The sequence below is a fragment of the Xenorhabdus bovienii genome, from assembly GCF_024721015.1.
GTDB lineage: Bacteria > Pseudomonadota > Gammaproteobacteria > Enterobacterales > Enterobacteriaceae > Xenorhabdus > Xenorhabdus bovienii.
The window spans coordinates 57,672-107,234 of the sequence record NZ_JANAIF010000006.1; the positions used below are offsets into that span (position 1 = coordinate 57,672).

Genomic DNA, 49,563 nt, shown 5'->3' on the forward strand with positions numbered 1-49,563 from the left:
ATCACAACGAAAGCGGAGTCGGAAAAGCATTAAAGGAAATCGATATCCCGCGTGAAGAAATTTTCGTCACCACTAAGCTCTGGAATGATCGCCACCAAGATGCCAAAGCAGCATTAGAAGAAAGTTTGGATAAGCTGCAACTTGATTACATCGATCTCTATTTACTTCACTGGCCTGTTCCTCATCAGGATCAATATGTTGAAGCCTGGAAGCAACTTATTGAACTGAAAGAATCTGGGCTGGCTCGTAGTATTGGTGTATGTAATTTTCACATTGAACACTTACAGAAATTGATGTCAGAAACGAGCGTCGTTCCCGCAATCAACCAAATCGAATTGCACCCTCTGATGCAGCAAAGACAACTGCATTCATGGAATGCAACTCACCATATTACGACTGAATCCTGGAGCCCATTGTCACAAGGTGGAAAAGGCGTCTTTGACAACCCATTGGTTCAACATCTGGCCATTAAATATCAAAAAACCCCTGCGCAAATCGTGATTCGCTGGCACCTTGACTGCGGCATGATTGCTATTCCCAAATCTGTCACGCCTTCCCGTATCAAAGAGAACTTTGATGTATTTGATTTCAGATTGGAAAAAGAAGATTTAACGGCTATGGCTGAATTGGATATTGGCAAACGCATGGGGCCAAACCCCGATACTTATACTGGCGATCACGTCAAATAATATAAATACGGATAAGATTCACTTGAATAAATATTCCATTGTTTAATCCATATAAGGCCTGAACTCGCAAAAATAGAGTTCAGGCCATGCAAATGCTCATCCGCATCTCACGAACAAACCGCCATTCAAACACCAAAAATCATTAGAAAAATCGATATTATAAATAATAACTATGTTGATTATTTATTTATATTGTCTGGTCTAGGCTTATTTCATTGCTTCAAACAACATTAATATAAGTGACATGCATAAAAAATGCGGCCACCATGATAGTAACCTATATTAATATTCACAAGGTTAAACTTAAATAATATTTAAGGTAAATGATAATGACTTACATCATAATTTCTTTATTAATGCTGATCCCTTTTTTCTTTTTGGTGAAACGGTTCCTATTATCAAATCATGTTCATCATAATGTATCTGGCATTATTCTGACGGTAGTTGCGATTGCTATTCATATGTATATCTTTCGCTTCGATAGAGTCCCGATTGTCAGCGTTTCCATTCCCAATATCGTCGCTTACGGCTCTATCGTGATTGCACTGTTACATGGCATGATCTATTCCGTCTGCTTTAGACTGTATTTTGACAAGGGATATTATGATGAGCATTCAAGGAGTGATTAATAAATCGGCTTCCCTACTCGTTGGATAATCAACTTTGGGGAAGCCGTCTTTTCAGCAGGATACTGTCAAAGCTGACGGTATTTTATCCTGTAATTTTTGCGTGCATTTCCTGTACAGAAATCACCTGCTCAGTGGGATCTGCGCTGAGTGCCATGGTAGTCGCAAAACCGCCATTCAGGGTGGTGTCATAGTGCACTTTATATTGCAGTGCGCTACGACGCAGCAGTTTTGAATCTTCAATGGCCTGACGGCCTGCGGTGGTATTAACGATATAGTTATATTCACCGTTTTTGATTCTATCCTGAATATGCGGACGTCCTTCATGAACTTTGTTCACCAGACGTGGATTGATCCCCGCTTCACCCAACACAATCGCTGTACCGTGGGTCGCATCCAGTTCAAAGCCCTGTTTGAGCAGTTTGGCGGCCAAATCAACAACGCGCGCTTTATCTTCTTCACGTACAGACAACAGGGCACGGCCGTTCTTGCCCATCGTGGAGCTGCTGCCCAGCATCGCTTTGGAGAAGGCTTCAGCGAAAGTACGGCCAACACCCATAACTTCACCTGTAGAACGCATTTCCGGCCCCAGAATGGGGTCAACACCAAGGAATTTATTGAACGGCAGAACCACTTCTTTCACAGAGTAGTACGGAGGAATGATTTCCTTAGTGACGCCCTGTTTCAGCAGAGATTGACCCGCCATCACCCGTGCAGCCACTTTTGCCAACGGCAGACCGGTCGCTTTGGAAACAAAGGGAACGGTACGTGCCGCACGCGGGTTCACTTCAATCAGGTACACTTCGTTATTTTTCACTGCAAACTGTACATTCATCAAGCCACGGACACGTAATTCAAAGGCCAGTTTTTCAACTTGCTGGCGCATCACGTCCTGAATTTCCTGGCTCAACGTGTAAGCTGGCAGTGAACACGCTGAGTCGCCGGAGTGGACTCCTGCCTGTTCGATATGCTCCATGATGCCGCCAATCAAGACACGCTCACCATCACAGATAGCATCAACATCGACTTCAACCGCATCATCAAGGAAGCGATCCAGCAATACGGGGGCGTCATTGGATACGCTGACTGCATTCTGGAAGTAACGGCGCAGGTCAGTTTCGTCATAGACGATTTCCATCGCACGTCCACCCAGCACGTAGGATGGGCGAACCACCAGCGGATAGCCAAGCCCATTACCTTTCTCAACCGCCTGTTCGATGGTGGAAACGGTAGCATTCGCAGGTTGTTTCAAACCGAGACGATTAACAGCCTGCTGGAAACGTTCACGGTCTTCTGCACGGTCAATAGCATCCGGGCTGGTGCCGATAATCGGTACACCGGCTGCTTCCAGCTCACGCGCCAGTTTCAACGGCGTCTGGCCGCCATACTGGACGATTACACCTGTTGGTTTTTCAACACGGACGATTTCCAGCACGTCTTCCAGTGTCACGGGTTCAAAATAGAGGCGGTCGGAAGTGTCGTAATCCGTTGAAACGGTTTCGGGATTACAGTTCACCATGATGGTTTCGTAACCGTCTTCACGCAGTGCCAGTGACGCATGTACACAACAGTAATCGAATTCAATGCCTTGCCCGATACGGTTCGGGCCGCCACCCAGTACCATGATTTTCGGCTTGTCATGGTTCGGGTTAGATTCACATTCGTCTTCATACGTGGAGTACATGTAAGCAGTATCGGTCGAAAATTCTGCCGCACAAGTATCAACACGTTTATAAACCGGATACAGGTTGTAATCGTGACGTAATTTGCGGATCTCTTTGCCAGATACACCGACCAGTTTCGCCAAATGTGCATCCGCAAAGCCTTTGCGCTTGAGATGACGCAGGAAATCAAACGTCAGGCCATTAATGCCCTGTTCTTCCACCTGCTCTTCCAAGCGCACCAGTTCTTCAATCTGTACCAAGAACCAGCGATCAATGTTAGTCAGGTTGAAAACGCCATCAACAGACATACCCGCGCGGAAAGCATCGGCGACATACCAGATGCGTTCAGCGCCGGCGCTTTTCAATTCGCTGCGGATCTTGGTCAGTGACTGCGGATCATCCAGATTGACTTTAGGATCGAACCCTGTCACGCCAACTTCCAAACCACGCAGGGCTTTTTGCAGAGATTCCTGGAAAGTACGGCCAATCGCCATCACTTCACCGACAGACTTCATCTGGGTTGTCAGGCGGTCATTGCTGCCAACAAATTTTTCGAAGTTGAAACGAGGGATCTTGGTAACGACATAATCGATAGAAGGCTCGAAAGATGCCGGTGTACGGCCGCCCGTGATGTCATTCATTAGTTCATCAAGGGTATAACCCACCGCCAGTTTTGCCGCGATTTTTGCGATCGGGAAGCCCGTCGCCTTGGAAGCCAGCGCAGATGAACGGGATACGCGTGGGTTCATCTCAATCACAATCAAACGGCCATTTTTCGGGTTCACGGAAAATTGAACGTTCGAGCCGCCAGTTTCTACACCAATTTCACGCAATACCGCCATCGAAGCGTTACGCATGATCTGATACTCTTTGTCAGTCAGTGTTTGTGCTGGCGCTACGGTGATGGAGTCACCCGTATGGATACCCATTGGGTCGAAGTTTTCAATCGCACAGATGATGATGCAGTTGTCATTTTTATCCCGCACCACTTCCATTTCATACTCTTTCCAGCCAATCAGTGATTCATCGATCAATAATTCGTTGGTTGGGGAGAGATCCAGACCGCGCTCACAAATTTCTTCAAATTCTTCACGGTTATAAGCAATACCGCCACCGCTTCCGCCCATGGTGAAAGAAGGACGGATGATACAAGGGAAGCCAACGTCTTCTGCCACTGCCAGCGCTTCTTCCATCGTGTGGGCAATACCAGAACGCGCAGTATCCAGACCGATTTTTTTCATCGCTTTGTCAAAACGCTGACGATCTTCTGCTTTATCAATCGCGTCAGCGGTTGCACCAATCATGGTCACGCCAAATTCTGTCAGTACGCCCTGACGTTCCAGTTCCAGTGCACAGTTCAGGGCAGTTTGCCCGCCCATAGTAGGCAGAATTGCGTCTGGACGCTCTTTTTCAATGATTTTGCGAACCACTTCCCAATGGATTGGTTCGATATAGGTCGCATCTGCCATTTCCGGATCAGTCATGATGGTAGCAGGGTTGGAGTTCACCAGAATGACGCGATAGCCTTCTTCCCGCAACGCTTTACAAGCCTGAGCGCCGGAGTAATCAAATTCACAAGCCTGACCGATAACAATCGGACCCGCACCTAAGATCAGGATACTTTTAATATCAGTACGTTTTGCCATTTTTCTTCTGCTCCTGATTACTTGGTGTTCTGAACGTTGTTCTGACGATACTGTTCAATCAATTCAATGAAGTGGTCGAACAGTGAAGCGGCTTCATGTGGGCCAGGGCTTGCTTCAGGATGCCCCTGAAAACTGAATGCAGGTTTGTCAGTGCGATGGATACCTTGCAGTGTGCCATCAAATAGTGACTTATGAGTCACTCGAAGATTCGCTGGTAAAGTGCTTTCATCAACGGCGAAACCGTGATTTTGTGCGGTGATCATGACGACATTGTTCTCCAAGTCCTTAACAGGATGGTTGCCGCCGTGATGGCCAAATTTCATTTTTACCGTTTTTGCACCACTGGCCAGCGCCAGTAACTGGTGCCCCAAGCAGATACCAAATACTGGGATCTCGGTATTCAGGAAAGCCTGGATTGCTTCAATGGCATAATCACAAGGCTCTGGATCGCCGGGGCCATTAGACAGGAAAATGCCATCCGGTGCCATTTTCAGCACTTCATCCGCAGGTGTCTGGGCAGGAACAACGGTTACGTGACAGCTACGATCCACCAACATACGCAGGATGTTACGTTTGACACCGAAATCATAAGCCACAATGTGGTACGGTAATTCTTGCTCTTTACGAGCTTCCGGTAGCCCATCTGCCAATGTCCAGCTTCCCTGTAACCACGGATAAGATTGTGCGGTGGTCACTTCTTTCGCCAGATCCATGCCTTTCAAACCAGGGAAAGCTTTCGCTTTTTCCAGAGCAACTTGAGCATCTGCCTCATTACCCGCAATGATACAGCCGTTCTGAGCACCTTTTTCCCGTAATAGGCGGGTCAGCTTGCGTGTATCAATATCAGCAATGGCAACAATGTTGTGGCGTTTCAGGTAATCAGACAGATTTTCTTCACTGCGGAAGTTGCTGGTCACTAAAGGTAAATCGCGAATGACCAAGCCTTGGGCTTGAATGGCGGGGGATTCTTCATCAGCGGCATTGATGCCGGTATTACCAATATGGGGATAAGTAAGAGTAACAATTTGGCGGGAATAGGAAGGGTCGGTAAGTATTTCTTGATATCCGGTTATTGAGGTATTGAAGACCACTTCTCCAACAGCCACACCCTCTGCACCAATGGCGCGACCATGAAATTGGGTTCCATCTTCGAGAACCAATATAGCTAACTTAATCAAAACGCCCTCCAGAATGAATAACAAGTCGCATCCGATGCATATTAATTCAGAAATAATCCATTGAATCAATGCCAATTGATGATTTTTGTCAAAATTTTGGCAAATTGCGCGCATTCTAATGATGAGAGAGGGGCTTGTCTACAAAAAACACCTTTTTTATTGGCTTTTTTACAAATCTCAGCCCTACATTGAGTGAACACACCTAAAAAGAACAAAAAAGTAGGTTAAAACAGTCGATTAATGTGAAATAAAATTTTAAAACAGAAAAACAGTGTGGTTTTTCCATTCCAATGGCAAAAAAGTAACAAAAAGTCAGATTATTACCATGAAAACGAATAAAAATTCAGATTATTATAATAAAAACCAAATGAATCGAAAAATTACGCAATTACACTAAAATAATTACGTAATTACAATTAGTTATAACACTAAATAATTATAAATTTTCAAGATTAAGGACGTCTTTCATATCATAAAGGTCATTGTTTTTAGCATTCAACCATATTGCAGCTTTAATAGCTCCATTAGCAAAGGTCATACGGTTTGAAGCTTTGTGACTTATTTCTACACGCTCACCAATATCTGCAAAAATCGCGGTATGTTCTCCAACGATATCACCCGCCCTCACCGTCGCAAATCCGATACTTTTCGGGTCACGCTCACCAGTATGACCTTCGCGGGCATAGACCCCACAGGTTTTAAGATCACGCCCTAAAGCATGGGCGATAGATTCGCCCATTGCCAGCGCTGTTCCTGACGGAGCATCCACTTTATGACGATGATGAGCTTCAATGATTTCGATATCTGTATACTCCCCCATCACTGTGGCGGCTTTTTCCAGTAGTTTCAGCACCAGATTAACACCGACACTGAAATTAGCGGCAAAGACGATAGGAATATCACGAGAAGCGTCTTCAATCGCCTGTTTGCCTGCGTCATCAAACCCTGTCGTGCCGATGACCATTGCCTTGCGATACTGGCGGCAGATTGCGAGGTAAGCGAGTGTACCTTCTGGTCGGGTAAAATCGATCAGGACATCAAAATGCTCAATAACACCATGCAGATCATCACTGATGGTAATACCATTCTTGCCGATACCTGCCAGTTCTCCCGCATCTGTTCCCACCAATGAAGAACCTGAACGCTCCAGCGCCGCACCAAGCGTAGCGCCATCTAACTGCTGGACTGCCTGAATGAGATGACGCCCCATACGGCCACTTGCGCCTACAACAGCAACGCGAATATCTGTATCAGCCATAAGGCCCCCGTTATAAATCGTTTTTAATTGAGGTGATAAAGCAAATTGTTTAACAGCTTAACTGGCGAGGACTGGCAGCGCCAGCATTAGAGGCTAACCATTAGAAAAACAGAGATCAGGAAGAGTGTTATAAAAAATGCTAAACAGCAGAGATATTATGATAAGCCACAGGCTATATACCGGGATTTAGACTCTCAGGTGATACCTCTTTAGCCGCTTTTCACTATATTCCCGGTCACTATCCCAATAAAATAAAAGAATTACCAATATAAGCCAGTTGGTCATAATGAAATGGTGTATCTCCGGAGGGAGTTATCGTGTATCTTTTTTCATTTCATCATAATACACCAATTCTCCATATTTCAGTGTAGTTAATAATTCACAAGAAATAATAAAAAATGAAATAATTTTCAATTATTTCAATAACAATTGAAAATTAATAAGAAAAAATTAATATAGAAAATAATTCAAATATTTAGTAGAATGCTTTAAAATAGTTGCATACAATCTAATATATAGAAGAAATAATTTATGAAAACTCTGTTCTTAGAGGGGAATGCTATTTACCAAAGAAAAATAACATAGTCATTATGTTATTTTTTGATCATATAGTTTACATAGGAGCTTGAATAACACTCTAATTGAACGCTTTTTGCTCTAATTAAGCTCTATAAAATTCAATGATTTTTTAAAAATGCTAAAAGACTTCTCTCTTAATTTAACAAAGAGGGATTACATTTATCATATAAAAATTTAATTAAGAATTAATTTAATATAAGTCATTTAGGTTATAAAAATATATGAGTAATAGATACAAAACAGTTGTTGTTTTAGGTGCTGGTCCAATTGGACTATTTTCTGCTTTTAAAATATTAGAAAATAATTTTTCAGAAAATGTATTAATTTTAGATAAACGGTTGAATTCTGCTCATACCCTTAAGGGATGGGCAGAAAGATCAATGGTTGTACAATTCCATAGAAAGCTTTTTTCTCTATCTTACCTTCCAGAAATAATGCAAAAGTGCCCTCATGGAGTGCTTAAAGAAGATTATGAAAATAATCGGAAGAAATATAGTGATTTAGATCACATGAGCATAAAAAACATACAATCAACAATACTCGAAAATATAGAAAAAAACTATAAAAATCGTTTTTTTATGATGAGTTTAAAAGATATATCCACTGATAATGATATTATTTCAATTTCTATTTCTTCAGATGACTATGAGAGTAACCAAATTTTAAGTAATTTAAGTCCGGAATTAATTGTAGATGCAACTGGCTATCATTCCATTTTAATGAATAAAACAATAGGCGTTCATTTTGAAAGCGAGTATGAATATGGTTCGGCTCTAAAAATAACTTGGCCAGAACATGAAATGACTCATATTGAAAATAAAGAAACTGAGTTTCATGATTGTCATGAAAACACACTCTTTTTTAGCGAAGGAAATTCATCAGTAGCTGAGTTTTCATATCCCTCTGATAAATTCAGTAGGTTTTTTGAAGAATGTGGGTATTCTATAAATCACATGAGCACTAAATTACCCTTTCTAAAATTTGACACAACACCTTTTTCAATAAAATTACCACCATTCTTAGAAAAAATAACATCTCTTAAGAAGAACGATTTTCTATATAAAAGAGCAGTTGATTTATTCAATACGATTAGAAAAAATAAACTTGCTGGTATTAATGGATTAGAATTCATTAATTATTTGCAAGGTTTCAATTGGTCAGAGGCAGACAATCTTGCTTTAGTCATTCGTAGAATAATAGATAAAAGAGTGACTGTAGAAAACACATATACTGACCTTGAAGAAAACTTTTTAGATTTAACGAAAATTAGAGTTACTTTTGTACCTTCTAGAGCCGAGAGATGGCTATCAACAAATAAAGTAACAACAAAAATTAATCTTATATTTTCGAATGATAATGGTATGTTACATAATCAAGTTTGTTCAGTAACAGCTTGCGCTGTCGGAGATAGTCTAGCTAACACAGACTTTAGACATGGTCTTGGCATCAATCGAGGATTTCACACAGCAACTAGATTATTTCAAGATAAAACAGATCCAGAATTAGTAAGGCTTGAATTGATAAAAAACAGCTACTCTATGCCAGATGTTATAAATGATAATTCAATATTTAGTAGAGCTATTTCGTGCAGAGATTGGCTTACCCTATAGTAAAAATCCGCCTTCATAGAAAGCGGCATTGATTTCGCCCCAGAGGGCGTACTCAAATCCCTAAAATCAAGTCTCTGCCACTTCTGCTACTTTAAAATCTAAAGGCCAATAAGGCAGAGCCAAAACCTGTTGCTGACCACTTCCACAGGAAGTGGTTTTCAGCTAAAAATAAATATTATTAATGTGAGGTGTGTGTATGTATATAGATATATTAATTATAATATCTGCATTTGTTGGAAGCATCCTATCTGGGCTCTTTGGTGGGGGGGCGGGCTTGATTTTTACACCTACAATTTATTTATTTTTATCTTATACCAACCCAAATTCCAGTTATATCATGCAAACTAGCATCACAACGATGATAGCTTCTTTAATGATATCTGGTCTAGTTGCTATTGTTAAACATCACAAATACAAACATATTGATTGGAATGTTCTAAAATGGTCTGCTCCACTAATTATAATGGGGTCAATACTAGGTTGTTTTACTATAACTGTTGCTTCAAGTCAATCGGTTATATATATCTTTTCTTTAGCAACAATAATTTTGGCGATTAGGTCAACACGAAAATTAATTTCTAATAATCCACAAAATAATACAAATAGAGATCTTGGTTGGTCATTCCGTTATATTGGTGGTTTTTTACTAGGATTAATATCAACTTTATCCGGATCAGCTTCATTTGCTGTTCCTTATTATGAGAGCATCGGTTTAAATATTAAAAAATCAATAGGGACAACAACTGTTGTAGTCTGGTTGTATTCTGTATTTGTACTAATATTTATGATATCACTCGGTCTAAATAAAAATAATTTACCACCTGGAAATATAGGTTTTTTAAATTATAATTACCTCTGGTTATTCATAATACCAACAATACCAGGAGCATTGTTAGGCGCAAAATTAGCCAATGTTCTTCCGGAAAGAAAGCTAAGAATTTCCTTTACAGCACTATTGTATTTTATTGGATTAAGTATGTTATTTTCATAATGCATCTACTTTTGATAACCTGTAAGCTTGGGCATTAGCAAACCTATATATAATTGCAACAAGGTGAGAGTGTATGTTTTTGGTCATATGTTTTAAATTAAATATTGATAAACGTATACTCCCACCCTAAAATTGTTGTGGTTTAATAATTCTTGACATCTCACAAGCTTGCTATTTTGATTAATATCAATGTGAGATATCAACATGAAACTGAAAAAATACGCCGATTTTTCTCCTATCCTGGCTATTATAAAGACATCTATACCCGCTTAACTTGAAGATGCAGGTTTCAGGATTTGAAAATTATCATTTAATCGGCAAACGAGTTCCCCGGCTTTTTCTCGGAGAGTAACATTAAAAAAGTGATGAATAGCGTCACGGAAGACCTGAGAGTTTTCGAAGTAGACATTGTTACGGACCTGCTCATTCATGAACTTCCATAATCGTTCAATCGGATTCAGGTTAGGACTGTAAGGGGGCAGATAATGCAACTCAATAATGAGGACAAACGACATATCTTCGGCTAAACAGGATAGGTTCTTCCTGACCCACCGAGTCTTTTAGGGCTTGATAAGCTTCAATAAATTGTTGCTGTTTGTTGGCATCGAATTTATACGGAATCCCCGTTGTTTTTTTGTCGCTAAATCCCTGACGGTGAAGCCATTTAGTCATACCGGGAACGGTGAAAGTCATCTACCAACGCGCCCAGACATAGGCCACAATCTCGGCAGTCGTGTGCAACAAATTGCTCGTCAAATAGTCGATCAGTTCTGCGGTTTGTTCGGCGGACAGATGGCTTTCAGAGCCGCCGTTTCAGGTGCTAACTTTTTCTGACTGAAGTAGTCTTGCAGGTGACGATTCACCGTACTTTCGTGAATACGCAAAGCCTGAACAATCATCTGAGCCGACCAGCCCTCAGAAGCCAAAAGAACCGCTTTAATACGGTCACAAACCCGCTTGTCACGACAAGTGTCATGCATTAACTCAAGGGCTTGTTTTTGTGTTGGCGTCAGATGAATTTTCATGTCATTTAGCCTGGTTTGAGTTGAGTCAAAAATCAAGCATCTTCTTATATACTAATAGATTACGACTCACTACAGAGACTGATAAAATTCAATAACGCAGCACTATAATAGTGTTAGTTAAATTACAGCGTTAAAAATTAAAATATAGAACTCTCCCATTTAAACTGACACAGCAATTTTATACAAAAATAAGAAACCATTTCATCAAGCAACGTCCTTATGAGCTTGTTGCAAATTATCTAATAAATAAGCCAATATAGGTGTAATGTTTGAAAATCTCACAGCAGCAGCAAGTAAGCTAATCCCTGGAAATATAGACAGTTATGTGACTGGTTCAGGTGAACACAGCCAACTACGCCGCGATTTGAAAGATGAAGGACATACATAATCAGATAAGTTTCAGTTGATAATTGGGCAATCATTTATGGCAAAACAGGAAAATGTAAAAGAATACACCAATTTTTTTCATCTTAAAGAATTCGGTGGATTGGAAATGCTTAAGGCAAGCTACCATAAGCAGGTTTTCTCCCGTCATGTCCATGAAACTTTTTGTATAGGTGTTATAGAAGAAGGGGCACAACGTTTCCACCGTACAGGCACAGAACATATCGCTCCCAAAGGCGATATTATTCTGGTTAATGCAGATGAAATTCATACTGGTTCTTCCGCGGGAGTGGCAGGCTGGTCATATCAGGCAATCTATCCATCACCTGATTTACTGCTTTCATTATCACGTGATTTAAAACATGCTGATGGCGCTATCCCTTGGTTTCCCTCTGCTGTCGTGCATGATCCCGGCTTGGCCGAACAATTACGCATGACTTTTGATATATTGGCACAAAATAGCAATATGTTGCTTAAGGAAACAATGCTGCTATCTTCACTTTCCTGGTTGATAATGCGGCATAGTCAGACGCGTATTACAACACAAGAGCTGCCTTCCGCTGAACGACAAATATTTATGACCAAAAAATATATTGATGCTTATGCAGAAAATGATATTTCTCTCAGTCAATTGGCAGAGATGGCTCAGCTTAGTCAATGGCATTTTCTACGGCAGTTTAAGAAAACCATCGGCGTCACTCCCCATGTTTACCTGATTTTTGCCCGTTTACGCATGGCGAGAAGGTTGTTATTGGCTGGCCACTCCATACTTAATACAGCTATCCGCTGCGGATTTTCTGATCAAAGCCATTTCAATCGTCATTTTAAACATGCACTGGGTATTACTCCCGGCATATTTGTACGCTCCCTTCAAACACCTTAGTCAGCATCTTTTATTAACCTATTTGGTCAGTATTTTACCATATCCTGACAACATATTTTTTTATCGCAATTTTATTCAATACTCCTGCACTCTCTATTCGTAAGCTGATTCATCTACAACTATTTTTTATCTTACTGATATGGCTTTTGTTATGGAAAAATCATTAACTGATACAGAAACTGTCGCCCAGCCAGCCATTCCATCTTGGCGAAGTTTTTTGTCTGGCATGTATCATATGTTACCACTTTGCCTGTCAGTTATTCCCTGGGGGATCCTTGCTGGCTCGGTTGCCGTACAATCAGGATTAACGCTGGGGCAAAGCATCGGCATGTCAGCCATCCTGTTTGCAGGAGCTGCACAATTAGTTACGCTTGGGTTACTGGCATCTGGTGCCAGTGTATTCACTATTATTATTTCGGTCTTTTTTATCACAGCCCAACATTTTCTCTATGGTTTAACTTTACGGGAATATGTTGCTGTCTTAAAAGCTCGCTATCGATTACCCATTGGCTTTTTGCTCACTGATGAGTTGTTTGCGCTAAGTTGCGCTCAACAAAATAAATCCTCTTTAACTCCTAGTTACTTAATTGGGGCAGGATTGTGTTTTTATCTATGCTGGAATCTCTTTAGTTTACTGGGGATCGTAATGGCTTCCACCATTCCCGATCTGGCGAAATATCATCTGGATTTTTCAATTGTTGCCACATTCATTACTATCGTCATTCCGATGATTAAAAAAATCAGCATATTTTGTGGTGTCTGTTTTTCATTGACTTTGTCCATGCTGTTATCTTATTTACATGTTGAAGGCGCAATTATCATTGCGGGTGTCAGTGGCATGTTCTTTTCTGTACTTATCGCCAAACTGGCTAAGGAGTCAACATGAGCTGGACCTTGATTTTTGTTTTAGCCAGCATTGTATTTTTTAACCGGTATATTTTTCTAGAACCTAAAATGCCGGTAAAGTTACCTAGAATATTAAATGAATCCCTAAAATATTCCGCACCTTGCTTACTTATTGCAATATGTGGCCCTATTATTTTAATGGAACAAGGAGAATTAAGAGAATTCACTAATAATCCTTATTTATGGGGAGCATTACTAACCACTATTTTTGCTTTTTTTATCCGAAACCTCGTCGTATGTGTCATTATCAGCCTAATCGCGTTTTATATCTTATCCGCTATTTTATAGATAGGAGGACATAATGAAGACAGGCATTGATTTTTATAGTGAGTCTACTACCATCCGGAATACATACAAAATATTACCCTTTCAAGGATTATGGAGTTGGTTAACAGGAAAAGATATTCCTAACAGGAAATCATTATGGAAATCTAGTTCTATTGAAATGATATGTTGGTCTATTAGTTGGGTTGTGGTCGGCACTCTAGTTATTTATTTCGCACTTAATAGTGAATTGACGTTACCTGTTAAAATTATAATTTATTTAATTGGTGTATTATTTTCCACTTCAGGTGCCAGATATATTGTTGCAACTATCATTCACCAAGGTGTACATGGAAATTTACTCTCAACTCAAACACGCAATAAAATTATATGTGAAATTTTATCTACAATATTAATAACCCAGCCTTATAGTTCATACCGTCAATTCCATATCTATGAGCATCATGGCAAAGATTTTTCAACAATAGAAGATAAGGATCTCGCAGCAATATATAAATTGGGATTTACGCCTGGAAAGTCAAAAAAACAACTCTACCTTAATTTACTTTTAACCCTATTCAGCCCCTATTTTCATTTGTCATACCTTTATGGCCGGATTAAATCCAACTTAATAGGCGTTCCTGTTTACCGATTCATCATGACAATCACTCAGTTTCTATTTTTGGGTTACCTGGCTTGGTTTATTGGTATCATACCTTTTGTGCTGTTTATCATCGTTCCTTACGTGATTGTGTATCAAATAGCGTCACTATTACATTTAATAACTGAACATGTTTGGTTATTACGTCAGAAGAAAGAAACTGTTCGTGATAGCCATATTAATAACTCTCTAGGGCGTTTCTGTGGCTCACCTTGTCCCAAAAGTTTTGCATTAAGATATTGGCTATCTTGGATAATATGGGCTATCAAACACTTATTCTATCATTTACCTGTTCGAATGCTGGTATTGCAAGGTTCACTGATTTGTCACGACTGGCATCACCGCACAAGTAGCATTAAAGAATGGTATGACTACACAGTATTAAGGGAAGCTAACGCAGAAAAACTGGCCAAAGAAGGTAAATATGACTACATTGAGTTCTGGGGTTTCCACAACTGCCTGAATTACGTGTTAACAATGATCAGTAATGCCGAACCTGTAGAAGTTAGCAATTTGAAATACCGACTTAATTAAAAACATTTTATATTAAAAAATATTATTGCATACACTATGAAAAGAAAGTTGTTAATTCTATACTATTTCCATTAAAAATTATGGGTTATCATTTAATGCGAAAATCATAAGGTCTACCATAATCGACTTATTTATTCATGGTAGACCTTTAATATCTTGGAAAGAATATTAATTAAAATAAATTTAATTAACCTCTTTCACCTCAACTCTCAATTCTTTTGGCACTTCAAAGACAATATTCTCTTCACGGCCATGCAGTTCGGTGACGGTATCCGCGCCAAAGGCCTTCAAACGTTCAATAACCTGCTGAACTAAAATATCCGGCGCCGATGCTCCCGCAGTTACGCCAATGGCGTTCACACCTTTGATCCACTCTGATTTGATATCATCCGCCGAATCAATCAAATAAGCAGGTTTACCTACCCGCTGTGCTAGTTCAGCCAGACGGTTTGAATTTGATGAATTTTTCGAGCCTACCACCAAGACCACATCGGCACCTGATGCCAAGTCACGAACTGCTTCCTGACGGTTAGTCGTGGCATAACAGATATCATCTTTACGTGGGCCAACAATGTTCGGAAAACGTGCATTCAGCGCATCGATCACTTCTGATGTGTCATCCACAGAAAGCGTCGTCTGAGTCATAAAGCAGAGGTTATTTTCATCCTTAACCTGCAGTTTCCACACATCTGCCGGTGATTCCACCAGATACATGCCGCCTTCAGGGTTATTGTATTGCCCCATCGTGCCTTCCACTTCAGGATGGCCTGCGTGACCGATCAGAATCGCTTCTTTGCCTTTGCGACTCGCCCGTGCCACTTCCATATGTACTTTTGTCACCAGTGGACAAGTGGCATCAAACAGCATAGTTAAATTACGGGAGCGGGCTTCCGCACGAATAGCCTGAGAAACACCATGTGCTGAGAAGATCAGGATCGCACCATCAGGGACTTCTGCAATGTCTTCAATGAAAATAGCGCCACGTTCCCTGAGATTGTCAACCACATAGCGATTGTGAACCACTTCATGACGAACATAAATCGGTGCGCCATACAGTTCCAACGCACGCTCAACGATGCTGATGGCACGATCAACACCGGCACAGAAACCACGGGGATTAGCCAGCAATATTTGCATGATTTTCCTCCAACTGAGGGTCAATCTCCAGCACTTCAATGTCAAAAGTGATGTTTTGGTCAGCCAGCGGATGGTTAAAATCAACGATGATGGAACCTTCAGCCACTTCTTTGACTAAACCCGGCATTTCACTGCCATTCATGGCAGTAAATAGCATGATGGTTCCCACTTCAGGAATGCCGGCATCGGCAAAATCACGGGGTGTAAAATATTGCACCAAATCAGGATTGGGTTTGCCGAAAATGGCTTCTCCCGCCAGCGTGAATTGATGTTTATCACCCACTTTCAAGCCAAGAAGCTGCTGTTCCAATGGCTCAGAGAGGCTACCATCACCCAAGCGGAATAACGCAGGCTTACCTTGACTGTAAGTCGAGTCTGCCGTTGAGCCATCATCCAGCTTTAATGTGAAGTGTAATAAAACTGCACTGTGCACTTGCACCTGCGTTGACATATTGCTCACACCTATTACTCAAAAAATGATTGCACATATACCCGTTGAAACTGATTGGGTATAGATGAAATTATCAGCCCCAGTACCATTGACCGGGGCTGATTTCTTATTGTGATTTCGATGCTGTTTTCTTGTCATCCGGGCTGATAAAGCTCTCTATGATGATGAAAGCTGCCCCGATACAGATCGCAGAGTCTGCAATATTAAAAGTAGGCCAGTGCCATTCCCCGACGTAAAAGTCGATGAAATCGACAACAAAGCCATGTACCAGCCGATCGAACAAATTCCCCAATGCCCCACCAATCACCAAGGCGTAAGCAGCATTACTCAGTTTCTGCTTGGCACTAGAGCGGTACATCATCACCAGCAGTACAGCAGAGATGATGATAGCCACCAATGCAAAGAACCAGCGCTGCCAGCCGCCCTTATCAGCGAGAAAACTGAATGCAGCCCCCGGATTCTGAGCATAAGTCAGATTGAAATAAGGTATCAATGGTGTGGATTCATACAGTGTGAAATTCTGCAACACTAACTGTTTGCTTCCTAAATCCAGTATCAATACCACTACAACCAGCCAAAGCCAGCGAAGACCAGTGGAACAAATGGGTTTATTCATCAGGCAAATTTACGCTCTTCACCGTTACCGGCAACGTTAGTCACACAGCGGCCGCAAAGTTCTGCATGTTCCGCCACCAACCCCACATTTTTAGCATAGTGCCAGCAACGTGGGCATTTCTCTCCATCCGCTTTGCGGAAAGCAACTTTCAAGCCTTTAAGTTCACTCTGCTGTGCATCGTCACCTGCTGCGGCATAAGTGGCAACTTCAACCTGAGAAGTCAGCAGAACAAAACGCAATTCGTCAGATAGTTTGTTGAGTTTTCCTGCCAATGCTTCGTCAGCATAGAGGGTAACTGCGGCTTCCAGTGAACTGCGGATATGTTTATCAGCACGAGCCTGTTCCAGAACCTTGTTCACTTCACCACGTACTTCCAGCAATTCAGCCCAGAAAGTATCGTTCATATCTGCGCCATCTTCCAGACCAAACAGCCCGTCGTACCACTCTTCAGTAAAGACATACTGGGCGCGGTTGCCCGGCAGTTCATTCCAGACTTCATCAGCGGTGAAGGAAAGGATCGGCGCCATCCAGCGCACCAGTGCTTCTGCAATATGGTACAGGGCGCTCTGGCAGCTACGACGAGCCAGACCATCGCTCTTCGCGGTGTATTGGCGGTCTTTAATGATATCCAGATAGAATGAACCCATTTCTACGGAGCAGAACTGCATCAAACGTTGGACGACGGAGTGGAAATCATATTCGTCATAGCATTTGAGGATATCAGCCTGTGCTGCCTGAGCACGACCCACTGCCCAACGATCCAGCGCGACCATATCTTCCGCTTTCACCATATGTTGTTCCGGGTCAAAACCATTCAGGTTTGCCAGCAGGAAACGAGCGGTATTACGAATACGGCGGTACGCATCGGCAGAGCGTTTCAGGATTTCGTCAGAAACCGCGATTTCACCAGAATAGTCAGTGGATGCCACCCACAGACGCAGAATATCCGCACCCAGTTTATTCATCACATCTTGCGGGCTGACGGTATTACCGATGGATTTGGACATTTTGCGTCCCTGTTCATCCACGGTGAACCCATGAGTCAGAACTTGACGGTAAGGTGCCTTGCCCTTAATCGCTGTAGACAACATTAATGAGGACATGAACCAGCCACGGTGCTGATCGGAGCCTTCCAGATAGATATCTGCTGAGTTGCCGTGAAATTCTGGACGAGCATCTACAACAGAGGAGTGAGTACTTCCTGAATCAAACCAAACATCCAGCGTATCCGGTGCCTTCACGTAATCAGCGGCGTCAGCACCCAGTAATTCTGCGGTGTCCAGATCCCACCATGCTTGAATACCATCGACTTCAACACGCTTGGCAACTTCTTCGATCAACTCTTGTGTACGTGGGTGCAACTCCTGCGTTTCTTTGTGCAGGAACAGGGACATTGGTACGCCCCATGTACGCTGACGGGAGATACACCAATCCGGACGATTTTCTACCATTGATTCAATACGTGCCTGCCCCCAGCCCGGTATCCACTCAACGCCTTTGATCTCTTTCAGTGATTGTTCACGCAGACCGTTCTGATCCATGCTGATGAACCACTGTGGAGTCGCACGGAAGATGATCGGTTTTTTGTGACGCCAGCAGCAAGGGTAGCTGTGCTGTAATTTTGCCACATTCAGCAGAGCGCCTTTTTCTTGCAGCAGTTCAACGATAATATCGTTCGCCTTGAAGACAAATACGCCATCCAGTGAAGGATAAGTACCAGAGATATAGCAGCCATTCGGCCCGACTGGGTTCGCAATTTCAAGGCCATATTTCAGGCTGATGGAGTAGTCGTCCGGGCCGTGACCACCCGCAGTATGTACCGCACCTGTACCTGCTTCAAGCGTAACGTGATCGCCCAGAATTGCAGGAACGTCGAAGCCCATGAATGGGTGGTTGAAGCGCAGTAGTTCCAGATCCGCACCAGTACAGTCACTCAGCACTTGCCATGAAGTCATGCCCGCACGCTGCATGACGGATTCAACCAATTCGGCCGCCAGGATCAGGCATTCGTCTTCTATTTTGACCAACTGATAAGTAATTTCAGCATTCAGCGAAATAGCGCGGTTAGCTGGCAATGTCCACGGTGTGGTTGTCCAGATAACCAGAGAGATCGGCAGGCCAAGCGACTGTATATCAAATTTGGCATACACCGCATCCGCATCAACAGCCTTGAAGCGAACGTCAATGGAAGGCGAAGTTCTGTCGTAATATTCAACTTCGGCTTCTGCAAGGGAGGAGCCACAGTCAGTACACCAATGAACGGGTTTAACGCCTTTCAGCAAATGACCGTTACCGATGATACGACCCAGCGCACGAATGATATCGGCTTCGGTTTTGAAATCCATTGTCAGATAAGGTTTATCCCAGTCGCCCAGAACCCCCAGACGCATGAAACCCGCTCTTTGTACTTCGACCTGGCTCATTGCATATTTGCGGCACTCAGCACGGAATTCAGCGGCGGAAAATTTTTCCCCCGGCTTGCCAATAATCTGCTCAACCTTGAGCTCAATTGGCAAACCGTGGCAGTCCCAACCAGGAATATAAGGCGAATCGTAGCCTGACAACCCTTTGGACTTAATAACAATATCTTTGAGAATTTTATTGACTGAGTGACCAATATGAATATCGCCGTTTGCATAGGGAGGGCCATCATGCAAAATAAATGTTTTTTTACCAGATTTAGCTTTTCTAATCGCCTGATACAAACCTTCTTTGTACCAACGTTTCAACATATCTGGTTCGCGCTTGGCTAAATCCCCGCGCATCGGGAACCCTGTTTCCGGTAGGTTCAGGGTGTCTTTATAGTCACTCATTATAGATTCTCAGTTCCAATTTTCCGCTAGATACATGACTCGGATCGCTGCAAAAGATAATCCCTTGCAGCAACCACATCATTTGCGATTTGCTGTTTAAGCGCATCAAGCGAAGCAAACCGCTGTTCATCACGCAATTTTTTGCGTAATACCACATCAATATGACGCCCATACAGATCCATTTGGGTATCAATCAAATGCACTTCAAGTTGCTGGCCCAGACCCGAAACTGTGGGTCGATTACCAATATTAGCGACACCCGGTAAGGGGTTATCGCCCAATCCATAAACTTCCACAGCATAAACACCCTTTACAGGGGCAACCAGACGTTTCAACGGTAAGTTTGCCGTAGGAAACCCAATTGTACGTCCCAAGCGGTTACCGTGAACGACTCTGCCACTTATGCTGTAAGGATGCCCCAATAATGTTTCTGCCAACGCCAGATCATCATCTTGCAGCGCCTGACGAATAGCGGTACTGCTGATCCGCAGACCGCTGTCACAGAAACTGTCTGTGCTGGCAACATCAAAACCGTATTGTTTACCCGCTTGTTGTAAATAGTGAAAATCTCCGAGGCGATTTTTGCCAAAACGGAAATCATCCCCTATTGCCAGAAACTTAACACCCAGTTTTTCCACGAGCAGCCGTGAAACAAAGGCTTCAGGTGAATTAGTTGCGAAATTTCGGTCAAATTTCACACATAACAGATAATCAACGCCATACTGGGATAGATATCTTATTTTATCTCTCAGCCGTGTCAGGCGGGCTGGCGCTTTATCGACAGCAAAAACTTCCAATGGCTGCGGTTCGAAAATCATGACCATCGTCGGTAACCCGGAACGCAGCCCTTCTTGTTTCAAATGTTTCAATAAAGCCTGGTGCCCGCGATGGACACCATCAAAATTACCAATCGTCAGCACGCAACCATGGTGACGCGCCCGGATATTGTGTACACCGCGAATTAGCTCCATAGCTGGCTCAATACCGTGGAAATTGCCGGATTATACCTTGTACAGCGCACAAGGTTAACCCACGATCACAAAGGGTTTTTAATTAATAACCTGATTCTTACAATAAAAACAGGCCAGATGCCCGAAAAATATTTAATTTATCTCACTTCTTAGTGATTCATTGAGTTTTTTGTTGCGAAAGACTGTATTCCCTTTCAGTAAGCTGATAAAATCCTGCCCCATCACAACGTAATCAGCGTCGCTGTACAACGGCGCTTATTTACACAAATCCATTGACAAAAGAAGGCTGAACATGCATATTTCTCGGCCTTTGAATTGTCCTCGCTAGAATATATTTGGGAGTTGGACCTTGGCTAATATCAAATCAGCTAAGAAACGCGCCATACAGTCAGAGAAACGCCGTCAGCACAATGCAAGCCGTCGTTCTATGGTGCGTACTTTTATCAAGAAAGTATACGTAGCTATCGCTTCTGGCGATAAAGAAGCTGCACAGAAAGCATTCAATGACATGCAACCAATTGTTGATCGTCATTCCTGCAAGGGTCTGATCCACAAAAATAAAGCAGCACGTCATAAATCTGCTCTGGCAGCGCAAATCAAAGCAATGTAATTATTGTTTTTGATCATGCTGAAAAAACCGGCCTAGTGCCGGTTTTTTTGTGCCTGTAGTTTTAAGTTTCAGTGATATTTTTTGAGGGGTGCATTGAATAATGCAGAAAAATCCTTGTTACAAACTCGTTGAACAGCCGGATGCTGAATCATGCGCTCAGCAAAAATGACATAATATTCTTCCTGCACGGCATCCAATCGACCAATTTCAACAATATCGCTATCAACGAAGATGTCACTGGCATAGAAAGAAGGCGCAATGAAAATAGCGTTGTGATACATGCCAAACGCTTTCATCAGCGCAGCATCATCGAATTCACCTAGCACTTCAACTTGCAGGTTTTTATTGCGTATCCATGTCAGAAGTTTCCTGCCCAGCATCGAACGGCGACCGGGGATCAGTAAACGGCGCTCTTCCAGACATTCTGGAAACGGTTTTTCTGGGATCGGCTGACGGCAGTAAAAGCTGACGCTGCATTCGCCCAGTTTCACTGAGAACAGCCCTTCTTGCTGAGAAGAGTCAACCGGGCAATCTGACAGGATCATATCGAGCTTATGCTGGCTCAGTTGCTCGAGCAGCATTTCATGGGTTGATTCAAAACAGCGCAGGTGGATTTTCTCATGCTCCACGACTGTGGTTTCCAGCACTTTGCTGACTAAGCGCTTGGACAACGCATCTGCTACACCCACATCAAACAGCAGGTTTGATTCTCGGCTGTAAGTGACGATATCCAGCATTTCGTGACTGAGCATAAACATTTTATCTGCATAACGAAAAACCAATTGCCCCAACTCAGACGGAACCAATCCTCTCCCTTGACGCTTGAACAACTTTCCACTCAGACGTTCTTCCAAAGCCTTAATCTGACCAGTAATGGTCTGTGGCGTCAGGTATAACGCCTCTGCTGCTCCAACAACGGAACCTTCCTTGCAGACATGCCAAAAATAATAAAGGTGGTTAAAGTTTAAATGTGAAACCCGCATATATTTTTATCCTAAATTAATCTATTCATCTGCGTTTGGCGATGTTTTCTCTTCGGCAAAAGTATATTCAATAGCCCATAACCAATGACAGCTGCGGCTGTTGAGCCAATCAATATGCCCAAGCGGGAGTAAGTACTGAAAGCGTCATTTAAACCTTCAAATGCCAGGCCAGAAATAAAGATAGACATAGTAAAACCGATCCCACACAGTACCGAGACGGCAAAGATCTGCCTCAGATCAATTTTCTCCGGTAATTTGGCAACACCCAGTTTTACTGAGATCCAGCTAAACAGAAAAATACCCAGAGGCTTGCCAATAAACAGACCAAGTGCAATCCCCACTGGCAACATCCCCGTTAACCCGTTCAATGTTACCCCCTGTAACGAGACCCCCGCATTGGCAAAAGCAAATAATGGCAGGATTAAATAAGCTACCCACGGATGCAAACCATGCTCAAGGGATTCAGAAGGTGAATGACCTTTTTTGCAGCGCAAAGGGATCATGAACCCAACAATGACGCCAGCTAATGTTGCATGAACACCGGATTTCAGGATACAAACCCACAAAACAGCACCGACCACCAGATAAGCAGATGTTTTAGCTATTCCGCGCCAGTTCATCCAAACCAGAAGCGCTATCATTGCTCCTGCTAGGCCGAGAGCGATTAACGAAACGGTTTTGGTGTAAAACAGGGCGATAATAATGATGACACCCAAGTCATCCATAATCGCCAGAGCAAGCAAAAAGACTTTTAATGCTGTTGGCACACGTTTTCCCAGCAGTGCCATGACACCCAGCGCAAATGCAATATCTGTAGCGGCGGGGATAGCCCAACCCTGCCGAGTGATTTCATCACCACCGTTAAACAACAGGTAGACCAGAGCCGGTGCGATCATGCCTCCAACTGCGGCAATCGCAGGGAAAACGGCTTTGTCACGGCCAGCCAGCGAACCTTCCATTAATTCTCGCTTAACTTCCAAGCCGACAATCAGGAAAAATACGGCCATTAAGCCATCATTGATCCAGAGCAACAGCGGTTTGTTAATTTCCAATGCGGCAAATTGTACCGCAACCGGAAGGTTGAGAAATTGGTGGTAGATACCCTGCAATGGCGTATTCGCCATAACCAGTGCAACAATCGCAGCAATAATGAGAATAATTCCTCCTGCTGCTTCTAACTTTAAAAACTGGCGAATGATTGCAGTCATGGATAGATAACCTATGAAGTTAATTAGGGCGCTCATGTTATGACAGTCATGACTTCGGAAAAAATCGATTATTTATGCGATATGAGTCGGTATAATCGAATTATAACATTGAGAAAGTAACATTTTTTCTGTGATGGGTATATTGATATAAGCATCAAAAGCTGTTTTTATCATCAATCCATTAACGTAATGACTAAAATATAGCCATGACAACTTTCCTATTATTATCTGTACTTGCTGCCGCCTTGTTACATGCTAGTTGGAATGCTTTAGTCAAAATCAGTGCTGATCGATTCTTGGGTATTTCAATTATCGTCTTTTTTGCCGGTCTGATTTCGACATCCGGATTGTTCTGGGTTGGATTACCCACACCCGCCTCTCTACCGTGGTTAATACTATCTTCCATCCTGCATATTGGTTATTGCCTGTTTCTGAGCCGTTCTTATGCCACAGGAGATTTAAGCCAGGTATATCCCATCGCCAGAGGGTGTGCACCGCTAATTACCGTCTTATTGAGTTGGATAATATTGCAGGAAGTATTACCGCCCTTTGCCAGGTTGGGCGTCAGTTTAATTATCGCAGGGGTTATTTTGATCGCATTTCCTCACGGTAAGAAATCCATCCAGATGGATCGCAGGACATTAATCGCAGCACTTACAACCTCAATATTTACTGCCTGCTATACCTTGTCTGATGGGATTGGCTCCCGTGCCAGTGATAACGCCTTAACCTATATCTTGTGGTTATTCGCTATTCATGGCTGGTCAATGGGCGTGATTATTTATTTCAAATACCGGAAAACGGCCGGACAAAACGTCCGTCAATACTGGAAACAAGGGTTATTAGGTGGGCTAATGCAGTTGTTGAGCTATGGTATTGTCATTTGGGCGATGAGTCATGCTTCTATTGTGATGGTAGCCGCACTACGTGAGACTAGCGTACTGTTTGCAGTGCTATTGCCTGTCTTTATTCTGCAGGAGCCATTTAGCAAAATACGATTATTGGCCTGTCTTGTGATTGTGGCTGGGGTTATTTGTACTAAGTTAGAGTGAGAAGTTCAAGTAATATAAATGAGAACTCAATCTGACTGCAGAATGATATAGCCAAATCCCTTAAATCAGATTGAGTGTCGCTCAATATCTTAAAACCATAAGCAGCTATTGAGAATCATTCGTTGTCCTTTGACTTGTTCGTAAAAGATAAAATATTTGTATGATCCCCCCGATAACGGCAATTCCACCTGCGGCAACAGCTAGAATCCATATTGGAATACTCAATGAAAGTAACAATCCTCCGATAGCGGCACCAATAGCACTACCAAGATAAAGTGCAGACTCATTCAATGCTACCGCTAAATTTCCATCTCCCTGCTTCTCACGGGTACTAATCAACTCATTATTTTGTGGAACTTGTAATGCCCACCCTAAAGCTCCCCATAATGCAATTGGCAACATAACCAACCACTGATTTATTTCAGCGAACAATGGGAGTAATAATAATGAAATGGCGAGTAATACCATGATAATCAATGTCAGTAATGGGCCTTTAATCCGATCTACAATTGGCCCAATCAGGAAGCTACCAATAACCCCGCCAATTCCCCATACCCATAAATAAGTGGTTACAGAAACATTCACGTTATAACTTGGCTCTGAAATTAATGGCGCAATGAATGTATACATTCCCAAACTGGATATTGCAGCCAAAAGGGAAACTAACAAAATCATTAAGACATTACCATCAGCTAAAATAGCTATTTTTCTTTTCAGAGGAATGTGTGAAGTATCGGGCAAGGCAGGAAGCTTTAAAGCCAATCCAATAAATGATGCCAATCCCAATAAACTTATCAGCCATAGTGCTGCCTGCCAGCCTGCATAATTAGCTAAAATAAGACTAAGGGGCACACCTAATACCACCCCACTTGCCATGCCTCCCATAATAATGGCGATAGATTTACCCTGATTATTGCGTTCTGAAAGGGCTGCTGAAGCTGCAATTCCCATAGCCAGATAAACTCCAGCACCAATGCCTGCAATAGCCCTGAATATTAATAACATGTGAAAATTACTGCTTAATGCACTGGCAGCATTGGCCACAAAGAAAATGACAAGTGCTAACAAAAGCCCTTGCCTCTGCTTATTCATGGGTAGCACTGCAACAAATAATGGAGAACCCAACCCATACGCCAGTGTAAAAGCAGTCACTAACTGTGCAGCCATAGCAACAGATACGGAAAAAGATGTTTCAATCAAAGGGATCAAGCCAGCCGTTACGTATGAAGCCATACCAAGGGCAAATGCACCAATGGCAATAAGATATACGGAAAAACTACTGTTTGAGTGCATATTCAGACCTCAACGAATTTCATTATGCCAAGAGAAACCATTGCTGCTTTTAAAAGTATAAGAACAGCATGAGTGCCTGCTAAAAATTTAACTCAACTTTGTATTCTTTTAGCCAACTATTCAGCCCAACCGCGAGTTCCATTCCCATACGGGAATACATAGGTGAATTTGAACCAACAGAAAAACTGAGTTTTTCACTAACAAGTTTTTGATCCAAAAGTGGGCGAACAGGTGCTTGATTATCCAACATGATCTCAGACATGGTGTTACGCAAAGCATTTTCATAGGCAGGGTCTTGAGTCGATGGATAAGGACTTTTGACACGTTTAGAAATTGATGCTGGTAAAATGTCACGGGTAGCTGCCCGCAATATACTTTTCTCCCGCCCATCAAACGATTTCATGTTCCAAGGAATGTTAAATGCATATTCAACTAAACGATGGTCACAAAATGGTACTCTTACTTCTAAACCAACAGCCATGCTCATTCGATCTTTACGATCCAGCAATGTCTGCACAAAACGAGTCAAGTTAACATAGCTTATTTGACGCATTCTTTTATCAATATCACTCTCTCCTGATAATAATGGTGTTTCTGCTAAAGCCTGAGCATAGTTGTCTTTTAAAAATTCATTCATTTTCAATTTATTAAGTAGATTTAGGCTAAAAAGAGGCTTACCATCAAAATACTTACCTGTAACAGAAGTTAACCAAGGATATGTATTGGCATTAATGGATTCGGGATCATGAAACCACCGATACCCGCCAAATACTTCATCTGCGGATTCGCCCGAAAGAGCAACTTTTGAATGTTTACGAACTTCTTCAAATAGCCGATACAATGAAGGCCACATGTCTCCCCAAAAAGCAGGAGGGAAATCTAACGCCCGAATAACTTTCATTCTTAAATCATTATCAGCCAGTTCACTGCTATTCAAAATTATCTCGTTATGATTGGATTTAATCATACTGACCAAGTCGTGAACGAATGGCGCATCTGGCGTTCCTCGTACTGAATCGACGACAAATTGACTACCATGATCAGCAAAATCAATAGAAAAAGAATTAATGTTTTCTTTTTGGCTCTCAAGTAATTTTTTAGACGCCAATGCCGTAATAATGGAAGAATCAAGGCCTCCAGATAAAAGGCTGCAAATCGGTACATCAGACAAAATTTGTTTTTCAACAATATCTTCCAGTAAATCACGAGTATGAGAAATGGTTTTTCCGAGTGAATCAGTATGTTCTATGGCCTCAAGTTTCCAATAACGGCGCTGATTAACTCCCTGACGATTAAAGATGATAATTTCACCTGGCAGAATTTCCCGCATACCATCAAAAATAGCATGACCAGGTGTTTTGACCATCTCAAGTATTTCTCTTAGACCCTCTTCGGAAACTCTAGCCGATACAATCGGGTTAGCTAAAATAGCTTTGGGTTCAGAACCAAAAATAACACCATCACCTGTTTGGTAATAATAGAGAGGTTTTACCCCCATACGATCACGAACAAGAATTAAAGATTGTTGATGAATATCCCAAATAGCAAAGGCATACATCCCATTAAGTTTTTCTGCAAAATCAATGCCCCATTCAATATAAGCTCTGAGCACAACTTCAGTATCACTTAAAGTAGAGAAGTGATGTCCTCTATACTCCAATTCAATACGCAATTCTTTGAAGTTATAGACCTCCCCACTATACGTAATAACCACAATTTCTTTGTTGCTCTTGTATTTAGCAGTCATTGGTTGACGCCCCCCTTCTAAATCAATAATTGAAAGGCGTCGATGACCTAAAGCAACAGGGCCGTCAATCCATATACCTTGTGCATCAGGACCACGATTAGACATAGTATCAGTCATCTTCTGAATAATATTGCGATGACCTTCCATATGTTGATTATATGATAACCAGCCTGTTATTCCACACATCACATATCTCCACTTAGGTATTAACCTTAACCAAGGCTCTCAAAATTACTGTCTTCAGATTGAATAATTCTCTCTTTGCCCCGAATATAATTAGCCGACACGATATTTATTGAATTTGAATGTATTTCATTAAGTTTCTGCTGGAGTATTTTTGCTGTTTCTACTCCAGCAAAAGGTTGAGATGGCTCTTTTCCATTAACAACAAATTGAAGAACCTGCTCACAAAGTGTTGACAGTTTGCCTATAGCATCTAATTCATCCGAATAATATTCTGGAGTAACTTTAACTTCATATAGTATTTCTTTTTTTCCAACATTGTCTTGTATCCATACTTGAAGATGATCACTATCCCAGTATGGCGTATCAAAAATAATACGTGCATGGATTAGTTTATTTTTTATGTCATTAAAAGAGAAATCGACAGTACGTTGCCTAACGACATTCACAAAACTGCTATAACCTACCACCACCGCTTTTCCCATACTGGCCGTGATCAGAGCAGTATCTATAATATCATCCCCTGAAATGGAAAAATCAGAGCACGTAGCTGAAGATGATGCTATTTTTAATTCTCCTTCATGGGGACAAATCCATTCCATAAGATCTAAAGCATGAATAATTTCACTAGTAACACCACATGTCGGGCGATAATCATTAATTCTATTTTTTCCCCAGTAAAAACTTGCTCTGATGAGAGACCAATTATTTTCTTTAACAAGAATTCTTAGTTTTTCCGTTGCCTTGGAATAACGTTCAACAAGATTCAATACAAAGCCATGACAAGCTGATAGTGCAGAACATGCCTCTTCAAGATTATCACTAGCGGTGATAAATGGTTTTTCACAAATAATAAATCCTAGATAATCACGCAGTTTTTTTATAACTTCAAAGTGATCAATATCATTGACACTAACAATAATAATTTCTGGTGAAAAATAAATCAGCGCGTCTGAGATTGTTTCAAAATAAACTAAATGACTTTGTTTACGTTTTCTACCCACATATGCTAAATTTATTTCGACTTCTGGATATTTCCTTGAAAGAGATTCAAAGGTACGTTGATAACGCTTACCCGCATACCCCAATCCAACGATTAGAATATTCATGGAGACTCACTCATATAATAAAAAGTATTTTCATCACTTTTTAAAAAACCAACTGATGTATAAAATATTTCAGAATTTACTGTTGATTGTAAAGTGATTTTTTTTATTTCTAATGTCAAGAACCACATAAGTAACTGCTGTATCAATTTTGTACCTATCCCACTGCGTTGCAGCTCTGGTAATACAACCATCGATTGAATCCACCCAGATAACCCATTCAAACAATCCTGTGCTGGTGCTCTATGATCAATGATTCCTGTTACGCACCCATATAATCTTTTATCGTTATGGTTTTCAGCAACTAAAATATTTATCCATTCTTTTCTATTGAGATTATCCATTAACCAATTGCGATAGTTTTTTTTCCAAACTTTCTGTTCTTCCAATGTATGACTTGAATAACAATAATGAGTATCATCAAGTAATCGACTACGCAATAATATAAGTTCTTCGATATCCTTTAATTCTGCCTTGCGTATTGTATGGGATAATTTTTTCATTTTTCAATTTCTTATTTTTTAGTCTTATTAATAAAAGGATAAATATTTAAATATTGAAAAACCTCTTGTACTGCATCTGCAAGTTGTTCAATTTGCTCTAGAGTATGATTGGGTGTTACATTAATTCTGAAACGTTCTGTACCTATCGGTACTGATGGATAGTTAATAGGCTGTATATAAATACTATGGACTTGCAAAAGTCGTTCGGCTGCATTCCGACAGTCTTGTGCATTTCCAATCATGACAGGAAGAATATGTGTTTGAGAACCAGCCATTAAAGGAATATTTTTCTCTTTAAATAAGACTCTGATACGAGATGTGTTAAGGTATAATTGTTCTCTGAGATAATTATTTTCTTTTATATATCTAATACTTGCCAGACAACCAGCGGTAACGCTGGGAGGTAAAGATGTTGTGAATATAAATCCTGTTGAAAAAGATCTTATTGAATCAATGAATTCATTGCTGGAAGCAATGTACCCACCTATTATTCCTATCGATTTCGCCATTGTTCCTTGAATAATATCAATTTGTTCAGAAATATTTCTTTCTGCTGCAATACCAGCTCCTTCAGGGCCATATATACCAACAGCATGTACTTCATCAAGGTAAGTTAATGAATTATATTTTTTTGCCAAAGATATTATTTCTTCAACAGGAGAAATATCCCCATCCATTGAATAGACTGATTCGAATATAATAATTTTAGGTCTATTATATGGATATTTTTTTAAAATTTGTTCAAGGTGTTCTATGTCATTGTGCTGGAATATTTCTCTATTATTTTTGGTTGCACGAATACCATTCACAATAGATGCATGATTTAGTTCATCACTAATCACGACTAATTCAGGAAACAACCGCAGTAAGCATTGTATTGTTGCATCATTAGATGTAAACCCCGTAGGAAAAACTAAAGCGGCTTCTTTTTTATGCCATTGTGCTAATTCTGATTCAAGATGCTCATACATTTCATAAGAGCCACTTATATTTCGTGATCCTCCCGAACCAGCACCATAACGGTCAATCGCTTTGTGCATCTCTTGCAGAACCGTGTCATTTTCTGACATACCTAAATAATCGTTGCTACACCAAACTACAACAGATTTATTTTTTTCACTCCGTAATTGAGCCAGAGGATATTGTCCACATATCCGATTAAGGTAAGTGAAATTACGATATTGACCCGATAATTTTAATTTCTCTAGTTTATCACGTAAATATTTCTGGTACATATGTTACCCTCATAACAGTATTGATATAATTTATTGGTTTTTTTGTTAACAAAATTCATATCACTACTTCAAATATCATTTTATTACTAAAAATAATTGATACAATTTAATTAAATATACTATTAGTAAAGGTATTAGAATGAGCATCAATAAAGCCCCACCTAGGGCACGGCCTGAGTTAGAAGAGTTTCTACGTTCTAAGAGAGAAAAAATACAGCCAGAAGAAGTTGGTTTAAGTGCAGGAAAAAGGCGAAGAACCCCAGGGTTAAGGAGGGAGGAAGTAGCGGCTTTAGCTGGTGTGGGATTAGTTTGGTATACGTGGTTGGAGCAAGGAAGAGAGATTAATGTTTCAACTACATTTTTAGATAATCTTTCCAACGTATTGAAATTGAATGAATCAGAAAAACAGCATCTGTATTTGCTGGTACAACAGAGACTTCCCGCTGAATTAGGGCAAACTGTATATCATGTTCCTCCTTTGATTAACCAGCTGTTAGATGATCTACCTACACGTCCCAGTTATATTTTAAATTTAAGATGGGATGTATTAGCTTGGAACCAAGCGGCAGATTGGTTATTTCATTTTTCTGAGCATGAATCACAATCACGAAATTTATTATGGTTATTATTTACAGATGATAAAGTAAAGTCACTCATCAAGCCATATCAAGAGCAAGTCACACATATGGTGAATAGTTTTAGACGAGATTACGTCAAAGCACCAAAAAATAAACAAATGTTATGTTTAATTAATAGGCTTAAAGAAATTTCATCTGAATTTAATAAGTTATGGAATCATTATGATATCTATGGCCCTTGTAATGGTGTGAGATCTTTTTTTATTGATGAGATAGGCTCTCTGGAGTTCGAGTATTACTCGCTGATTGTAGATGTAAATCAGAATCTTAGAATGATTTATTATGCGATAAAAGAAGAAAGCCAAAATGAAATACTCAATAACTGGATTATTTCACAAAAAATAAATAATAAAAATCCACTGCAATAACAGTGGATTTTATCGAGTATAACGACTTTCCCTTCGTTTTTATCAGGTCAGTATACAGCCTAAAAAGGTAATCAAGGGAACTTTTATCAGCGATCTGAAAAATACGCTAAATTACTTAGTCAGATCATCAAAAAACTTCTTCACGCCATCGATGAAAGTCTTGGAGCGTGGGCTATTGGTTTCGCCACTCTTGCCGCCCAAAGATTCACCCAGCTTGCGCAGTAAGTCTTTCTGTTCGTCGTTCAGCTTCACCGGTGTTTCTACCACGACACGGCACAGTAAATCGCCCTGAGCGCCGCCACGGACGGATTTCACGCCCTTGCCTTTCATGCGGAACAATTTACCCGTCTGAGTTTCCGCAGGGATTTTCAGGCTGACACGGCCATCAAGGGTTGGGACTTCAAGTTCGCCGCCCAGTGCCGCAGTTGCGAAGTTAATCGGTACTTCGCAGTAAAGGTTGCTGCCATCACGCTCGAAGATATGATGCGCCTTGACCTGAACCTGAACATACAAATCACCTGCTGGTGCACCGTGTTCACCTGCTTCACCTTCACCACCCAAGCGAATGCGATCACCGGTATCGACGCCTGCTGGAATTTTAACGGACAGGGTTTTGTATTTCTCAACACGGCCATGCCCATGGCATTTGCCACAAGGCGTTTTGATGACTTTTCCACGTCCATGACACTGAGGACACGGCTGCTGAACCGTAAAGAACCCTTGGCGCATATGCACTTGGCCTGCACCCTGACAGGTTGAGCAGGTTTCTGGGCTGGTGCCCGCTTTTGCACCACTGCCATGACAGGTATCACAGGATTCCAGAGTTGGAATGCGGATCTCTTTGGTCACACCACGGACAGCTTCTTCCAGTGTCAAGTCCATATTGTAACGCAGGTCAGAGCCACGGCTAGGGCGCTGCTGACGACGGCCACCACCGAAGATATCCCCGAAAACGTCACCAAAGACATCGCTAAAATCAGCCCCGCCACCGAAACCGCCTGCTCCACCACCCATACCACCTTGTTCAAAGGCAGCATGACCATATTGGTCATAAGCAGCGCGCTTCTGTGCATCCGTCAGGATTTCATACGCTTCTTTAATTTCTTTGAATTTACTTTCTGCTTCTTTATCACCCTGATTGCGATCAGGGTGAAATTTCATCGCCAGCCGCTTATAGGCCTTTTTTATCTCTTTCTCTTCTGTGGTTTTGGAAATGCCCAAAACCTCGTAATAATCTTTTTTTGCCATTGTTTTGTTTACCCTTGACACGCACACACGGGCGTAGAGTTACCTCAACGCCCGTGTCAGTTAACAAGTAACAGGCGCCCTGTTACTTTGCCCGCTAAGGGCTATTATTTTTTGTCTTTAACTTCTTCGAATTCAGCGTCTACAACGTCGTCATCTTTTTTCGCGGTGCCCGCTTCAGCAGCACCTTCCTGAGCCTGTTGCTGTGCGATTTCCAGAAGTTTCTTAGAAGCTTCAACCAGTGCCTGAATCTTCGCTTCGGTTTCAGCTTTGTCTTCGCCTTTTACAGCAACTTCCAGCTCAGAAACGGCTTTCTCGATCCCTGCTTTGTCATCCGCAGTCAGTTTGTCGCCTGCTTCTTCAACTTGCTTGCGAGTACCGTGAATCAGCTGATCCGCTTGGTTACGAATTTGCACCAATTCTTCAAACTTACGGTCAGCTTCTGCGTTCGCTTCTGCATCACGTACCATCTGCTGGATTTCTTCTTCGTTCAGACCAGAAGATGCCTTGATGGTGATTTTTTGCTCACGACCAGAGTTTTTGTCTTTCGCAGAAACATGCAGGATACCGTCAGCATCGATGTCGAAAGTCACTTCGACCTGTGGCATACCACGAGGTGCTGGCTGAATACCATCCAAGTTGAATTGACCCAGAGATTTGTTATCACCGGAACGCTTACGCTCACCCTGCAATACATGGATCGTTACCGCAGACTGATTGTCTTCTGCAGTAGAGAACACTTGGCTGTGCTTGGTTGGGATAGTGGTGTTCTTCGTGATCAGCGCAGTCATCACGCCGCCCATGGTTTCGATACCCAGAGACAGTGGCGTTACGTCCAGCAGCAGAACATCTTTCACTTCACCTGACAGTACACCGCCCTGAACAGCCGCACCCATTGCAACGGCTTCGTCTGGGTTGACGTCTTTACGCGGCTCTTTGCCGAAGAAGTCTGCAACCGTTTTCTGCACCATTGGCATACGGGTCTGACCACCAACCAGAATCACGTCTTGGATGTCAGATACAGACAGGCCAGCATCGTTCAGGGCGACTTTCAGCGGCTCCATGGAACGCTTAACCAAATCTTCAACCAGTGATTCCAGTTTTGCACGAGTCACTTTGACGTTCATGTGCTTAGGACCCGTCGCATCCGCAGTGATGTATGGCAGGTTCACGTCTGTCTGCTGTGCAGAAGAAAGCTCGATTTTCGCTTTTTCTGCGGCTTCTTTCAGACGCTGCATTGCCAGTGGATCGTTACGCAGATCGAAGCCTTGCTCTTTCTTGAACTCATCTACCAGATAGTTGATCAAACGGCTGTCGAAGTCTTCACCACCCAAGTGGGTATCACCGTTGGTTGCCAAAACTTCATACGTTTTTTCACCGTCAACTTCGTCGATTTCGATGATAGAGATATCAAAAGTACCGCCACCCAAGTCATAAACTGCGATGGTGCGGTTACCGACTTCTTTGTCCATACCGTAGGCCAGCGCTGCTGCCGTTGGTTCGTTGATGATACGCTTAACTTCCAGACCAGCAATACGGCCAGCATCTTTGGTCGCCTGACGCTGTGCATCGTTGAAGTAGGCAGGAACGGTAATAACCGCTTCTGTTACTGGCTCACCCAGATAGTCTTCTGCTGTTTTCTTCATTTTTTTCAGAACTTCAGCAGAAATCTGAGGAGGGGCTATTTTCTGATCTTTAACTTCCAGCCATGCGTCGCCATTGTCTGCGCCAATGATTTTATATGGCATGATAGAAACGTCACGCTGAACTTCTTCGTCCTGAAAACGACGGCCAATCAAACGCTTGATGGCGAACAATGTGTTTTGCGGGTTAGTTACAGCCTGACGTTTAGCTGGTTGACCAACCAGAGTTTCACCATCCTGAGTATACGCGATGATAGAAGGTGTGGTGCGATCACCTTCGCTGTTTTCAAGCACACGAGCAGTTGTGCCGTCCATAATTGCTACACAAGAGTTGGTAGTTCCCAAGTCGATACCAATGATTTTACCCATCTAAACGCCTCCACAAAGAATTCATATATAAGTCAAGTTACTTAACAATATGAGGACGGATGTTTGTTTTTCAATGGCACTGATTGCCTGAAATTCCTCATTTTTATACTTTCGGCTAAACGCCGAAATGTCGCTAGTAACCGCGGTTGAGACTTAAATGGGGGTCATTCATTCAATCATCAAGGGTTGCGTTGAAAAAAATTAAGTTTAATAAAAAAATTCCTTTCCAACCCATTGTTTAGTTTATGCCATCACATTATTATGCGCCGCCCTTTACGGTTTATTGGCGCTGTCAGATGCCATAAAGCCTTTTTAATATCTTGTTTTATTTGTTTTTTCCAGAGGAAATATGCATTCTAATCAGTTGGCGAATCCAGGCCCGTTGGGTTTGATGGGCTTTGGCATGACAACAATTTTGTTGAATTTGCACAATGCAGGTTTTTTCCCATTGGCATCTGCCATTTTGAGCATGGGAATTTTTTATGGTGGTTTGGCTCAGGTGCTGGCTGGCATTATTGAGTACAAGAAAGGGAATACCTTTGCCGCAACCGCATTTACCTCTTACGGTATGTTCTGGCTGAGTCTGATCGGTTTGTTGTTCCTGCCAGCAATGGGTCTGGCAGGCGCCACCAGCCATGAATTCCTCGGTGTTTACCTCGCTTTATGGGGTATTTTCACTCTGTTCATGTTCTTTGGGACTTTGAAAGCTAACCGGGTTCTGCAATTTGTGTTTGGCAGCCTGACGCTGCTGTTCGCACTGCTGGCAATAGGCAACATCACAGGCAATGCCAGCCTCCTGACCTTCGCAGGTTATGAAGGTATTGTCTGCGGGGCAAGTGCTTTCTATCTGGCTATGGCTGAGGTTCTGAATGAACAATATGGCCGTACTGTTCTGCCGATTGGCGAAGTAAAGCACGCCTGACAGTACCAGGCAAGCAACGCTAGCAAGACTCTATTCAACAGGATGAGCCATCACGCTCATCCTGTTTTTTTGCGTCACTTTTTCCTGACGCGCAAATGTAACCCCAAGAGTATGCCTACAGCAGATAAAACCAGAACATAGTAAGCGGGCGCAAACTGGGTATAGGCCTGTAACAGGGTGACGAAAATCGGGGTCAGCCCGCCAAAAATGGCGTAAGACATATTGTATGAGAATGAAATTCCACTGAACCGCACTTCCGGCGGATAGCTCTGAACCATAACAAAAGGCACGGCTCCAAGCACGCCAACGGAGAACCCCGCCACAGCATAAGCACTGAATAATCTGCCCGGTTCATCACTGATATTATGGTAGAAAAACCATGAAGCTACAGCGAGCAGAGCGCAGCCTGCCACTAAAACCAGACTGGCGCCCCATTTATCGCATAAATGACCGGCTAATATACAGCCGATTGCCAGCATGATAATCGCCAGACTGTTGGCTTTCAGGGTGAGTGACTGCTCCAGATGGAAAACAGTCTGCATATAGGTCGGTGCCATCAAAATGACAACAACAATGCCCGCAGAGAGCAACCATGTCAGCAACATGGAAACGATGATGGCATGTTTATGGTTCAAGATCACAGATTTCAGTGGCAGCCCTTCTGCCAGTTCCTTACGTTCCTGCATTTCCTTGAAGACGGGCGTTTCCTGTAACCAGCGACGCAGATACATAGCACACAAGCCAAAAGCCCCACCAATAAAGAATGGCAGACGCCATGCCCAATCCAAAACTTCCTGCCTGGTATAGGTGGAGGTAATGATCGTAGCCACCAACGAGCCAAGCAAAATGCCAATGGTCAGCCCGGCAGTCAGTGTTCCGCAAGCAAAACCGATGCGTTTATGGGGAACATGCTCCGCCACAAATACCCAAGCACCCGGCACTTCTCCGCCGATTGCCGCTCCCTGCATAATACGCATCAGTAATAATAAAACAGGGGCAGCAATGCCAATCGTATCATAAGTAGGCAATCCCCCAATGATCAATGTCGGTAAGGCCATCAGCAAGATACTGAGCGAAAACATTTTCTTACGCCCAATCAAATCACCAAAATGCGCCATGATGATCCCCCCCAAAGGACGGGCGAGATAACCTGCCGCAAAAATGCCAAAGGTTTGGAGTTGCCGGAGCCACACAGGGATATCCGCAGGAAAAAATAGCTCGCCGAGCACAACGGCAAAAAAGACAAATATAATGAAGTCATAAAACTCTAAGGCTCCACCCAGAGCAGCCAAAGACAGAGTTTTGTAGTCTTGTTTATTTAACGCACGATTATGATGTTGCGACATAAGTTACCGATTTATAGTTATAAAATAGGGATTCTATGATTTTCACCAATAACCCTACCAGACTTTAAAGCAGATAAAAATAAGACTTATTCGATATTTTAAGATATTTATTCTGAGGTTTGTCATTGATTTTATTCTGATAACACATGAATTCATATTTGTTTTAATCCGGAGAGTCATCAGATGGGAAAGAGGAAGAGTACGCAGTCCATATGTTAAATACAGTTAGAATACCTGAGCACTCCCCATATATATCCCATCGATTTCAGTAAATTATTTAGGCAAATATTGCTTCAGCAGTGAAATCACAGTTTCAATATCCGGCAGGGAAGGATGCCCAACCATCTTTTGCAATGATGCGTCAAAGTTTTCATGCCAAACAGGTTCAATAACGTGATAGCCATCATCATTCAACTGCCTGATATTGCGACGTGTTGCATTTTTTTCCCACATGACGCTACCCATTACGGGAAAGAACAGTACCGGAAACGTGGAAGCCAGAATGACCGTCGTCAAACGATTGGGAGTCGCACCATGAGCAGCACTCGCCATCGTGTTTGCCGTTGCAGGTAGAACTGCCATGAGATCATGATCAGCCACAATGCGAGAAGGCTTATCGGTTGGCCAATCCTGTGGTTTTTCTCCGCTGATAACCCGATCGGCATAGAGGGCAACGGTTTCCGCTGGCAAAAAGGGGATAGCGCTGCTTGTCATCAATACCGTCAATGTACAGTCAATCGCCGCCTTAATAGCCGAAAGATATCTGGGAAGGAGGACAATATCGACTGATCCCGTGGCTCCAATTAAAATCCTCGGTTTTATTTTTTGATTAGTTTCATCATATTTCATGGGTAAATTGGCCTTTTTATTATCAGAATGTTTTTGATGATCAGAATATGTTGTTAGCGATATTCACTGGCATATTCCAGCCACTCATCCAGCTCTACCAAGCAGAAATATCTGCCACGCTCCTGCCATTCCCGTGGGTATCCCAAAGAGACTTCCACATGGGCAACACCATGAATATATTCGATATTGGGAATGTGCAAATGACCATATACCACCATGTGTACTCCTTTTCTTGATGCCCACTGGCGAGTTTTTTCACTGCCACACCAAATAGAAAATTCGGTATTGCGCAAGGATTCGGTCGGTTTTCGGATAATCGGAAAGTGGCTCATGAGCACAATGCCTTCACCATCCTGAATGTGATTCAAGCGTTTTTCGGTATATTGGATACGTTCCCGACACCATTCGATAATATTTTTATGGGGATAGGTTTTCAGGAAGAACTCATCGGAACTGATGATGCCGCAGCGACGGGCGCGTTCTATAGCCTGATCTGCCGTATAATCGGTCGCATTTCTGAATGAATAATCGTATAGCGTAAATATGGGGGCAATGGTCACAAATGTACCATCCCCCATAGGGTAGCGATGGAATTCATCTTCTGGAGTGAGCACATTGTGCTGTCGGCAGATGTTTACCAGATGCTCATAACGCAGTACACCGGGTAATTTCACAGGATCTCTGGGACTGCACCAGAGTTCATGATTTCCCGGCGTCCAGATTACCTGTGCAAACCGTTGGGAAAGCGTACTTATGACCCATGTAAAGTCTGACTCCTGTTCTGCAATATCACCCACCAACAAGAGCCAATCGTCCGGTGTCGATGGTCTGAATGAATCGACTATCGCCCGATTTGCTGCATGGGATACATGTAAGTCACTGACAGCCAACAGCATGGTCTCACCTCACTATGACTAAGTTCTCGGAAAAATCAGGGCGTTCCCGGAGGTGCTTCCCCCCAGCCCCATTTTGGTACAGTTTCGCGGCGTGATGGTGCGGCGTCCGGCTGGGAATTGGCCTCTGCCCTGCGTGAACCCCATTCGATATAGGCCGCAAAGGCTGAACGAAACTCAGGATCTGACGGAAGACCGATTTCATCGGCAGACTTCATCAGTAATTCTACCCATCTCGTCCGTTGCTCAGGCTGGATGCTTCTGCCCCTGTGCCGACTCAGCATGACTTTGAAACCACCGCGCTCATCAGTATAGCGACTTTCTCCACCGAGCACTTCTTCCAGCCACATGCCAACATGACCGGGGTGATCGGCTTTCATATTTTTAAACAGGGGTTCAAGCAGTTCGTCTTTTTCAACCTTGGCATAGAAGACTTCCATAAGGTGCATGAGTTTCTCTCTGCCCCCCATCCATTCGAATAAGGTTGGCTTTTCATTTGCCATAACATACCTCTCATATGAATACATGAATGACGTCGTCATTCTGACTATGACGATTTTTTGGTACTAATTAACCCAACTCCAGAGAAGCAATGGCTCTTAATTTCTCCAAATGTCCCTTTGGTATGACATTGCCCTTGTACATTCTGAATGTGTAAAACAATTCCCGTAGCCCATACTCTTTTGCCAGCGGGATAAATTGATTGTTATCGGTTTCAGGTGCATCAAATGTCACAGCTTCACCTGCAGGTACTTGCGCCAGCGCAGCCCTAAAAAGTGTTTCCAGTACATCGGCGTTATCTGCATGGAAAGGCCCAAGCCGATATCCATCTGTCGATTTGCGTATCCCAATAATGCCAGTGACCCCTGTATCTGAACGGGTACAGAAGCCATATCGTCCTTCTCCCCAGAACCAGTCTGCAAGCAATCTCCCACGACAAACACCCGTACATTCAGCATCGTACTTAATGACATCAGCAATATTCGCCTGGGTTATCGGTAATGCCTCTGCTGGTTGAATAACCGGTTGAATGATGACACCAGACATTCTGAAAGTACGATAGTGAGGAACAAATCCTCTTTTTTCATACAATGATGAGATATGGCTGTTCCCATCGCAGCTAATTGTGCGGTGTTCTGCGTAGGCAATACTCGATTTCCATATTTTTCCTGCACAGACATGATTACGGAATTCAGGGGGAACAATATAATGCCCAGCGTGTGTATAAGTATCTGAATAATTCACCATTGACATGGATGAAATAGGCATCCCATTACGGTAAGTAATAAAGAAGCCATGAGGATCGACATTAAAGAAGCGTGAAATATCACTCTCGACCATATTCCACTGTTCAGTATTCGCCCAATGAAAGATAGTGGAGCGCCATTCGCTCGCCGTTACCCTCTTAAATACACACTTGTTGTTGCTCTTCTCACTCATATCCAATATATCCTTCCAACAATATTGCGGTATAAATGCGGAGACGAACATCTTTTATCTACCCGTGCATCCGTATATTCATTAACCAAGTGCTTATTATTTGAATGATGACCCATTGATTATTAAAGCCCCATCGATTTACTGATCATTTCCTGCAAAACTTCACTAGTTCCACCATAAATAGTTTGAGCGCGGCTATTGAGCCAGTTTTTACCCGCAACAGATTCACGCATATAACCTGCCCCGCCATGTAATTGCAGGCAGCGATCCGCGACTTTCATCTGGAGTTCCGTTGTCCACCATTTGATGCGGGCAGCATCCACCAAACTGAAAAGACCCTTGCTAAATTGCTCAACAGCGTTATCAAGATAGACGCGGGCAATTTTTACTTCGGTATCCAACTGTGCGAGGATAAAACGGTTGTATTGAAAGGAGCCAATCGGCTGGTCAAACGCTTTTCTTTCTTTCACGTAAGCCAGCGTACTCTGTAAAATATGTTCTGCGCTGGCAACCGCCACCGCTGAGATACTGAGCCGTTCCCGTGGCATTGCCGACATGAAGTAATAGTTACCGAGGTTTTCACGGCCAATCAGATTGGTAACAGGAACTTTGCAATCATGGAAAAACAGTTCAGCCGTGTCGCTGCCATTCCAGCCAATTTTCTTCATTGGCTCTCCTCTGGAGAACCCGGCCATATCCCGCTCTATCACCAACAGGCTGATCCCCTGACCTTGCTGACCCTGCTCTGTTTTTACCGCCACAACGATCAGATCAGCATTGATGCCATTGGTGATATAGGTTTTGCCGCCATTGACCAGATAGTGATCTCCCTGCCGCTTGGCCACGGTTTTGATATCTGCCGTATTAGAACCACCGCTGGGTTCAGTCATGGCAATGGCTGCGACTCGCTTCCCAAGGCATAATTCCGGCAGCCACTTTTGTTTCTGCTCTCCACTGCCAAGGGCAAAAATGTAACTGGCAATAATATCGTTATGGGCGACGATCCCCGGTACGGTAACGCCAGCTCCGATAAGCTCTTCCGTCAGAATCACGGCAAAACGGTAATCATGTTTTCCCAAACCACCGTATTCGGGGCTGACACTTATGCCCAACAAACCAGACTGACCCAACTTCTCCCAAAAAGAACGCTCCATCAAACCATTATCTTCCCAGGCCTGATGTTCAGGGACGATCTCACGTTCAAGAAATTCACGACAAGATTTCCGGTAATCGTCGAAATTATCAATCTCAATACGCATATTCACTCCAAATTCGTTGTCAGCTTTATTGTTGCGTTCCACTGTCACTCAACAGTATTTGCTTAATGACATCCCAGTGCCGGTAGACGGCAAAGTGATCCCCTTCAATACGGATGAGTGAGGTCTTGTGAGAAGTGTGATTTTTCCAAGCCTGCATATCTGCCAAACCGACATGTATGTCCTGGCTGGCTGAAACCAGCACCAGTGGATAATCCACCTGCATGTTGCCAAGCTGAGGAAATTGGCTACGTATGAGATAATCATTGCGTAATTGCCTGATGATGGGTTTTATCAGCGCCGGTTCGTTCAAAATCGCCTCAGGCGTTCCCTGATCTTCTCTGGTTTTCTGAATCAATTGTTCATCTGTCCATTCATGCCGCTCATCATACGGTTGAAGTTGAGGTGGCACAGAGCAGGACACCACACCAAACTGAGGGGTAAGCCCGTAACGCTCGTGCAGTACCTGACCTACCGCAACACTGAGTACACCACCAAAACTGTGACCGAATGTGATCCACTCCGTGATCCCCTGCACCTGCTTCTGCTGAAAATCCGCCCAAATATCTGAGGCCAGCCGATCAATCAACGGCCCCAACTCATGGACTTCAGGCTCTTTGGCTAAATACCCCCGACCGGGGATCGCCACGGGCTGCAAGATCGCGGCTTTCGTGGCCGCCAGATCATTCAGCCAGGGACGATAAATGGCCGTTGTCGCCCCGGCATGTGGAAAAGCGTAAATGACCAGTCTGCAATTAATGTTCATTTTCCCTCCGCGCTATCAGAAAGCTGACAATCCGCTCAGCCGTCATGATGGTCGTCAGATTGGTCGGCATCGAAGGAATAGTGGGAAACAGCGATGCATCGGCTACGGTCACGCCAGTGATGCCATGCACTTGTCCATCCTCTTGAGTAGCGCAGTCAGGATCAGAGTCGGCTCCCATTCTGAGGGTTCCTGAAGCATGCCAGCCCGGATTGACTAGGTTCTTAATCGCGCTGTTCATGATTTCATCGTTGTAAATCATGGAGTGAGACCAAAACTGGATGCCATCCAGAAACGCATCGACTTCCGGATGCCGCAGGACTTCCCATATTTTACGAACTCCGCCGACAAGACGGGCGATATCCGCAGGATTGCGGGTCAGTGGCAGGTCAATCTGGGGCAGCACAGTAGGATCGGCGGTGCTGATAAAAACACGCCCCAGAGCCTGTGGACGCATCAGCATCACGGAAGCCCCAACCAGCATGGGATAAGCGACACGATCTTTGAATCCCGGTACCGTCTCACTGGCAACATTGTTCAATAGCCCGATTTGCACATCAACTTTTGTGTCATAGCCACTGCTGATGCGGGCAGCAATTTGCCGCCACGGCAAGCCCGTTGTACACACGCCAGTTTTCGGTAATGACCAGAGCACGACTGATGCGTGGTCAGTCAAATTTCGGCCAACGGCGGGCAATTCCGCAATCACCGGAATGCCCAAAGCACTCAGATGTTCGGGATCGCCGACACCTGAACGCTGTAACAGGGTTGCCGAACCAATTGCGCCTGCGCAGAGAACGATGTGTTCTGTGTGATAAACTTGTTCTTCCCCGGCCTGAATCACTTTTACACCGGACGCCACCGTTCCGTTAAAAATGATCTGGGCTACCAGCACATCCGTCATAACGCGCAGGTTCTTTCTATGAAGAACAGGTTCAAGGTATGAGCGATAAACATCCACTCTTTCTGCCCCATTGATGACATTGGCAGGTACAGGCCCCACAGCGGGGGCCTCTCCAGCATTAAGATCATCCGCATAGGGAACACCAGACTGCTCACAAGCACGGGCAAAAGCCATGTCAAGGGGATGGATTTCCTCATGTTGCGGTCTGCGCAAACACATTGGCCCCAGTGAACCGTGGTTATCATCACCCGTGCGATCGACATCATTCTCCAGATGTTTAAACCACGGCAGAACTTGTTCCCAAGACCAGCGAGGACAGCCCATTTTCACCCATTGTTCAAAATCGCTGGGAAATCCCCTAAAGGCAATAGCACCATTAACGGCAGAAGAACCACCAAGCACCTTTCCCACACGATAATTGAACGGTTTTCTTCCCCGGTGTTTGCGCTCTTGTTTTTTTTCATCTTGCAGGTAATGAGAAGGCGAAATGAGATCGGCGAACCGATCTTCACTGCGTACATTCGCTTCGTAATCCCAGTTATACCCCTCCAGCACCAGCCTTGACGCATCCCGGAGCGGGCTGGCCGGGTCATTAACATCAGATGCGTGACCTGCTTCAAGCAACAGCACCGATTTCGTACCGTTCTCAGACAGGCGCGATGCAGCCACACACCCCGCCGAACCACCACCCACCACGATGTAATCGTATATCTTGGTCATAGGTCACTCACCGCTTGAGATTGCATAATCGTCCCGATAATCCGAGAAAATGCCTGAATGTTGGAATTCATGAACAACCCTTCGATAATGTCCTGCTCTCCGGCGGGAGTAATATTAAATTCCTGTCGCAGAGCACTGAGCAGACCAACGGCATGCAGTGAGTCACCACCAATATCGAAGAAGCCATCGGTAACATCGAAGTCATCATGCTGGAGCTGTGCCTGCCAGAGTTGTAAAATTTTCGTTTCTATCTCATTGGCCGGATCGACGGCGATTGCTGTGTGTTCTTCGCTATCAGCCCAAGGAAGTGGTAGCGCCTTACGGTCAATTTTGCCGTTGCTGGTTAATGGCATATGAGCCAGCAACACGTAATAGCTCGGCACCATATAGGACGGCAGTGTATTGCGGGCAATTTCCCTCAACTGTTCCTGAAAATGGGTAGGCTCTTCTGACGTATCCGCAGCAGAGGGAACCACGTAGGCCACGATATGCCGCTGACCGGTTTTGGCATGGACGGGGGCATCCATAACCACGTGACCGGCGTTTTCGTGGGTCAAGAGACAGGCTTCAATTTCACCTAATTCAATGCGATATCCATTAATTTTCACCTGATTATCTTCACGACCCAGAATTTCTATCAGGCCGTTAGCCATATAGCGTCCCAGATCTCCCGTCTTGTATAACCGCTCGCTAGTAACAGGATGGGTAATGAATCGCTGCGCCGTTTTTTCGAGATCGCCCAGATAACCCAAAGTAACGCCCTCTCCCCCAATATAGAGTTCGCCGGTCACCCAGTTGGGACAAGGTGAAAGCCAATTGTTCAGGACATGGAATTTCTGGTTTGCCAATGGCTTGCCATAAGGAATACTTTTCCAATTTTTATCAATATCTTCAATTGGATAGCATATCGACCAAATAGAACCTTCGGTTGCGCCACCAAGACTGATGATCGCCGTATTGGGCAGATTTTCCCGAATCCGCTCAGGCAGATCGATAGGGATCCAGTCACCGCTCATCAGTATCAGTCTTACTTGTGTCTGAGCCAGATCGGCACCATTTCGGTCTACCAAAACCTTGACAGGAGCAGGCACGCTGTTCCAGATAGTAATCTGATGTTTAATCAGCGTTTCAAACCAGATTTTCGGATCATTAGCCGTTTCAGAGGTTGAAAAGACAACCTTTCCTCCTGCCCCCAGCACGCCGAAATAATCATATACGGACAGGTCAAATCCGGCAGGTGCAACGGATAAAACCGTGTCCTTTTCTGTCACATGAAATTTGCGATTGATATCCAGTACCGTGTTCGCTGCATTGCGATGGGAAGCCATGACCCCTTTCGGTTCCCCTGTTGAACCCGAGGTAAAGATGACATATGCCAAATCATCCAACGCTTGCACGGAAGAGAAATGAGCAGAGATCTTCTGTTCTGTATCCATTGCCTCAGACATCAGGCACTCATCCAGATTGATCCGGAATAAATCAACCAATTCACCCTCGTTAAAAAGGCTGCTCTCAGTGACGATACCTTTGGCGGAGCAGCGCCTGAGCAAGTTCATCCGACGCTCTGCGGGAAGCTGAGGATCAATGGCGACATAGGCCGCTCCCGACATGAGAATCCCCAATACCCCAAGCACCAATGCAGGGCCTTGTGGCAGGGAAACCGCCACAATATCATTTGGATGAATCTGGACTGAGGCACGAAGAGATTTTGCAACTTCACTGGCGCCCTTGACCATTTCGGCATAAGTAAAGTGCTTTTCGCCCTGCACAAGGGCAATGGAATGGGGGAATTTCTCTGCGGCCTGCAAAATCATTTCATGCAGAAGTTGGGGAGCAAGATCAATATCCGTTGCATTAGCCTTGGCACGTTCTGCCATATCGGACGCAGGAAGTTTTACCAATGATCCGGTTTTGCCCCACACAGAATCATCTTCTGCACAGACGATGAGGAGCGCCATATAACTATCCAGCATGGCTTCAACCATACCATCGGGGAACAGCTCATTAACCGTATTCCAGTTAATCTGGACGATGCCATCAAGGCGAACGATTTGGTTTTCCAGCCATACCTGAGGGGTTTGATTACTGCTATAAACCTGCACCGTGCCAGCCCAGTCCATATCCGTAACAACATCGTCTAAATTGGCTGTCAGAGTATTGCTGAATACCACCGGTGCAGAAACTGCGCGGCTGCCATGACTGCGACGAGTCAGCTCCCTCAAGACCTGAACGCCATTGTAGGAAGAATGCCAACGATTCATCAGCAAATCAGTCTGAAGCTGTACTAACCGATCATTGAAACTATCGTCTTCTGTCCCCTGTATTGCCAGTAATGTAGGTTGCAGGAAGTTCCCGACAATATTTTCAACCTCTGCAAAATAGGGACGACGACCAAGTTGTGTGATGGTCAATGTAAAAGTCTGACGTTTTGACCACTGACGGAGAACTTCTGCATAGGCTCCCAACAACAACGTTTCAAGCGTCAGTTTTTGCTGCTCTGCTTTTTTCTTAAGAGCGGATAAGGTTTCTGTCGCTATTTTCCGACTGTAACGCTTGAACATCGGTGGAGAAATCAATTCAGGGGCGTTTTTCAATGGCAATTCAGGGGATGGCGGTAAGTTATCGAACTGTTGTTCCCAATAAGCTTTATCATATTGCCCTTGTGGTTGTCCCTGTAGATAACGTTCAGCCTTGATATAATTTTGAAAATTCGCTTCGTCATCTAATTCAGGCAATTCGCAGCCTTGATAAACCCGCCCCCAGTCCCGCAATACCAATCTGACGCTATGAAGATCCATGAACATCAAATCAAAATAGAGGTGCAAACGGATAATTTCATCACTGAGTATCGTTGCGCGTATATCAAATGACGGGATTTTATCCACGGGTAATAACTGTGTTTCCATTTTCTGACGAATATCTGCCAGCTGTTTATCTTTTTCTGATGCCGGCCACGCTCTGCCATCCTGAATAGAAATAGTATAGGTCAATGATTCAGACAAAACCCGCTGCTGACCATCTGAAGATAGCGCAGTCCGCAGCATGGGATGATATTCAACCACCTTGTTCAGTGCGTCATTCAGTGCCTTGATATCTAAGGATTTGACATCCCATTCGGTATACAGGCAACTCGTCCGCCCGCCCAGTTCCAACCCAGGATTACGGCCGATCAGGTAAGCATATTGAATATCCGTCAGTGGAAAATCGTCTGTTGTCGACTCTTTTGTAAATAACGTTTTGGGAATAGTCATATTTAGTGGCAATACACTGCAAAGCATTTCGTGAATCTGCTGTGTGAGATGAGATATTCCCGCTTCTGTATTTTTATTTTCTAGTTCAGCTAATTCAGAAGAAGAAAGAGAAACTTGTAATCCAGACTCTTGCAATGCCCTGAGAAAATGTTGCATACATTATCCTCTATCGTGTAGCAGAGAAATCGAGTTTTCTCTATGTGATATTGTTTTTAGTTACTTGTAGTAAATTTTTTAAAACCAAAATCAAATAATTCCGATAAATATTCTGAAACATAATTAAACTGGTTTAATATTGAATATTAAAAAATAATTGCGAGATTAAAAACCAACCCCCTATTTATATTATTTTCCCTCAAAAATTAATAATTAAATATCCAGCTTTAATGTGATGATATTGATCGCCCAACAATATTGCAACATTTTTATAACCATAAATTATATCTAATAACGATATCAAATTAACAATTAATGTTATATGAGAGTTATCATAATAAATAGTCGCAACTAATTAAATATAAGAGTAATTTTAACATATCATTTTTTATGATACGTCATTTTATATGTTGATGTAAGTATTTGACACATATTAATAATAAAAAAAGACATAATGAAATAATTATTAATAATACATTAACGGGATAGGTAAATAGGTGATAAAGAGTAGTGATTAGTATATACCGTCGATAAACATAAAGTTATTTATCGACGGTTATTAAGATTGACGTTAAGAAAATAATGTCAGGAAGAGTGCAGCTAAATAAAGACCAACACCATAAGACGTGTGCGCCATCAGGCTTCTTAATCTGGCGATATTAGGCGTGGGGGTTTTGGATGCTGCAATTCCCATTCCCATACCGGGCTGCATAATAAAATAAGGCGCGACGACAGTAACGACACCAACAATCAATGCAGGGATCAAAGTGGGATTTTTCGCCCAATCCAGCCCCCAAATCAATAATAAAAGTCCCGCGAAAATAATCCCAATCAGGTAATGGGCGAACCAGCCAATCCCAGTTTCACCTTTCACGGGCTCAGCCTGTACAATGCTTTTATGGACAAATATCCCTTTTGGAATATGCCCAATCCAGCGACCTACCATGGAATAATTCAGTGATGGCACTCCAAAGCTGCGTTTTATGAAAACCGCCCAAAGATCCATCACAACCGTTGCACCAGCCCCGATCAATACCGAACGAACAATCAACTCCAGTCCTTCATTCATTTGTTGCTATCCTCCTAATTTGGCCATTCATCGCAGTTGAATCACTTATCTGACACTCGCAGCGTCCAAAAAACTTTGATATTATTGCATTCAATGAATTTATTGAATGTAATAATATTGGAAGCCAAATGTCAATGTTTGATAAACAAACTCTCGTTGAGATCGCGGAAATTGCCAAAGTACTGGGGAATACCCACCGCCTGACACTGCTTGAATGTTTGGCCGATACCGAGCAATCCGTCGAACGTCTGTCGGATTTATCCGGCCTGTCTGTTGCCAACACTTCCCAGCATCTACAGCACCTCAAGCGCGTGGGACTGCTTCAGTCCCGCAAAGAAGGCAAGCATGTTCTTTATCGGCAGGGAGAAGGCCCGATAACAGATATTATCTCCGCACTCCTGCAATATGCTGAATTTAACCGCACAGAAATGCGCAGGCTGATCGATGATACAAATAACCAGGAATCCATTTCATGGGAAGAACTGCTGGATCGGATCAAAGAAAAAAGCATGACATTGCTTGATGTCAGGCCAAAAGAGGAATTTGAACAAGGCCATTTGCCGAACGCCATCAATATTCCGGTCGATGAATTGGGAAACAGACTGGACGAACTTTCTGCCAGTCAGGAACTTATCGCCTATTGTCGAGGCCCTTATTGCGTTCTCTCTGCCAATGCCCTCGAATTGCTGCGTGCTAAAGGCGTTCGCGCCCGCCGCTTTAAAAAAGGGTTCTCAGGCTGGAAAGATGCGGGAATGCGTATCGAAGTATGATCTTAAATTTAGCGTTTTCAGGCCAGTCATTGGCCTGAATATAATAATGAATTGGTTTTACTTATAAAGTTAACTATTTATATCCGTCGTCATTGAAGATGCTTGATTTTTCATTTGTATCAGATCATGATCGCGCTCATGAAAATTAATCTGAC

Annotated in this window: 40 protein-coding genes and 1 pseudogene (1 of these 41 cut by a window edge); 13 read left to right on the forward strand and 28 right to left on the reverse strand. The window is 43.2% G+C overall.

Annotated features, from left to right (window positions below; genetic code table 11):
* Both dkgA and NXS07_RS03265 read left to right on the forward strand, forming a co-directional pair.
* A protein-coding gene (gene dkgA, locus NXS07_RS03260) for a 2,5-didehydrogluconate reductase DkgA (protein WP_038225056.1) crosses the window boundary here: on the forward strand, nt 1–689 show its 3' portion. It extends 151 nt beyond the left edge of the window; 689 of the gene's 840 nt are visible here — the last part of the coding sequence; its start codon lies beyond the left edge, outside the window; it ends in the stop codon at nt 687–689.
* A gap of 329 nt (nt 690–1,018) precedes the next feature.
* Nucleotides 1,019–1,318 (forward strand): hypothetical protein, encoded by a 300-nt coding sequence (locus NXS07_RS03265; protein ID WP_258086162.1) that lies wholly within the window; start codon nt 1,019–1,021, stop codon nt 1,316–1,318.
* Between the two features lie 82 nt (nt 1,319–1,400).
* On the opposite strand, the gene carB is transcribed toward NXS07_RS03265, so the two are convergent.
* The 3 genes from carB to dapB all read right to left on the reverse strand — a co-directional run bounded on the left by carB (nt 1,401) and on the right by dapB (nt 7,061).
* On the reverse strand, nt 1,401–4,625 hold the full coding sequence (carB, locus tag NXS07_RS03270) for a carbamoyl-phosphate synthase large subunit (RefSeq protein ID WP_258086163.1): 3,225 nt from the start codon (nt 4,623–4,625) through the stop codon (nt 1,401–1,403).
* A 17-nt stretch (nt 4,626–4,642) separates the two neighbouring features.
* Entirely contained in the window at nt 4,643–5,803 is a 1,161-nt protein-coding gene (gene carA / locus NXS07_RS03275) for a glutamine-hydrolyzing carbamoyl-phosphate synthase small subunit (protein ID WP_038198002.1), read from the reverse strand.
* Between the two features lie 436 nt (nt 5,804–6,239).
* Nucleotides 6,240–7,061, reverse strand: coding sequence for a 4-hydroxy-tetrahydrodipicolinate reductase (gene dapB / locus NXS07_RS03280; protein ID WP_258086164.1), 822 nt, complete (start codon nt 7,059–7,061; stop codon nt 6,240–6,242).
* A gap of 800 nt (nt 7,062–7,861) precedes the next feature.
* On the opposite strand from dapB, the gene NXS07_RS03285 reads away from it, so the two are divergent.
* Both NXS07_RS03285 and NXS07_RS03290 read left to right on the forward strand, forming a co-directional pair.
* On the forward strand, nt 7,862–9,250 hold the full coding sequence (locus NXS07_RS03285) for a hypothetical protein (RefSeq protein ID WP_258086165.1): 1,389 nt from the start codon (nt 7,862–7,864) through the stop codon (nt 9,248–9,250).
* Between the two features lie 196 nt (nt 9,251–9,446).
* Entirely contained in the window at nt 9,447–10,241 is a 795-nt protein-coding gene (locus NXS07_RS03290; protein WP_238125086.1) for a sulfite exporter TauE/SafE family protein, read from the forward strand.
* A 269-nt stretch (nt 10,242–10,510) separates the two neighbouring features.
* Here the strand turns inward: NXS07_RS03290 and NXS07_RS03295 are convergent.
* Nucleotides 10,511–11,266, reverse strand: a pseudogene (locus NXS07_RS03295) (winged helix-turn-helix domain-containing protein).
* A 424-nt stretch (nt 11,267–11,690) separates the two neighbouring features.
* Between NXS07_RS03295 and NXS07_RS03300 the strand changes: the two are divergent.
* The 4 genes from NXS07_RS03300 to NXS07_RS03315 all read left to right on the forward strand — a co-directional run bounded on the left by NXS07_RS03300 (nt 11,691) and on the right by NXS07_RS03315 (nt 14,898).
* The gene (locus NXS07_RS03300; RefSeq protein WP_258086166.1) at nt 11,691–12,533 is read left to right on the forward strand and encodes an AraC family transcriptional regulator; all 843 of its coding nucleotides are present in this window, start codon (nt 11,691–11,693) and stop codon (nt 12,531–12,533) included.
* A gap of 226 nt (nt 12,534–12,759) precedes the next feature.
* Nucleotides 12,760–13,419 (forward strand): AzlC family ABC transporter permease, encoded by a 660-nt coding sequence (locus tag NXS07_RS03305; protein ID WP_434464054.1) that lies wholly within the window; start codon nt 12,760–12,762, stop codon nt 13,417–13,419.
* Entirely contained in the window at nt 13,416–13,727 is a 312-nt protein-coding gene (locus NXS07_RS03310) for an AzlD domain-containing protein (RefSeq protein ID WP_038205073.1), read from the forward strand. The genes NXS07_RS03305 and NXS07_RS03310 overlap by 4 nt, the downstream gene beginning before the upstream one ends.
* Nucleotides 13,728–13,740: 13 nt before the next feature.
* Nucleotides 13,741–14,898, forward strand: a complete 1,158-nt coding sequence (locus tag NXS07_RS03315; RefSeq protein ID WP_230579651.1) for a fatty acid desaturase — start codon at nt 13,741–13,743, stop codon at nt 14,896–14,898.
* A 183-nt stretch (nt 14,899–15,081) separates the two neighbouring features.
* Here the strand turns inward: NXS07_RS03315 and ispH are convergent, their stop codons facing one another.
* The 5 genes from ispH to ribF all read right to left on the reverse strand — a co-directional run bounded on the left by ispH (nt 15,082) and on the right by ribF (nt 20,886).
* Entirely contained in the window at nt 15,082–16,035 is a 954-nt protein-coding gene (ispH, locus tag NXS07_RS03320) for a 4-hydroxy-3-methylbut-2-enyl diphosphate reductase (RefSeq protein ID WP_038258012.1), read from the reverse strand.
* Nucleotides 16,016–16,486 (reverse strand): FKBP-type peptidyl-prolyl cis-trans isomerase, encoded by a 471-nt coding sequence (gene fkpB, locus NXS07_RS03325; protein ID WP_258086168.1) that lies wholly within the window; start codon nt 16,484–16,486, stop codon nt 16,016–16,018. Before fkpB ends, ispH begins: the two co-directional genes overlap by 20 nt.
* Before the next feature lie 106 nt (nt 16,487–16,592).
* On the reverse strand, nt 16,593–17,102 hold the full coding sequence (lspA, locus tag NXS07_RS03330) for a signal peptidase II (protein ID WP_012988225.1): 510 nt from the start codon (nt 17,100–17,102) through the stop codon (nt 16,593–16,595).
* A complete protein-coding gene (ileS, locus tag NXS07_RS03335; RefSeq protein WP_258086169.1) occupies nt 17,102–19,915 on the reverse strand; it encodes an isoleucine--tRNA ligase in 2,814 nt (937 codons plus the stop codon). Before ileS ends, lspA begins: the two co-directional genes overlap by 1 nt.
* Nucleotides 19,916–19,941: 26 nt before the next feature.
* Nucleotides 19,942–20,886: a bifunctional riboflavin kinase/FAD synthetase gene (gene ribF / locus NXS07_RS03340; RefSeq protein ID WP_038205089.1), complete on the reverse strand. Its 945-nt coding sequence runs from the start codon at nt 20,884–20,886 to the stop codon at nt 19,942–19,944.
* A gap of 349 nt (nt 20,887–21,235) precedes the next feature.
* On the opposite strand from ribF, the gene rpsT reads away from it, so the two are divergent.
* A complete protein-coding gene (gene rpsT / locus NXS07_RS03345) occupies nt 21,236–21,496 on the forward strand; it encodes a 30S ribosomal protein S20 (RefSeq protein WP_038197938.1) in 261 nt (86 codons plus the stop codon).
* Nucleotides 21,497–21,564: 68 nt separating this feature from the next.
* Here rpsT and nhaR read toward each other — a convergent pair whose 3' ends face one another.
* Nucleotides 21,565–22,479, reverse strand: a complete 915-nt coding sequence (gene nhaR / locus NXS07_RS03350; RefSeq protein ID WP_038205092.1) for a transcriptional activator NhaR — start codon at nt 22,477–22,479, stop codon at nt 21,565–21,567.
* Between the two features lie 11 nt (nt 22,480–22,490).
* Nucleotides 22,491–23,687 carry a Na+/H+ antiporter NhaA gene (nhaA, locus tag NXS07_RS03355; protein ID WP_038197942.1) on the reverse strand — a complete coding sequence of 399 codons (1,197 nt, stop codon included), beginning with the start codon at nt 23,685–23,687 and terminating at the stop codon, nt 22,491–22,493.
* Nucleotides 23,688–23,893: 206 nt separating this feature from the next.
* Here nhaA and NXS07_RS03360 point away from each other — a divergent pair, with 206 nt between their 5' ends.
* Nucleotides 23,894–24,739, forward strand: a complete 846-nt coding sequence (locus NXS07_RS03360; RefSeq protein WP_258086170.1) for an EamA family transporter — start codon at nt 23,894–23,896, stop codon at nt 24,737–24,739.
* A gap of 105 nt (nt 24,740–24,844) precedes the next feature.
* On the opposite strand, the gene NXS07_RS03365 is transcribed toward NXS07_RS03360, so the two are convergent.
* The 5 genes from NXS07_RS03365 to hemA all read right to left on the reverse strand — a co-directional run bounded on the left by NXS07_RS03365 (nt 24,845) and on the right by hemA (nt 30,806).
* A complete protein-coding gene (locus NXS07_RS03365) occupies nt 24,845–26,032 on the reverse strand; it encodes an MFS transporter (protein ID WP_258086171.1) in 1,188 nt (395 codons plus the stop codon).
* 79 nt (nt 26,033–26,111) lie between these two features.
* A complete protein-coding gene (asnB, locus tag NXS07_RS03370) occupies nt 26,112–27,965 on the reverse strand; it encodes an asparagine synthase (glutamine-hydrolyzing) (protein ID WP_038225040.1) in 1,854 nt (617 codons plus the stop codon).
* Between the two features lie 26 nt (nt 27,966–27,991).
* Entirely contained in the window at nt 27,992–29,071 is a 1,080-nt protein-coding gene (locus NXS07_RS03375) for a Gfo/Idh/MocA family oxidoreductase (protein ID WP_258086172.1), read from the reverse strand.
* Nucleotides 29,068–29,571 carry a GNAT family N-acetyltransferase gene (locus NXS07_RS03380; RefSeq protein WP_038225035.1) on the reverse strand — a complete coding sequence of 168 codons (504 nt, stop codon included), beginning with the start codon at nt 29,569–29,571 and terminating at the stop codon, nt 29,068–29,070. Before NXS07_RS03380 ends, NXS07_RS03375 begins: the two co-directional genes overlap by 4 nt.
* Nucleotides 29,572–29,582: 11 nt before the next feature.
* Nucleotides 29,583–30,806: a 5-aminolevulinate synthase gene (hemA, locus tag NXS07_RS03385; protein ID WP_258086173.1), complete on the reverse strand. Its 1,224-nt coding sequence runs from the start codon at nt 30,804–30,806 to the stop codon at nt 29,583–29,585.
* Nucleotides 30,807–30,945: 139 nt separating this feature from the next.
* Between hemA and NXS07_RS03390 the strand changes: the two genes are divergently transcribed.
* Nucleotides 30,946–31,812 (forward strand): helix-turn-helix transcriptional regulator, encoded by an 867-nt coding sequence (locus tag NXS07_RS03390; protein ID WP_238125077.1) that lies wholly within the window; start codon nt 30,946–30,948, stop codon nt 31,810–31,812.
* Nucleotides 31,813–31,923: 111 nt separating this feature from the next.
* Here NXS07_RS03390 and dnaJ read toward each other — a convergent pair whose 3' ends face one another.
* Nucleotides 31,924–33,060, reverse strand: coding sequence for a molecular chaperone DnaJ (dnaJ, locus tag NXS07_RS03395; RefSeq protein ID WP_038205101.1), 1,137 nt, complete (start codon nt 33,058–33,060; stop codon nt 31,924–31,926).
* Nucleotides 33,061–33,164: 104 nt separating this feature from the next.
* Nucleotides 33,165–35,069, reverse strand: coding sequence for a molecular chaperone DnaK (gene dnaK / locus NXS07_RS03400; protein ID WP_012988239.1), 1,905 nt, complete (start codon nt 35,067–35,069; stop codon nt 33,165–33,167).
* Nucleotides 35,070–35,418: 349 nt separating this feature from the next.
* On the opposite strand from dnaK, the gene satP reads away from it, so the two are divergent.
* Nucleotides 35,419–35,991, forward strand: coding sequence for an acetate uptake transporter (satP, locus tag NXS07_RS03405; protein ID WP_238125075.1), 573 nt, complete (start codon nt 35,419–35,421; stop codon nt 35,989–35,991).
* 74 nt (nt 35,992–36,065) lie between these two features.
* On the opposite strand, the gene NXS07_RS03410 is transcribed toward satP, so the two are convergent.
* From NXS07_RS03410 to NXS07_RS03455, 10 genes are all read right to left on the reverse strand, one after another.
* Complete coding sequence (locus NXS07_RS03410; RefSeq protein ID WP_238125074.1) at nt 36,066–37,337, reverse strand: MFS transporter; 1,272 nt, start codon at nt 37,335–37,337, stop codon at nt 36,066–36,068.
* Between the two features lie 273 nt (nt 37,338–37,610).
* Nucleotides 37,611–38,186: a flavoprotein gene (locus NXS07_RS03415; RefSeq protein WP_051861105.1), complete on the reverse strand. Its 576-nt coding sequence runs from the start codon at nt 38,184–38,186 to the stop codon at nt 37,611–37,613.
* A gap of 53 nt (nt 38,187–38,239) precedes the next feature.
* On the reverse strand, nt 38,240–39,082 hold the full coding sequence (locus NXS07_RS03420) for a metallophosphoesterase family protein (RefSeq protein WP_258086174.1): 843 nt from the start codon (nt 39,080–39,082) through the stop codon (nt 38,240–38,242).
* A gap of 35 nt (nt 39,083–39,117) precedes the next feature.
* Nucleotides 39,118–39,582, reverse strand: coding sequence for a group II truncated hemoglobin (locus NXS07_RS03425; RefSeq protein WP_012988245.1), 465 nt, complete (start codon nt 39,580–39,582; stop codon nt 39,118–39,120).
* A 67-nt stretch (nt 39,583–39,649) separates the two neighbouring features.
* Nucleotides 39,650–40,519 carry a GNAT family N-acetyltransferase gene (locus tag NXS07_RS03430; protein WP_258086175.1) on the reverse strand — a complete coding sequence of 290 codons (870 nt, stop codon included), beginning with the start codon at nt 40,517–40,519 and terminating at the stop codon, nt 39,650–39,652.
* Between the two features lie 122 nt (nt 40,520–40,641).
* On the reverse strand, nt 40,642–41,778 hold the full coding sequence (locus NXS07_RS03435; RefSeq protein WP_258086176.1) for an acyl-CoA dehydrogenase family protein: 1,137 nt from the start codon (nt 41,776–41,778) through the stop codon (nt 40,642–40,644).
* A gap of 25 nt (nt 41,779–41,803) precedes the next feature.
* Nucleotides 41,804–42,541: a thioesterase II family protein gene (locus tag NXS07_RS03440; protein ID WP_258086177.1), complete on the reverse strand. Its 738-nt coding sequence runs from the start codon at nt 42,539–42,541 to the stop codon at nt 41,804–41,806.
* Nucleotides 42,531–44,162 (reverse strand): GMC family oxidoreductase, encoded by a 1,632-nt coding sequence (locus NXS07_RS03445; RefSeq protein ID WP_258086178.1) that lies wholly within the window; start codon nt 44,160–44,162, stop codon nt 42,531–42,533. Before NXS07_RS03445 ends, NXS07_RS03440 begins: the two co-directional genes overlap by 11 nt.
* Nucleotides 44,159–47,569 (reverse strand): non-ribosomal peptide synthetase, encoded by a 3,411-nt coding sequence (locus NXS07_RS03450; RefSeq protein WP_258086179.1) that lies wholly within the window; start codon nt 47,567–47,569, stop codon nt 44,159–44,161. The genes NXS07_RS03445 and NXS07_RS03450 overlap by 4 nt, the downstream gene beginning before the upstream one ends.
* Nucleotides 47,570–48,140: 571 nt before the next feature.
* A complete protein-coding gene (locus NXS07_RS03455; RefSeq protein ID WP_038205118.1) occupies nt 48,141–48,638 on the reverse strand; it encodes a DUF2938 domain-containing protein in 498 nt (165 codons plus the stop codon).
* A 128-nt stretch (nt 48,639–48,766) separates the two neighbouring features.
* On the opposite strand from NXS07_RS03455, the gene NXS07_RS03460 reads away from it, so the two are divergent.
* Nucleotides 48,767–49,408: an ArsR/SmtB family transcription factor gene (locus NXS07_RS03460; RefSeq protein WP_038197958.1), complete on the forward strand. Its 642-nt coding sequence runs from the start codon at nt 48,767–48,769 to the stop codon at nt 49,406–49,408.
* The last annotated feature ends 155 nt before the right edge of the window (nt 49,409–49,563 follow it).

What these genes read in the sequence shown, in the direction of transcription:
- NXS07_RS03265 (WP_258086162.1), top strand. Translation starts at nt 1,019, where the DNA reads ATGACTTACATCATAATTTCTTTATTAATGCTGATCCCTTTTTTCTTT.
- NXS07_RS03455 (WP_038205118.1), bottom strand. Translation starts at nt 48,638, where the DNA reads ATGAATGAAGGACTGGAGTTGATTGTTCGTTCGGTATTGATCGGGGCT.
- NXS07_RS03300 (WP_258086166.1), top strand. Translation starts at nt 11,691, where the DNA reads ATGGCAAAACAGGAAAATGTAAAAGAATACACCAATTTTTTTCATCTT.
- NXS07_RS03285 (WP_258086165.1), top strand. Translation starts at nt 7,862, where the DNA reads ATGAGTAATAGATACAAAACAGTTGTTGTTTTAGGTGCTGGTCCAATT.
- ileS (WP_258086169.1), bottom strand. Translation starts at nt 19,915, where the DNA reads ATGAGTGACTATAAAGACACCCTGAACCTACCGGAAACAGGGTTCCCG.
- NXS07_RS03290 (WP_238125086.1), top strand. Translation starts at nt 9,447, where the DNA reads ATGTATATAGATATATTAATTATAATATCTGCATTTGTTGGAAGCATC.
- NXS07_RS03440 (WP_258086177.1), bottom strand. Translation starts at nt 42,541, where the DNA reads ATGAACATTAATTGCAGACTGGTCATTTACGCTTTTCCACATGCCGGG.
- lspA (WP_012988225.1), bottom strand. Translation starts at nt 17,102, where the DNA reads ATGAATAAACCCATTTGTTCCACTGGTCTTCGCTGGCTTTGGCTGGTT.
- NXS07_RS03390 (WP_238125077.1), top strand. Translation starts at nt 30,946, where the DNA reads ATGAGCATCAATAAAGCCCCACCTAGGGCACGGCCTGAGTTAGAAGAG.
- carB (WP_258086163.1), bottom strand. Translation starts at nt 4,625, where the DNA reads ATGGCAAAACGTACTGATATTAAAAGTATCCTGATCTTAGGTGCGGGT.
- NXS07_RS03375 (WP_258086172.1), bottom strand. Translation starts at nt 29,071, where the DNA reads ATGAATATTCTAATCGTTGGATTGGGGTATGCGGGTAAGCGTTATCAA.
- NXS07_RS03315 (WP_230579651.1), top strand. Translation starts at nt 13,741, where the DNA reads ATGAAGACAGGCATTGATTTTTATAGTGAGTCTACTACCATCCGGAAT.
- ribF (WP_038205089.1), bottom strand. Translation starts at nt 20,886, where the DNA reads ATGGAGCTAATTCGCGGTGTACACAATATCCGGGCGCGTCACCATGGT.
- NXS07_RS03305 (WP_434464054.1), top strand. Translation starts at nt 12,760, where the DNA reads ATGTATCATATGTTACCACTTTGCCTGTCAGTTATTCCCTGGGGGATC.
- NXS07_RS03415 (WP_051861105.1), bottom strand. Translation starts at nt 38,186, where the DNA reads ATGAAATATGATGAAACTAATCAAAAAATAAAACCGAGGATTTTAATT.
- NXS07_RS03365 (WP_258086171.1), bottom strand. Translation starts at nt 26,032, where the DNA reads ATGCACTCAAACAGTAGTTTTTCCGTATATCTTATTGCCATTGGTGCA.
- NXS07_RS03420 (WP_258086174.1), bottom strand. Translation starts at nt 39,082, where the DNA reads ATGCTGTTGGCTGTCAGTGACTTACATGTATCCCATGCAGCAAATCGG.
- NXS07_RS03380 (WP_038225035.1), bottom strand. Translation starts at nt 29,571, where the DNA reads ATGAAAAAATTATCCCATACAATACGCAAGGCAGAATTAAAGGATATC.
- NXS07_RS03310 (WP_038205073.1), top strand. Translation starts at nt 13,416, where the DNA reads ATGAGCTGGACCTTGATTTTTGTTTTAGCCAGCATTGTATTTTTTAAC.
- NXS07_RS03425 (WP_012988245.1), bottom strand. Translation starts at nt 39,582, where the DNA reads ATGGCAAATGAAAAGCCAACCTTATTCGAATGGATGGGGGGCAGAGAG.
- NXS07_RS03450 (WP_258086179.1), bottom strand. Translation starts at nt 47,569, where the DNA reads ATGCAACATTTTCTCAGGGCATTGCAAGAGTCTGGATTACAAGTTTCT.
- nhaR (WP_038205092.1), bottom strand. Translation starts at nt 22,479, where the DNA reads ATGCGGGTTTCACATTTAAACTTTAACCACCTTTATTATTTTTGGCAT.
- NXS07_RS03445 (WP_258086178.1), bottom strand. Translation starts at nt 44,162, where the DNA reads ATGACCAAGATATACGATTACATCGTGGTGGGTGGTGGTTCGGCGGGG.
- dnaK (WP_012988239.1), bottom strand. Translation starts at nt 35,069, where the DNA reads ATGGGTAAAATCATTGGTATCGACTTGGGAACTACCAACTCTTGTGTA.
- NXS07_RS03410 (WP_238125074.1), bottom strand. Translation starts at nt 37,337, where the DNA reads ATGTCGCAACATCATAATCGTGCGTTAAATAAACAAGACTACAAAACT.
- dapB (WP_258086164.1), bottom strand. Translation starts at nt 7,061, where the DNA reads ATGGCTGATACAGATATTCGCGTTGCTGTTGTAGGCGCAAGTGGCCGT.
- NXS07_RS03430 (WP_258086175.1), bottom strand. Translation starts at nt 40,519, where the DNA reads ATGAGTGAGAAGAGCAACAACAAGTGTGTATTTAAGAGGGTAACGGCG.
- ispH (WP_038258012.1), bottom strand. Translation starts at nt 16,035, where the DNA reads ATGCAAATATTGCTGGCTAATCCCCGTGGTTTCTGTGCCGGTGTTGAT.
- satP (WP_238125075.1), top strand. Translation starts at nt 35,419, where the DNA reads ATGCATTCTAATCAGTTGGCGAATCCAGGCCCGTTGGGTTTGATGGGC.
- hemA (WP_258086173.1), bottom strand. Translation starts at nt 30,806, where the DNA reads ATGTACCAGAAATATTTACGTGATAAACTAGAGAAATTAAAATTATCG.
- NXS07_RS03435 (WP_258086176.1), bottom strand. Translation starts at nt 41,778, where the DNA reads ATGCGTATTGAGATTGATAATTTCGACGATTACCGGAAATCTTGTCGT.
- fkpB (WP_258086168.1), bottom strand. Translation starts at nt 16,486, where the DNA reads ATGTCAACGCAGGTGCAAGTGCACAGTGCAGTTTTATTACACTTCACA.
- asnB (WP_038225040.1), bottom strand. Translation starts at nt 27,965, where the DNA reads ATGTGTGGAATAACAGGCTGGTTATCATATAATCAACATATGGAAGGT.
- nhaA (WP_038197942.1), bottom strand. Translation starts at nt 23,687, where the DNA reads ATGACTGCAATCATTCGCCAGTTTTTAAAGTTAGAAGCAGCAGGAGGA.
- NXS07_RS03360 (WP_258086170.1), top strand. Translation starts at nt 23,894, where the DNA reads ATGACAACTTTCCTATTATTATCTGTACTTGCTGCCGCCTTGTTACAT.
- NXS07_RS03460 (WP_038197958.1), top strand. Translation starts at nt 48,767, where the DNA reads ATGTCAATGTTTGATAAACAAACTCTCGTTGAGATCGCGGAAATTGCC.
- dnaJ (WP_038205101.1), bottom strand. Translation starts at nt 33,060, where the DNA reads ATGGCAAAAAAAGATTATTACGAGGTTTTGGGCATTTCCAAAACCACA.